Raw genomic sequence first — 57,671 nt, 5'->3', positions numbered from 1 at the left:
CATGCTTCCGGAATTGCCTCTGCTGCCTGGAGGGTAAGAGCGGCGGCTCATGACCGGACAGTATTGAGCTTTGGGACCCGTCGTCAACATCCGGCATTGGGCGCGATGATCGAGCGTTCTGCGCTCATAGGTGGTGTAGATGGAATTGGGAACGTCGCCGGTGGTGAGGTGATTGGTGTCGAAGCCGGTGGCACTATGCCCCATGCCCTCGTCGTCGCGTTAGGATCGCCTGAGGCGGCTTGGACTGCGTACGACGAAGCACTTGAAGAGTCGGTGCCAAGGGTATTACTATGCGACACATTCGGTGATGAGGCTGATGAGGGTGCTCGCGCTATAGATTGTCTTGAGGATCGGTTAGAGGGAGTTCGTCTGGACACCACAAGCTCACGTCGAGGTGATATGCGGGCAATCATCGAAGACGTTCGCTGGGAGTTGCAACAACGAGAAACGGACGATATCGATATACTCGTCAGTGGAGGAATTGGCGTTGGGGATATCAACCGTCTTCGGGATGTTGCTGACGGATTTGGTGTTGGTGGGGCGATTGCTGATGCTGACCCCATTGACTTTTCATTGAATCTTGTGGCGGTTGAGGGAGAGCCACGAGCCAAGCGTGGTGTCCGTTCCGGTGCGAAGACCGTCTATCGAGACGGATATGATGACAAAGTTGTTGTAGCCGGTGAAACCGCTCCTGGAGAGAAACTCTTGAAACCACTAATTCGTGATGGTGAGAAAGTTCGAACATTTGATATTGCCGTGGCTGCTGACCGAGCACGTGAGGCAATTCCCACACTCCGGAATCGCGGGGTCTTTGATACCGGCGGTGACAAATAACATCATTACATGACTGATGATGACACCGCAGTCAATGATGTTCTCGAAGCATTAGCTAAAAACGAGATTGAACTTCAGGAGGCTAAACGTCGGGTAAAAGGAGTTCATCAAATAGATGAATTCGCACGGGTGGATGCTCGACAAGGCGAGCGAACTGGAATCCCCGAGGTTGTCGAAGCAGAACGCAAAAGTGATCAACAGACTATCGACATTGGACGCGAACTTCTCTCAACGGCTGGTCAGGCAATCGTGACTGGAGTCTCTGATACTGTTCGAGAAGAGCTAAGCGACACCGCTGCCACTACACAGTTTTATGAGCGCTCTCGGACATTCGTTGGTCATGCATCAGATTTTGAGCGACCCGATCATGATGGGACCGTCGGTGTCGTGACCGCCGGCACATCAGACATCACTGTCGCTGAGCAGGCAGTTGCACTGAGTGAGGAGATGGGCTGTGCTGTTGAGACACTATATGATGTCGGCGTTTCGGGTATCCACCGGCTGTTATCAGAACGAGAGACACTGGCTGACTGCGATTGTGTAATTGTCGCCGCCGGTCGTGAGGGGGCACTCGCAACAGTGGTAGCTGGAATGGTCTCAGCGCCCGTTATCGGACTTCCTGTCGGCACTGGTTCCGGTTACGCTGGCGATGGTGAAGCGGCTTTGTTAGGAATGCTACAGTCTTGTACCTACCTGACGGTCGTCAATATCGACGCCGGGTTTGTTGCTGGCGGACAAGCGGCATTGATTGCTCGCTGATATTGAAGAGTGAAGATATATTATCTTTGCCAAATTAACAGTCGCTCCTTAGCTTGCGTGATGCTAGCTTGAATACCGATCATCACAAATACAAACACAAACAACGCAGCTAACACTGCTTCGAGATCACCCTGACCATACCAGAATCGAAAAACCGCCCCCATCCCAACTGACATACCAAATGTTTCGGCGAGAACGACTACCTTCCAGACCATGCTTGCGAGGTATCGAGCACTACCTAAGACAGCGGGAGCGATTGCTGGGAGATATATCTCACGTAATATTGCCCATGAATTGACATCATATGTTGCAGCCACTGCTAGTATGTCACTGTCGACAGTCCGAGCACCCTCCCATACAGTGACCGTAGCATACGGTGTCGTCACAAGAACAGTCGCAGTGATGACCGCAGCTTCGCTGAATTGAAACAACACCATTGTCACCAGCACAACAACGAGGGTTGGGATTGTCATCGCTAGTGGTAACCACGGTGAGATCGCCCACTCAGCTGAGCGGTGTTGAGCCATCACAATTCCAATTACTGTCGCGAGCATCAGGGCAGTTATTCCTGCGCCCAATACCCGTAGAAGGCTCTGAACAAGATGAGTCATAAGATTACCGCCTGGTCCGGGGACCAGTAACAGAGGTATCCGTCCGATGACGGCGGCTGGACCTGGAAGAGTCGCTGGCATGATGCGCCCGCTGATAGCCCATATAATAAAAAGCGTAACTATGGTCGCTACCCAGCGATAGACGCGTTGAGTAATCACTGTAAGGATTCAAAGAACCGATGAGTCAGTTGTGCCTCTGTCTCTCGAAGTGCCGGGTCGTCGAAATCTCGCGGACGCTCATGATCGATAGTAACTTCATCAAACAAGTTTCCATCCTTATTGATAAACAAGATGCGGTCTGAGAGTGCGACCGCCTCACTCATATCATGGGTAACAAACAGCACCGCTTTTTGTGTATTATACCAGACATCAAGCAAGTCTTGACGAGCATGACGAGCGGTTACTTCATCAAGTGATGAAAATGGTTCATCCATCAAAAGGAGCTCCGGCTCGATTGCCAGCGCTCGCGCAAGATTCACCCGTTGTCGCTGACCGCCAGATAGTCGTTGGGGATAGCTGTCTCGCTCGTCATCAAGACCGACCCGCCTCAACACGCTATCAATGCGAGAGTCATACTCGCTAGCATTGATATCAGCGGATCGAAGCACGAACTCGATGTTTTTTCCGACTGTCCGCCAGTCAAGCAAGCGAGGTTCCTGAAACACATATCCAAAAGAGAACTCACCAGCGGCAACCGGCTTATCATCGAACTCAACAGTCCCTTCGGTCAGTGGCGTTAGCCCAGAAATAATGTTTAATATCGTAGTCTTACCGCACCCTGAGGGACCCATTAATGTAACAAACTCGTCAGCGTCTACAGATAGGTTTAATCCAGTAAATACATTTATCATCTCAGCAGTATCACCATAGCGTTTTGTCGCTTCACAGACGCGCAGTCGAGTCATGTGATTATATTTGTTGTTTCAGTATCATATCCTCGCTTTTGCGCTGCTCGATGTTCGCTCCATCGTAGTAAGCGATCAGCGATAATCATCACTCCTATAACTGGGATTGCCCATGCAATCACCATTCCGGTATCAAAAGCCTCAAAATGATAGTTGACAGCGACGCCAACTCCAGTCGCAGTACCAAAAACCTCTGCGACTAGCGCCAATTTCCAAGAAACAGCGAGTCCAACACGCATAGCACCAAATAATACTGGCTTAATATGTGGTAGATAAATATCACGCCAAATGTGGCTGCTGCGAGCGTCATAGGCGGTTGCCATCTTGAGTAAGTTCTCATTCAGATCACGAGTACCCTCCCAAATAATTGCTGTCAAGTACGGAAAGACGATCAACACAATGACCAGCACCGGAACAGCAAATTCAGTCAACCCGAGCCACAACACACCGACGAACGCCCACACGACTGAAGGCACTGTCAGCAACACAAAAAGTGGACCCGCGAGATAGTCTGTAATACTCTGTTGAACACCCATGATGACACCCCAAAACGTCGCAAGTACCATCGATATAATAAAGCCCATTACGACACGTGTGATTGTCGTACCATAGGTTACTCCAGGTGCAAATCGGTCGCCGCCTGAGATGACCACCCATACATTCTCAGCCAGCTCAATAATGCCGGGGAACTGACGCGGGGTAAACGCTGCAGCGATTGTCTGCCAAGCGAGGGCAAATAGGGCAACCGATACAGCCGTTACGGTAATCTGACGAATGAATGCAGAGCCGATATCTGGCAATACTGACTGTCGGATTGACATTTTCGATTAGTCCTGATCAAACGCGTCGACGGTCGTGATTGCTGCTCCGCGGTCTGGGAGATCAAGCACTTCCCGGTCGGCGAGCAATTCAAAGAATGACCAGTGACTATCAGCGAGTGATTCCTCATAAAATGGCGGTCCAAATATAGTATCAGTATCCATCAACTCAGTAACGACCGCAGCCTCATTGGGATCTGAAATCCCAGCCGCCTTTCCAAACTCGCTGAGAGCTGTTTCTGCATTTGAGCGGAATAATGACAATGCCTTAGCCCAGCCCTGTAAGAACTGCTCGGTTGTCTCACGGTTTTCCTCAAGCCAGTCCCGGCGGACAGTAAATGTCGTCGTCGGAAGTCCAACGCCCGTTCGCTCTGTCCATAACGCATGTGGATCAAAAATTGTCCGCATGGAGTCATCGGCAATTCCGCGGATCGTGTATCCTGAAAACTCAGAAATTGCATCGAATTCCCCTTCTTTGAATAGTTCCCAGAGCACTGGTGGGTCCTCTGCTCGCGTCTCGGCAGTATCCTCAACGATATCAACTCCGTATTTTTCATCAATGAGTGCCCGATGGACGGTTGTCGTTGTTGAGCTGACTGCGGCCGGTACACCCACCCGCTTATCAACGAGATCTGTTGGGTCCTCAATTGAACTATCATCAGCTTGGACGAACATACGATTAAACATATTCTGTTGAGGTCCGATGAAGGTCAACGGCTCACCATCGGTCATGAACTCCATCTGTGCGACCGTCGCTGGCGCGCCGATATCGGATTCATTCGTCACAAGTTGGCGGTTATACCGACCGTAAGGGACAGTCTCAAAATCTAACTCAATATTTCGAGACGACCATACCCCTTTGTCAATTCCCCACTGAAACACAGCTGCGCTGACGCTGCTCTCAACTTCTCGAATCGAAATAGTCTCTGAATTATCAGTAACCGACGTACTCTCCCCAATACAACCGGTGAGTGCAACTGCTGCTGTGACGCTCGCGCTTTCGAGTGCCCTGCGCCGTGATATCTCCATACTTATATAATCCAATTGAATAAATAAGTGCGTTCCGAACTAATATTATAGTCAATCGATTTGTGTTTCCTCATATTGAATAAAAATATTCTTCAAAGTCACGGAAAAAATTGGTAGTCATAGTGGAAATGTAATTAGTATGATTTCCCCTGCTGGGAGTGCCACATCCCAGCCCCGGTATTCCTGTCTTCAATCATCTCCAGACTCCCGGAGTTGTTTGTGCCTCGAGGAGTCTGGCAGACTTCGGCGGAGTTGGAGTTACTTTATCATGTTTACAGCAGTCGGGCACAGCATTGACTCAGTATCGGAATCGACCGTTCACCTGACTGAGTCCGATTATTGTCTCATTACTCGGGGCGGACAGATCTTCATCGTCGGACTGACCGGAATCACTCTGTTGCTGGTTTGGTTCCTACCTATCTGGAAGATTGCCTGTGAGTTTAACCGACGGAGTATAGAATTTCAGAGTGGCTCTGACAGTGTCGATTGATGCAGAGCTATCGGATTCATCCTGCGACTGCAACCGCAGGTATTCTCCTTGCCATATATAACCAAGACGAGTGGCTTGGGGATTTGATGTGGTCCCGAGGCAGTTCACAGAATCGTGGAGATGATTATCAGCAACAATCTTGATCGCCGGGAGACCATACACATGCATCGCCTGTCGTCAGATTATTTTCCTCGATATAAACTGAGAGGCAAGCATAATTACAACGCCTGGAAACAGTCTTTATCACGCAATATGACACGACTGCTCACAGTTGATGCAGAATTAATGACAGGCACTATTATTGATCGTCCGAATCGCTTTGTCGTTCGTGTTCGTTTCGGTGACACACCCGAACGCGTCTTTCTTGGGGATCCTGGGGCTCTCGAAGGGATCGTGGAGCCGGGATATAAAATCCTATGCTCGCCCGTCAATGATTCAGATCGATCGACTGATTATGATGCTATTGCGGTCTTTGTCGGTGATGTATGTGTAAGCGTTCGCACGACACTGGCGAACGACCTTTTCGAGAGCGGGATCAGGAGCGATGCTATTTCTGTATTCGATGGATACAAACTGGAAGAACGTGAGCCATCATTACCAGACCACGGTCGAACCGATTTTCGGCTCATAACACCAAACAACACCACTGCATACGTTGAGGTCAAATCCTGCACGTGCATCGACAACATGATTGCTAAATTCCCTGATCGACAGACCGAACGAGGTCGTCGCCATCTTCGGAGTCTGCAAAAACTCCATAATGACGGATATGAATCCCACATTGTATTTGTTGTCCAACGACCTGATGTTAAACGATTTCAACCATACCGGGATATGGATCCTGAATTTGCAGATTTACTCGCCAATGTTCAAGAGAGCGGCGTTGAAGTGCATGCTATCGTGACCGCTTTTGAACCACCTCATTATCGCCTACAGAATAACGATCTATCAATTGAACTTAATTAGCGATGAGTTAGATAACTGATACCATGCGTTGATGCTTGATTTCTCAACCTCATAACATGGGACTAATACGTCTCACCTCACTGATTATATCTTGAAGCGTTAGACAAACTACCAAATCAAAAGGGGTTCACAGGCATGTTTGGTGAAGTTCCAAAGGACGACTTACAATTGAGCAGGGTGAACTCACCCGGGGGCAGTCGCCTTGATCGCCTGTACATGTTGAGTAAATTATACAGAGAATGTAGGTAGAGTGCCTCAAGGCTTGATCCAGGAGCAGTTCGGTTATGATGAGTATCTATCGCGATATTCTTGATTCGATGTCATATTTTTCGTGAAGTAAAGGGAGATATAGTGCTACTGGGGTGATGCTGAACAGGTGTCAACTCCAAGTAATGTGTACAGTGGGCAGAATCCTGTCACACTGGTACCCATCATAATAAAAGAAACAACTCCAAGCAGCGGTGATACGACTGTCGGCAGGGAGATGACGCTTGCAAGTATTGCTAAAGATAGCAGTCCTGTCACTGCGCCAAATAGTATGCGAGTGGTACGGTCCATGGACCCAATATTATGTTCCATATTCATCTTATGATATGATTGCCAGCCATAATAATGTACTGTTTGTGCAATATATAATTTATTGAGGTTGCACATATGACTCGACTCTGCACGTTTATAAACTACCCTCAGAATGGAGAAAGAGGTGGTCAATGTCTTCCATCAGTCCATCGAGATCGCGGTCTGGTTGATCGCGCACCCAGGAAAACATGTTGTAGATCGTCTCCTTGAGACCGTGTTCGAGTTGTGATCGGAGCGACGAGGCTTTCGAGACAAGTCGCTCCGAGGCGCTCGATTCCGGACCAAGCCGAAGAAGGCTGTAGGCCAGCATCTGAAGGTGCCAGTGACGACTGGCACCGTCAGAATCACGAACCTCGCAGTCTCCTAAGCCAAGATCCTCTTTCGAGTCCTCGAAGAATGTCTCTACTCGCCATCTGTACGAATAGCTCCGAATAATGTGTGCCGAAGGCGCGTCAATCTTGCTCGTCGCAAGATACTTTACTGGATTCTCTTTGTCCTCATCGGTAACCTTCTCTGTGATTACCAGCCGAACTTCACCTAATTTCGAGACAGGGACTGTCTTAGTCCAAATTTTGTACGTTTCACCGTCAACTTCTCGCTCTTCCTTGTCGATGCACTCTTCGAGCGCATCGACGCGTCTCTCTTTGTTCGCGTAGGTCACCTGTCGGTTGCCCCGTAGTGGTCCAATCCAGTCCTTGCCGTGTGATTCGACGTGTTCGATCAGACCGGAGTCATGAGCAAACCATGCATCGAAGAGGTAGGTGCCCGCAGGCACACCTACCTCTTCTTCTAATTCCGTGATTATCTCTCGTGCGAGGTCGTATTTTGTCTCCTGTTCGTCTTCCTCGTCCTCGTCGTCGACCTTCTCGTACTGGCGAAAAGCAAGTGGATAGGACGTTTTATCATCGGTATAGAACGCGTAGACGAGGTTCTGTCCCCAAACAGGCTCACCCTCAGAGTGATCGTAGAACTCTCCAGCACCGGGAAGGGACTTCCCGGTTCGCTGGATGACTGAATCGTCAATAACGATATAGCCGTTTTGTGACCAGCGTGTCTCTCCGTGTTTTTGCAGTTCCTCTAACCGCTCGTGATTGAGCTGATCCTCATCCCAATCGTATTCGGTGATGAACTTGTTGAGTGCTCGGTCACTTCCGGCAGGAAGGACCTCTCGTGCAATTCCGGTTACAGTCTTGCTGCGGCCCGCAGCAAGACCTGTCACGTACGTTTTGGCGTGAGTCGTTTGATGATATGATAGCGAGTCGAATTCATCCAGCACGTCGGTGCACGAGAGGAAATCCGTAATCGGCAGCATCAAGTTTCAATGCTGCCTACATCACGCCCCTATTTAAACGTGCAGAGCCGAGACATATGAGTCAATCTGACTGAATAGATCAGTGAGTCAGTGAAAAGTACCCTGTGCAATTGGCACAAATGAGTAATAAAAAATTCTTAACCGAATATATTCTATCAATTAAGTTTGCTATTCTGCACCTCTCTATTGAGAATCGAGCAGCTGATATCATAATGTGAGTACAGTTTTTATATAGTTGAGGAAATAGTTATAAATTCGAATTTTATATCGATACAAATTAAATGATTTCAAGTTTTATATTTATACCGAACGAAGTAGATGCTAAGGATAGAAACTATGATGAAATATCTACAGACACACCCCCGAGGTGCAGAGATCGAATCATATTATCAGACATAGAGCTACATGGCGTGCGTGTCTGACTATGTACAAATACACAGCAAGCAACCCTCGACCTCTATTAGGAGTCGCTCGTCGAGGAGGGTCACGTGCTCACGTTGTGATCATTGCGTTATGTTAACTGTATTTTTACTCCAGCGCAATATTGATTGTTTTCGTCTGTGTATAGTGATCAACGGTTTCTTGACCGATTTCTCGACCGATACCCGACTGTTTGTAACCACCAAATGGCTGTCCCGATGGGAAGTCATTATATGTGTTGACCCAGATTGTTCCAGCCTCGATATCTTTAGCACACTTATGTGCCTTGGTGAGATCCTCAGTGAGAACACCACCTGCAAGTCCATAGTCGACATCGTTCGCTAATTCAATCATCTCGTCGTAATCGTTCCAAGTAAAGACCTCCTGCACAGGTCCAAATATTTCCTCTTGAACTGCGCGGTTATCATGATCAATCTCTGAAATAAGCGTTGGAGTGACGAAACACCCATCTGCAAGAGCCTCATCATCTGGTGCATCTCCACCTGAGACAACATTCGCACCGGCATCACGTGCTTCTTGAATATACCCCATTGTCCGCTCAACCTGATCGGCTGTCACTTTCGGTCCAAGATCTGTTGCCTCTAATAGCGGGTCACCAACCTCAAGATCATCTGCAGCCTCAGCAAGTTTATCCATGAATTCGCTCTTGATGTCTTCGTGAACGAACAACCGTGAACCAGCACAGCAACACTCGCCAGTATTGAAGAAAATTGCCGTAATTGTCGTTTCGACAGCGCGATCAAGATCTGCATCTGGGAAAACAACAAGTGGCGACTTACCACCAAGTTCTAATGTCACATCTGTGATTGTATCTGCAGCTGCTTTCATGACAGACCGACCGACCTTCGTTGATCCGGTAAATGCAAGCTTCCGAATCCCATCATGCTTCGACAGTGGCTCTCCTGCGTCTGTGCCAAATCCAGTCACGACATTAACCGCCCCGTCGGGAATCGCGTCGCCCGCTTCTTCCATCAGCTTCAAAATCGAGAGTGGCGTCTGTTCTGCAGGCTTGAGAACGGTTGCATTTCCTGCTGCGAGTGCTGGTCCAAGTTTCCACGCGGCCATTAACAGAGGGAAGTTCCATGGGATGATCTGTCCAACCACGCCGTAAGGTTCCTGAAGTGTCTGGACATGTCGGGAGTCATCAGTGTCAATTGTTCGACCCTCATGTGACCGAGCCATTCCAGCAAAGTATCGGAAGTGATCGATGACAAGGTCAACGTCAATCCGTGCCTCAGTGATTGGCTTACCATTATCTAGCGATTCAAGTTGAGCAAACTCCTCTTTTTTATCCTCAACACGATCAGCCATTGTCTCTAACATTGACTGTCGGTCAGCTGATGACATTTCAGAGACACGCTCATCGTAGCCTTCCTGCGCTGCGTCGACTGCGCGGTCAATATCGGCGGCGACACCGGCTTGTACCTCAGCTAATGTTTGACCTGTCGTGGGGTCGTTCGTTTCGAATGTCTCCCCGGATGCACTCTGAGTCCACTCTCCGCCAATGTACAGTGACCGCCGAGTTGGCATCACTTCGCTTGCTGTCTGTTCGTGTCGCTTACTGATTGCTGATTTACGCTCCGCTGGTGATTGCACTTCGTTGTCAGTAGACATGTGCATATACATATATTAATTATTAATGTTAAAGGGTTACGCTGGAAACATTAATCGGATAACATAATCAGAAAAATAACACATTTGCAGAGACAGCCTCTTCACTTAAGATGTGTACTACGATGATGATTGAAGTATCACCAATGAGTGTCCGCAATAGACCAGTGACGTTGGCACTAATCATGTCAGCAATGACTACCAAATGTGAACGAGTATGAACGTGAGGATTCATCTCCGCGCGAAAGCACGGGAAAGCACTGGGCTTTCTCCTTGCACTTCCATAATTGATATACCAAAACATTAAGCGATGAGCCAGGAGTTATGCAAACAGGACGAGTTAATATATAATGATTGATGTTAATGCAAAAATTGAATCCATTACTTATAATCCAATATTATCTAAGGAGCTAAACATATACTCTATCAAGGACTTTTATTCTGGAAAGGCATTCAGTGATAGTTCATTTCGTGTTAACACAGAGCAAAACGATTATGCAATAAGCTGGTGGGTTTCGCCGAAGAGAACACGGAGTTATCCAAGAGCAAGGGTGTATGATACATATGATCATAAGAATCGAGTTACCATACTGCCATTAGTAAAAGACGAGGGGAAGGACGGTGACCGAGATTATCTACAATGGGATACGCTCTCGCTGATGAGTCTCCTCCAAATCAATGTAATAATCGCTCCATATAAACACGCTGACAAAAACGAGAAGTATGAAAATAAAATAACGAATCAAACATTCGATCAGGAATATATCAAAGAGAAATTCCAGGAACTACAGAAGTATCACTCAGATGCGTTACAGTGGAACTTGAATCAGGCATCCAATCTTGATGAAGTGGCTGAATTGAGTGAGAAATACTACTATGATAATATATCCGCTGAAACAGGTGTAGAAATGCACTCACGAAGCTATTTCCAGCGAAGAATGAATAGCATGACTGAGAAGGCTGAGGATTTCAAACAAAAATCAAGGGGGCTCGCTGCGGAGGCGCAAAATAGGGAATCGTTGACTCTCCAGCCCAAAGAAAGTGTTAAAGCCAATAAGGGTAGGATAACAATACAAGACCACCTCGGCGGAGAGTACTACTTTACGACTGATGAGATAATGGTCGAGGATAATGAGGTATTCTTGATAGAGAAAAAACACACAACAAGGACATTTCCGAGCACTGCTGACATCAAAAATGGATTAGTCCGAATGATGCTCTTCAAAAATCTTGATACGGTCGAAATAGATGGAGAACGGTATGAACCTGTTCCTATTCTTGGTGTGACGGGGAATGAACTCGAGGGATACATATCTAATTCTGACAGTATTGAGGACAACTTACAATCAGTTTCAGATCGGAAAAGAAAGCAGATTGATTCACTTCTTCAGGAGGCAAATAAAAACGACTTTACTATTATTATCTCTGAGGATACTGAATCTGTTGAGAAGGACCTCTATGATAGATTCAAAGCACCGAAACAGTAATTCCGATTCGTATTATCATTACTGTCACTGGTAAGAGATTGATTTATATCCGAAGAATGAATTGAGTCTACGGCTCATTTCGTAGTTGGCGTTCTCAGTTTTGTGAATAGAGCCCTCGTGGGAGTCTCTTGAGTAAGTTGGTTGGTTCACTCATATTCATTCACTAGATATCCTCTAATGTCATCTGTGAACTTTCATCTATCACTCTGTCCTTAGCGTACTCAACGTATTCGTGCTGCGTCTCAAACCCAATAAACTCTCGATCCAGATCCTGTGCAGCAAGGAGCGTCTGACCACTCCCTGCAAAGATGTCCATGACCGTATCGTCTTGATATGAGTAAAACTGTATAACTCGTTCTGCAAGCTCTCGCGGAAATGGCGCTGGATGCTCGTTCTCCCCGGGAGCTACCTGACGGATTTTCCAGACATTTTTTGATTTCTCGCCTTGATAGTCATCAAGGCTTATTTCATTCTTCGTTTTTTCTTCTTCTGTTCTGTTCCAGTAGATATTATTTTTATTCTCATCATCAGCCTCTTTTTGAAACACAAGGACATACTCAGCTACTACAGATGGATAATAATATCCTGGATATGGATTTTGCAGAAGGACGCCAGATCGTCGGTCCTTCGCAACAGGTTTCTCCCAAATAATATCTTCTTTGAATGTCCATCCAATATCCTCCATCCACCCAACAAGGTGAAATGGTAGTGCTACCCTCTCATCCTCCCAATGAACAGGCGAGATATTTACGATTGTGTGTCCGCCAGGTCTTGTGACACGAAATACTTCCTCAAAACGTTTGATAAGGAAATCCTGATAATCATCATATGACATCTCCTCACGTTCCCAGTGATCTGTGTTTCCATGCACCTTCTCGACATGTTCCTCATAGTTGACAGCATTAAAATATGGAGGCGATGTAAATCCAAGCGTAATAGCGTCTTCAGCAAGTTCTCTCAATCCATCAAGACAGTCTCCTCTGTGAATGACGCCATTAGAGAGTTCATACTCTTCCATCTATCATTCTATTTGATTCTCCCGCAGATATAGTTATTATGATAATATCGATGCTTGCAGGGTTACCGTTGCTGTTGGCTATGAAATTAATCCAATATGCAATCCGGGCACAGACAGTGGTGTGAATTTCGCTAAGACAAATGCAGTTGATAAAGGAATATTTGATATGAATATTCTTGCCGATGGAACTAGCACTATTCGCATTGACACCGAAGTTGATGATATAGCAGATCCTGAAGCGTACAATATCAATGTCATAATCAGTCCACTGAGCAGTGAGAACTAACGCACTTTCCCGACATGCTTTGACCAGAGCTCATTGTATAATCCATTTTCAATCCTGAGCAGATTCTCATGTGTTCCCTGTTCGACAATATTCCCATCATCAAGCACAAATATCCTATCAGCGTTCCGTATTGTTGACAGCCGATGGGCAATGATGATCGTTGTTCTGTCTTGTGTTGCCTCCTCGATTGCGGTTTGTATCTTACTTTCTGTGATATTATCAACGTGACTCGTCGCCTCATCGAACACGAGCACTTCCGGATCAGAGAGAATTGCCCGTGCAATAGCAACACGTTGTTTTTCCCCACCTGACATTCGACTGCCGGATTCGCCAAGGCTTGTTTTGAGACCATCCTCCATTGCCGCAATTGGTCCTTGCAATGCGGCTGTTTCAATTGCCCTTTCGAGTTCCTCTTCAGTTGCTGAGACGTTTCCATATCGAATGTTATCTTCGAGTGTTGAATCAAAGATGTATGGCTGTTGTTCAACATATCCAATATGATCTCGGAGACTCTTTGGATCATATTCAGAGATATCGTTATTATCTACCCGTATCGTTCCAGTATCGACGTCAATAAACCGCAGAAGTAACCGGATGAATGTGGTTTTTCCTGATCCCGATCGACCGACGACGCCAATTGTCTCCCCAGGCTTGATCCGACAATCAACCGGACCAAATGCGAACGGCTCATCCTGATGAGTATCAGTGTCAGCGTCATCACTCGCATTATTTAATTGGCTAAGTGGGTCTGTCGTATCAAATGAATATGAGAAACTCACCTCCTCAAATCGAATATCCCCATCTATTTCGTTAAATCTATCATCAAACTGTTTTGTATCATCGGTCTGTACCTGCATGATATTGTACACCCTATCAGCAGAGGCCTTTGCGTCCTTATACTCGTCCACATACGAGCGTAGACTCGTTGCGGGCTGAATCAGCAACGTTGCATTCGTAAAGAAAACAGCCAACTCACCGGTCGTTAACGACTGGGTGAAAAACAGCGGTGGACCGTTGATTACCCAAAATGCACCGACAGACAACACGAGAAAGCTACTAAATCGCGATGTTACCCCAAATACCTGCGCGTATGAGAGCCACGTCTTCGACACAGCTAAGCGCGTGTCTTGCACACTCTCCGATGCCTCCTGGACCCGGTTTATTTCTCTTTCTTCTGCGACGTATGACCGCACCGTGAGTATGCCTCGAATGCTTGAGGAAAGTTGCTCGGTGAGAGACGCTGAGCTTTTTCTTGTCTCTTGATAAAGTGGTTCAATAACACGATTGAATCTCAGTGCATACCACCCGATGAGCGGAACTGGGGTGAGCAAAAGGAGTGAGAATTGCCAATTGAGTGAGAATAACACAATACCGGTGGTAAAGACATTCACAATATCGTTTGAGACACCAGAAAGAACCGTCCGTGGAAGGTCACCGACCTGTTTCACATCCGATTCAATAACACTGAGATATTCGCCTGAAGAGTGCTGGATAAATCGTCTTGGGTGAAGTTCCTGAATGGACTCATAGCAGTCGACGCGGACGCTCTTTTGAAATGATTCCTTAAATACGTCCCACAGATACCCTGAGATAAATCGGAACATAGCAATCAGAAATATCGAAATAAAAAATATCACACTCACCTGGGTCGTCCGTTTTTGCGCGCTTGAAGAGAGTAATGAGTCAGCAAATGGAAATTGCGATTGCGTCACACTTGTGTCAATGACCTCAATGACAAGTCCGAAGGCAATCTGTGGAATTTGTGTCAGCGCCGTTCCAACCGCACCAGAGACGACAGCAATAAGAATATACTTTCGATACTGTGTCCAATGTGTAAGATACATCCATAAAACAGAGTTTCGTTTGAACCGCTCTGAGAGATTTCTCATAGACATATAGATGTTAATATCGAGGAACTAATCACCGAAGCATCTTGCTGCTATCCTATGATGAGATAAACTGCCTCGGGGTCGAACTCCGTGGCATCCGGGTTATAATTGTGTAAATACGTTCGGTATTTGATATTATTATTATACACCCAATAATATGGATAATCACTGGATGGTATCAAACTCTCTGTAACGAACTGTGATTGAGATCACCATTTCATGATATGCATTTCTAGCTGCCGGAGCATATCGTATGAGATTGATAGTTAATGTGCGTAGCAACACCCTCATATTGACTGGAGAAACTAATATTCTTGATGTCGACGGAAATTAATTCTGAGCTTGATGGACAAACCGTAATCGTAACCGGTGCATCATCAGGTATCGGAGAAGCAACGGCTGAGATGCTGAGCTCTCGGGGTGCCAACGTTGTCCTTGCTGCTCGGCGCGAAGATGAGCTTGTGACATTAGCAGAACAAATCGAAGCAGCAGGAGGTGAATCACTTGTCGTTCCAACTGATGTGACAGAAGAAAATGACATTGACTCACTGGTCGACCTAACTGTTGATGAGTTTGGCTCGATTGATATTTTGATTAATAATGCAGGTGTGATGTTACTTGAACCAGTTGAGCGAGCCGACCGTGGAAATTTCAGACAGATGATTGAGGTAAATCTTCTTGGATTGATGAATCTCACTCATGCTGCACTTCCGATCATGCAAGAGCAAGATGCGGGGCACATCGTGAACATCTCATCGACGGCTGGTCGACGGGCAAGTGCGACGAGTTCGGGATATAATGCAACGAAGTTCGGGGTAAACGCCTTTACTGAAGCCGTTAGACAGGAAGTCACGACCGAGGGTATTCGAACGACGATTATTGAACCAGGCGCGGTTGATACTGAGCTTCAAGATCATATTCCTGATGAGGAAATCAAACAGCGAATCGAAGAAGGACTGCTTGAATCAATGAAACCACTCGAAAGCGAGGATATTGCCCGCGCAATCGCTTACGCTGTGACTCAGCCACAGCATGTTAATGTGAATGAAATGTTAATCCGACCGACTGATCAAGAACGCTGATGGATTCGCTGACATCCTCTCTGACCTGAAGAGCGAGGTTTTAGCCTTGCATCTTATACTGGGACAGAATAAATTCTCATATCGTATGAGGATATGCAGTCAGATAAGATGAGCATTTGTATACTGAATTTTTGACAGAGAAAGCAGAGTAGAATCTGAATCTCAGATCCTGACACGATCTACTCTCGCAATTCGTTAATCAGTGTCGGAATGATGATTCCAACTGTGAAGAGCACGATTAATTGAATTTGTCGACTGTCGGTTATCAACTGTGCACCAAGCCATGATGCAAGACCAAGTATGACAAAAAGAAATGTGACCTTAGCATCTGTGCTCACGAAATCATTTAATCGCTTGGAGACTCGCTCTATCATCTCTTGACGATTCAGCGACATCAAATAAATAACTTTCTCACAGACTCAAAATTCACAGATAGATCATATTATAAGCGATCTATGAGATTGCCTTGAGCTTGAATATGACCCCGAAGCGGTTCACCCCTATGTTTGAACTCAATAATGCAATGATGGGGGAACTATTTTACATTCATATTTATTTTTATTATATGACATATGTCAGCCGGGAATACACCAGAAAGCACGACCGAGGTTCCAACGGAGACGAGCGAAGTAAACTCAGGCATTTCAGTTAGCATGCTTGCTCAAGTGATTGGGATCTTCATACTCGCCGGGATTGGAATTGGTGCTACTGCTGGGATAACAATCACTCAGTTAGGATCAGGAAGTGCAATCCTGGGTGGGATCCTCACTCTTGTTGTACTTACTATTGTTTTTTTACTTGGACCTGTAATCGGACTAATCGCTGGACTTCGGGTTGGGTCTGAAAATGGAGCGACAACTACATCATATCTTGTGAGCTTCCTCGGTTCGACTGCTGGATATTTTGCTATGATTATCGTTGTCATCCTCGCAATGAGTGTGGCAATGATTGAGGGTGGTGGAGGAAGTGCAGTCGCTGATACTGCCACACAAACAACGATGGAAGGCGACTCATCTCGGGGTTTGCCGATTGGGGAGTATCTTATTCCAATCATCACGGTGGCACTCCCGACCGGACTGACTGGTCTTGGGGGAACATATATTGGAGGGAAACAGACGCCGAGTGCGGGCGGTATGACGCTGCCGATAAGATATGTGGCTGCTGGAATTGTTGTAATTGCGTTGGTCGCCACAGGAGGCTTAGTCATACCGGATCTTATCAACAATGACCCACAACTCGAGGTCGATGGCTCTGCTTCAGCCATGCAGGGCACACTCTATGCAGATGCGAAAATCACAAACCCAACAGATAACGATGTTGACAACACGGTGACCGCCGAGTTAGTAATCGATGGCGAGGTAGTTGCGACCGAAGATCGTGATGTGATGGTATCAGCCGACGATGAGTCTGAAATCTCGTGGGAGATTATTGCAGTGAGTGATCTATCGAGTGCTCAACTGCAGGCAATCAGAAACGGCGATTTAGAGATTCGATATAGCATCAACGACCAAACCGTAGATACGTACACATTGCCAGCTTGATATCCTCTCGGCGCTGAAACGCGAGGCTTTCACCTCGACTTTCCGCACCCAAATATTAGTATTATAATAAATCCTCATAGATATATGCTGATATCCAGTATCACAGACTCACCAGAGTGAATTGGGTAACATCAAGTATGAGACTGTTGTCTGGGAGCGTCTGAATGAGTCATTGTCGATATCGTGATACAGTGGCAGTGGTCAGAGATTACCACGACCCACGCTCACAAATAAATGTAGGTCACTAGAACCCAACGGAGATAATACGAAAACCCACCCATTTACACATGGGTGAGTAATTATAGATATCAGTTTAAGATTGTGTATCCACTATGACGATTGAATTAACAGGCGAGTATACGACTGCCACTATCCTCATTGATGATGAGGGACTCATTGAATCTAATTGTATCGAACAAATTCAACAGTTGATTGATCATCCTGCATTCACCGAACCAGTTCGGATTATGCCCGATACACACGTTGGGTCAGGTGCACCAATTGGATTTACCATGCCACTTCCCGACCGCGTTGTCCCCAATATTGTTGGTGTGGACGTCGGGTGTGGAATGGTGGCAACGAAGCTTGGGTCGACATTACCGCTTTCGGGGTCAGAGCGTGAGCAGCGCGTTCGTGATGTGATACCGATGGGGTATGATGTGCATAATGATGCCGACGCTATACATCTTATCGATGAGTTTCCATTCGAGCAAGCGAATAGCGTGTTCAGACGGTTTGAGCAAGCATACAAAGATGAGTTCGGACAACATATCAATCCCCTTGGATTTGATTTTGACGGCTATGATAGTGAGTATTTTAAATCGCTTTGTCAGCGCGTTCTTGCCAATCAGCGCCAGGGAATGGGTCATGTGATTCGAAGTGCTGGAACACTTGGCGGTGGGAATCATTTTATCGAGTTCGCGAAAGCGCGTGACTCTGGTGACTATTGGCTAGTTGTTCACAGTGGGTCACGATATCTTGGTAAATCTATTGCTGAGTACTGGCAACAGCACGCCACACAATACCGGCAAGCCGATGATATCAGAGATATCCTGCCATCAAAGTATCATGAATATCTGAAATTTGACCCCGAAACAGTCAGCAACGGTGAATTATATACCTGGGTCACCGGCGGGATGGGAGAATCACATCTTCGTAAGGAATCAATCAGACGCGACTTTGATGGCAAAGAGATTACCGAGGTGTTTAATATCCTTAGTCGACCGCACTCGGAGATCGATGACCAATCGAACGATCTTGATTGGCTCGATGGTCGTGAAGCACATGGATATTATATCGACATGTTATTTGCTCAGCAATATGCTCGCTGGAATCGACAGTTGATGAGCAAAGCTATTTGTGAGACGCTTCAGATTGACCCAGACCGTCAGTTTCAATCAATTCATAATTACATTGACTTCCGTGATCTGATGATTCGAAAAGGTGCTACCCCTGCTCGTGAGGACCAAGAACTCATCATTCCATTCAATATGGCTGAGGGATCAATCCTGGCACGTGGTCAGGGCGTCGAGAGATTTCATCAAACAGCACCACATGGTGCTGGTCGAATAATGAGTCGGCGACAAGCACACAACGAGGGATCACTCGAAGCATTTGCGGATGCAATGGATGGGATCTACTCTGAATCGGTTGTCGAATCGGTGCTTGATGAAGCCCCAATGGCATACAAACCAACTGAGGCAATCGTTGATGCGATTGAGCCAACTGCCGAAATTGTCGATTGGCTCGAAGTTATTCATAATCTCAAAGCAAATTGACATCCTCCCATCCCCGAGAGAGTGGGATTTCTTCTCGCTATTGGGGTCAATACCCAAGATTACAGCGGTAGCGGGGCGAAAGCCCACAGCTTGAGCCGTTGGACGAAGCTGATATCTGAGAATTAAACCACACGACCATAACAGTCGGTGGCATTCTGATCGATGTTTATATTCGAAGCGACACTCAGTTGAACTGGAACGTTCGTGTGCGCGTTCCGTTTCGAATACCGATACCCACAGTCCCAACGACTGATAACAGGTCGATTCCCAATGCTCATATCTTAACACCCTCATATGTCAGAAAATGTGCTCTTCGAGTGACGGACGAGGAAATCTCGAGAATGTTGGATCTTGATTCGACCCCGGCTTCAATTTCATCGTGAGAAACGAACCAGAATATACTATTAATATTCCTTATTATTCAGTGTCGAAAGATCAACTCATGCCCCCAAACGAACATGCATGTCGACGTCGTCAATTCCTGAAGACATCTGTCATCATGGCTGTAGGAGTGTCAGGATGTCTTTCAGATAATAGTGGGTCACCAGCGGATTCAGCAACTCGTTCTCCCGAAACACAGCCAATTACATCTCAAACGAGCGATGGTAATGAGCCTGTAAACATTGTTTCACTCTCCGTTACAGATTACATTGTCTATGCACTCGCAGGTGTTCATCCACATGTTCATCGGCGAAAGGACAAACAGTATCTCACCCTTTCTGTGAACTCAGCGCTCTCACGAGACACGATTCAGAATCAGCTGAGAGTAAACATAGATGGCGAGTCAGTTCCGCTGGCTGAATCTCAACCTGTTCGCTGGCGGAATGAGACCATAGATATCGCGTTTGCTGTGAGTAAAACCGAGACGTTCGATTCCGGATACATTCTCTATGATCAAAAAAAGCGACAGTCATTATCAAAGACTATGCTCACCCGATTGAATACTCCTCCGGTATTCGAGGTATCCGAACTTTCGGTGTCACCGAGGGAACTGCGTGCGGGAACACAACGTGAGGTAACCGTCAGCTTCACACTGACGAACACCGGCGATGGACGTGGCACATTTGGAGCGAGTCTCAGCGGAAACTTTACCTCTGGTTCACAGACGGTGACTGCGACACTTGATTCTGATTCCGAACGTAATGTCACTCAAAATATAAGAGTCATTGGAAGGAACGATACAGTCACAATCAGACTTGATTGGGGCGTAGACGAGTGGATGGCAGACATTTCTATTATCGGTACCCCGATTGGATCACAGACTTCTACGCCTGCCCCGAAGTGAGTTTTCTCTCGTAGTTAGTTGTTGATTTTCGCCCTGTCTGAAAGTATACATGCGCTTATTCCCGTATCATCTGAATTGATGTCACACTGTCGAGTGAGTGTCCTCATCAGATTCCAGACGACGCCATTATCAATGTAATGTAATGTAATGTAACGTAATTGGGTGATTGAGCAGGTGTCAGAAGAAGGTGAATAGGTGGCATTACCGACAATCGCAATCGGTATATGAACTGAGACTGACGAACGCGTATGCTTACATCTGGAGACCCAGCACCGACAATCACAGCAACAAACCAACACAGCGAATCGGTAACTGTCGAATTCAATACACCCGCCGTCATGTATTTTTATCCAAAGGATTTTACTGGTGGATGTACGATCGAAGCAAACGACTTTCAGAGTGTGTTACCGGAATTTCGGGAAGTCGGAATTGATGTGTATGGAGTTTCGATGGATACCGTCAATAGCCATGCTGAGTTCGCCGAGGAGGAGGACATTATATTCGATCTCCTGGCGGATCCCGATGGTGACATTGCTGCGGCGTTTGGGCTTGATACGACGAGCGGATATATCGACCGCCGGACGTTCACACTCGCAGAGAGTGAAGTTATCTCGGTCTACGATCCGGCGATGGCGGACCCATCAGGACATGCACGTGAGGTGCTGACCGACATGCGAAACAACTACGGACGCGGCGGGTGAGGGATATTTACTACAATTAAAGTCAGGAGAGTCCATTCATCAGGGTCTGAGTCCCCGAATCCTAAAATCGACAGTCCTGCCCAGGGCGATACTGTGGTCTGTGTCTACATTGTCGTCATTGGCTGCCGTCTGTCTCTCAGTTGTGAGTACTATGAGCTTCGTTATGAATATTCGAAACGGAATGGGATGATATAACACGCAACTCGCACACGGGCGTTTCAACTCAACGCGACTCAGCTGAGTGTGATCTCAGGGAGAAACAGAGATCAGATTTCCAAGGGTTATTGTGGAAGATCTCAGTTCTGAAAATCAAAGTCAAAGTCAAAGCTACAGACATAGACACGGACACAGGCAGATTTTAGACCTACTAACGCGAGAGACGCGCCGATGGTGGATTCTTCACAATTGTGTCGAGTGATTAGGAGTGCAGTCCGAATGTGCTATATTTCACTATGACATATTTTGGGGTATGACAGATCAAGACAACACTGAGCCAGCAACGATTCGAATTGATTATGATGCCGTTGTTTCATCTGATGATATGCCACATATTGAGCGCACTCGAGCCGACGGAACTCCATGGCGGACTCCCGATGGATGGGGATATCAAGAAATCGTGGCTGTGATTATTGAGGCAAAAAATGACAAAATTATCAATATCGAGACTCCATTTGAGTTTCCTCGTGGACCCGATGATAGACCAAAGTGCGATTGTACGGTTGTCAAAGACACACAAGAAGTCACTGATGACCGAGTCGAACTGATCACGCAGTTTGAACCTGATGGATCTCCAAATCGTACTGAAGGTGAGACGAGCACTGAGCAGTTCTCACTTGATGATGCACTTGATAAAATCTGAGTAATACTGTTGAAGTCTTCAAGCGATTTTTATATGCTAATGATATATCAAATATCAATAAATGTACTCTCTATTTCAAAGTCCTGTCAACAGATGTGACAACTGTTGTATCAGAGTCATCGCCGAGTAAGTACTTCAAAATCGTCTATTTCACCACCTGATTTTTCGCTGATATTCCGTGTGACACTTCTGACATCGCCATTTACTGATCTCAGCCTCTGGGTTGTATCTTGAGTCCGCATACGCGCGCTTTGTCTCATGCCCACAGGTTGGTTTTGGACAAATCCAGTTTTTCGATAATGCCTGAGAATCCTCCTCACGTGTGACTAACGCCTGTGCAGTGCGATATTTTTCTTTTGCACGACGCGTGTATTCATTGACTGTGTTTGTTGAAATGCCAATCATATATCCAATCGATCTGTTTGTGAATCCAAGCTCTCTGTAAGCAGCAACCTCCGCTTCCCGGTCTGACAATCCAAGATGAGACCAGAGTACGGACAGTGAGTCGATGGTATGTTCAATTTCATCTGTCACATTCTCAATATGTTGTCTCTTTTTATCGCCGAGTTCGCCTGATTCAGCATTAATCGCATTTGCCTCTTGATTAATTGTTTCTATATTTACCATACACTATGACAACATATGTAGTGATAAAATATACCGTGTCAAATAATACGTCGAGATATCTGAAAGGACATATCGTAGATATTGGTATGATTAGGGTGAGTAATCGATATCATGATATTATCTGTACGTGATTCCCGATATATATCAGAGAATGACAAAGTCCATGAATAATTACACTGTGTTTGCCGATCTCGACAGATCACTTAGTCGGATTGTGGGAGGCATGTGTACTGATATTGATACCAACAGCGAAGTCGACAGTGACACTGAAAACTGAAAGCTGAAAACTGAAAGCTGAGTACACAAGCATTAGTTCTGTGCACTGGTAATGATTGATATCGATGATAATTTTCGTACTCACAGCAATCTTTGAGACCGGTATAACACTGGATGCTGTTCCAATCGTCGGGTTTGAACTGGGACAGGCAGAATTTACCGCACTTGGTGTGAGCATGATCCTCCTACTTATTATGGGGTCAGGATTTTTTTCATCATCGGAGATTGCCATGTTTTCACTCTCACCTTATCAGATTGACGCGATGATTGAGGAGGGAAAGCGCGGGGCACAGGCGATTAAGTCACTCAAGAGTGATCCACATCGTCTGCTTGTGACAATTCTTGTTGGGAATAATCTCGTCAATATCACAATGTCTTCTATTTCGACAACTATTGTCGGTTTTTATCTCGATGCCGGGATAGCCGTCATTGTCTCATCATTAGGTATCACATCGATAGTTCTACTATTCGGTGAGAGCGCACCAAAATCGTATGCGGTTGATAACACCGACTCATGGGCACGGACTGTTGCTCCGCTCTTGAAAATTGTCGGGAAAATACTGTGGCCACTTATCACGTTATTCTATTACTTGACGAGACTCATTAACAAAATCACACCTGGCGGTTCAGCAATCGAATCATCGTACGTCAGCCGCGATGATATTCGGAACATGATCAAGATGGGCGAGCGCGAGGGTATCCTCGAGGAGGAAGAACGTCAGATACTCGACCGCACCTTACGATTCACCGATGCTACTGCGAAAGAGATAATGACTCCTCGTCTCGACATGTCGGCGATCTCCGGGCAGCTGACCGTTGAAAAAGCTATCGAGGAGTGCATTCAGTCGGGTCATGCTCGCCTACCAGTTTATGAGGAATCACTCGATAATATAGTTGGTATCTTCGATATTCGCGAACTTGACGACACCGATAGCGCCTTCGACGATATCACAGTAGCAGAAGTACTCAACACAACACTGCACGTCCCAGAGTCAAAAAATGTCGATGAATTGCTCTCAGAGATGCGAGAAGATCGGATGCGTATGGTTATTGTCATCGATGAATTCGGTACCACAGAGGGACTCATTACGATGGAAGACGTCACTGAGGAAATCGTTGGTGAAATTTTGATGGATGATGAGGAGCATCCAATTGAGTTCGTCAACGATAATGAAGTGTTACTCCGGGGTGAAGTTAATATCCATGAAGTAAATGAAATCCTCGATATTGATCTCCCTGAAGGTGAAGAATTTGAGACGATTGCGGGCTTTATTTTTAATCTCGCGGGTCGTCTCGTTGAACAGGGCGAAGAGTTTGACTATGAGAATGTGACGCTACGGACCGAACAATTAGAGAACACACGTATTCAGAAAGTCCGGATAACTGTCAATCCGAATACCACCGGAATGACCGAATAAAAATTACTGCGCAATAATGACACCCTATCTTCGAGTCATTTGCTATTGCTGAGCTACCGTGATAGTAGAGTGCCTGCTTCGGTGATACTAGTTTGAGATAGGGAAAAGTTGGAGTTGGTGCATACCATACATACTGAGTGTACACGAATATCTTTCTGTGAGACCAGTGGATGATTTTTGCGTGAATATCATGTATGGGAATTGGTAGAAAATGATTAGAGGTCGGTAACCGAAGCTGACATCACTAGACATGTACGAGCGTATTCTGCTTCCATACGACGGTAGTGAGGGTGCGGGTGAAATGCTTCATCATGCCAGCGAGGTCGCTCACTGGTTTGATGCAACTATTCAACTGCTTTATGTCGCCGATACAACTCGCGACAGTGTCACAGTTGTCGAGGGTGACACCATCGATATGCTCGAACAAAAAGGTGAAACCGTTGTTAGCGACGCTGCACAGACACTGAACACACTTGGCGTCACATATGATACTGATGTCGTCCAAGGTAATCCAGCGGCGACAATCGTTGAGTACGCCAAACGATATGATCAGGATCTCATCATGATGCCGACTCATGCTCGGGAAGGACTCTCACGATATCTCATTGGAAGTGTTTCCGAGAAGGTCGTCCGACTATCTTCGATTCCCGTTCTCACAATCCGAGTGCAGTCTGATGAACCCATTATTTTTCCATATGAGAATATTCTTGTTCCAACGGACGGGAGCACTGCTGCGATGCATGCAGCCAAACATGTTTTTTCAGCCGCGGCGTCACTCGATGCGACCGTGCATGTCATTTCTGTCGCTGATACTGCTGGACTCAGTCCGCATGTTCGATCTACAACTTCCGGGAGAGACACGAAACAAGCTGCAAGCGACGCTGTCGAGACTGCCATCTCGGAGGCAGAGACGCGTGGTGTCATAGATACAGTTCGTCATGTGACACAGGGAACACCGGTACGTGAAATCCTCGATTATATTGAATCGAACAATATACACGCTGTTGGAATGGGGACAACCGGAAGACGTGGCACAGATCGTATCCTGCTCGGCAGTGTCGCCGAAAAGGTTGTTCGCTCGGCACCGGTTCCTGTTATGACCGTTGCAGACTCGACAGAACACGGAGACTGACCTTCCCCTTCGATTCGTTTGTGAAGTTGTAGTTGCTGCTCGGCACTCAACACTTGACACTATTCGTTTTCGCAGCAATCAGAATATATCTTATATCTTATCAGCAGTCTCGTGACCTCCGAAGCAGTGATTGCCCGCTTGCGATTGCTGTTTTCGACAGTGATTATCAGAAGCAATTCATGCAAGCTGCCAGTGGACTGATTATTCGATTTCCAACTGAGTGCTCTCGCTGGCATTCTCACTGCTGCTTTCATCCCATTCGATTTCGAGCTCGATGCTCAATTCACCGGAACCATCCGTTGGTCCTTCACGCTCGGCTTTGACCTCAAACGTCGGGCGCGCAGGTGGCTCCATTGTTACAGACTCACTCTTGAATGTGAGTGTGATCGGCTCTGCATTCTCAAGATTTGTTGCAACACTACGGAGGTACGCTGCGATTTCGTCTCGGCTCTGATTGGTCTCTGATTTGAAGAGAACTTCTTCGGGCATACAATCTTACTAGGTCGCCTATAATAATAACTGTCACTATACTGATTCGAACGAGCGATTACCAACCTGATGGTGATGATAGTTATTTATCGATCATAGAGAAAACCCCCATTGATGATTGTTCGATGAGTCACACAACGTCAGCATGTCGAATGGTCTCTGTATTGATTTGATATTGTTATCCATTCGGTGTCGCATAACTGAGTCTTCGTCCAGTTTGGTTGAGAATAGGAGCACTGGCTGGTTGGAACAGCCCGGAATCTATCTTCATGACTTGTCCAGCGGATTCCAACCGCAGGCACAACTGATAGTGATAAGTGCAAGTTTTTACCGCCGTGATTATGCGTGTCGGTGATGTGAGCCGCTGAACCCGCGTCATTCGACACCGTCGGTAAAACTATTCGAACTAATCACTATGAGAGAGTACAAATCTTCATATCCCAATCCAGCGGTGCGGTACCGTTGGGTTCTCCCGTTTGCAGGCGGGGGATGTCAAGATAGTGTGGTGATTCCGGTAGAGCGTATAATCAATTGATACAGTCGAAGTGATGAATAATGCTCACTGAGTGGTATCTGAGCAGTGAAAAAGCACTCAGGCAAATATCAGTGTCTGAGGGATGGAGCAGTGAATTGACCATCATCGAACATAATTGGTGATGCTTCCTCAACTACCCGAAGGTCAGTACGATCGCGTGCCTCAGCGATCAGTGCTGGTGAAGCGTAGAGTCGATGAAGATGCATCGTATCGGTAGCTCGAAGCATGCGAACGGTATCAGGGTCGACAACACCAATCGTTGAGAGTGCAGCAATAATTCCCGCACGGTCTGTTTCAACGACCGGCGGGAGCTTCACGCCACGGATTGTGCTCGCGGTGAGGGCGTTGATCAGTGTCGTTGTTGCCTCGAGATCTGCTGGGACATTCTCATGAACAATGTCGGCGGACCCCATCCCCATTGCATTTCCATGGGTCTTTTGCGTGAGTCCACGTACGTATATGCGTTTGATATCCGGCTGGTCAGGCTCGGGTTCATTGATTGCAAAGGGTCGTCGTCCAATAACATTCGTATCGAGTCCCTGACCACTGATCTCCTTGCCTTGCTTGTCGAGAACGACGACATCAAGATCATTGAATGGAAGCTTTGGCATCACATCATACGCAATTTCAAGTAATTCAGCTTCCCGATCGAGAAAGTCGGATGGAGGGACCCCCTCGACAAGCATTGTATCGTCGTGTTGATCTTCGACGATAGCAATACCACCGACAACAGGAAGTTTCGCGAGCAATTGCTCAGTGATTTCAGGAATCATATTCCTGAGTGACCAATCAACAGCCCATTGATGTGCGATTTGAGCTCCACGCTGCTTGCCCATCCCAATCACAAGCATTTTTGACAGCCCACTCTCGACTGTGCCATCAAAGTCAGTATGAGGTTTGACTCGATTAATTGGGATGATGGCGTCCGCACTGGCAGCGTTTGCATCGGCAACGACCGGAATTTCACGATCAGCCGTCTGACCGACTTCGACAACGTTCATACTGGAACGGATCTCACAGCCAATGGTCGCCTCAGTAATGTCGAGTTCGGCGAGTTTTTTCCGTTGACCATCATCGGTTGCACCGCCGTGGCTCCCCATCGCTGGAAAAATGAATGGCTCATACCCTCTGTCCTGTAGATGTGTCACAACACCGCTAACCAATGATGCAAGATTCGCGATTCCCCGGCTCCCAACACCAAGCGCAATTTCACCACCGGCAGGAACAGTTTCAAGCGGAAGTGAATCCACAGCCTTTGCGGCGGCTTCTGCTGTCTCCGACGATGGAATTGAGTCGGTATTCCAGACTTGTTCAATAATACCGAGTTCAGGTAACGCTGGATCATCACATGCTTTCTTAATCATTGCCTCCGGGACTGATAGTTGATCAGCCACTTCACTTGCTTGGTCTTGACTCATGTGGACATGCCATGGATGGAGATATATTAAATACTGCTACTGATTGAGGGCTTCTTTATGAGAGGGATGTCACGAGCGCTACTCTGGTCATGATATCACCACCCGACAGCATAATTTTCTCCCTCCGTGAATAAAAGGTTGATATGTACGACAAGATACTGATTCCAACGGACGGAACTGAGGGAACGCGAGGCGCCGTTGAGCACGCGATTGATCTTGCGACGGTCTATGACGCCGCGCTTCACACAATATATGTCATTGAGGCAAGTGGTCCAACTGGCTCCTCGGTTCCCGGAACCCTTGATGCTCTCGAAGAGACTGGAAAGAATGCAATCGATGAGGTAATCCAACAAGCAGAGGCAGCCAGTGTGCGCACAATCGAGGGTTTAGTGGCGCAAGGAACACCCCATCAGGTCATTCTTGACTATGTCGATGAAAATGACATTGACTCTATTGTCATGGGGACACATGGTCGCACAGGTTTGGATCGGTATTTCCTTGGTAGTGTCACCGAGAATGTCGTCCGGGTTTCAGATGCGCCGGTCTTGACAGTTCCAATGCCAACTGAGTCCGCTGATGGATCTTCCTGAGTGGGATGATTCGGATATCAGATAGATAATATCCCTGCAGGTGACCTCATTAGGGATATAACAGCGTTCTCACTCAGCCACGGAACAACTTCAGTACCTCATCGAGTACATCCGGTTCAACGCCGACAATATAGTACTCACCAGGTTCTAATGTTGTATCGGCGCGTGCGATTCGTGTTCGATTTTGACCCGAGATAATGAGACTCCCTTTTGGAAGGCTAATTTCTTCGAGCGCACTACTGGCAACTGGGGCATCTTCAGCCACTTTAATTTCTAATATTTCGAGGTCATGATGGGTCCCAATAATTGTTCGCACCTCATCACCTGAGAGGATATCAGCGGCAGTGCCCGCACTGAGCTTTTGCGGGAGAATCGTTGCGTCAGCAATCTCGTCGTACTCATCCTCAGTCCCTGTCCCGGTTCGAGCGAGTGTCCGAATATTCGGGGCGATCTGCTTTGCTGTCATACAGATTGCAAGATTGCTTCCAGGTTCGTCGGTCAACGCAGCAATGGCATCAGCCCGCTCAAGATCTGCCTGTTCGAGAATTGACGGCGCTGTTGCATCCCCCTGTAAGACCATCGCAACATATTCATCTGCTACCTCTTCTGAGCGAGCCTCCTCTTTTTCGATCAATACAATTTCATATCCACGGTCGGCGAGTTCCTGTGCAGTTCGTAGTCCGATACGCCCGCCGCCGGCGATGATGATACGTTTTGTTTTTGACATTGGTTTATGTTTAATTCTAAGATTTGAAGTCACTCGTCACGATTGATCACGAGTTGACACTGTGGTAATTGAGATGTGATACGCTCTTTTTTTACCGATTAGCAACGGAAGTATTCTCTCCGAGTGTATACGATTTATCTATATTCTGTCGGTAATTAAATCCATATGCAATATGCGCGACCCTGACAGACCATGTCCTGAAAGAAGCAAGTTCTGGGTCTGTCCCCACCGAATGATAGGAAGTCCTGAGGATGCGAGGAGAGTAGTTCATAGCCCCCAAAACATCGCGATTCCAAGGGTCGTCACGATAGCTAAGATTACTTGCAGCGGTCCACCAACGCGAGCGTAGTCACTGAACTCATAGCCGCCAGGACCATAGACAAAGAGGTTGGTCTGATATCCGACCGGTGACATGAAAGCTGTGCTCGCAGCGAATGTGACTGCAAGAATGAACGCGAATGCGTTTGCGTTTAATCGGGCGGCGGTGTCGGCGGCGATAGGAATGAATAATACGACGCTAGCTTGATTACTAATGAGATTTGTCATCGCAGCAGTTAGTAAATAGAATAGCCCAAGAACCGCGATTATGGGTAAAAAATCAGCTGTTGAGACGATAAGTGTTCCAAGCAGATCTGCACCACCTGTCTCAGATAGCGCTCTACCGAGCGGAATGACGCCTGATAAAAGAAAGATGACATCCCATTGCACGGCATCGTATGCTTCTGCTGGCTTGATAATATCAGTAACAAACATTATAATAACACCGCCGAGCGCAGCAACCATGATCGGGAGAATGCCAACTGCTGCCAGTGCAACGACCGAGAGTACAACGCCAACCGCAAGCGGGAGCTTCGATGAGCGAAACTGTTGGAGGTCAATTTCACCAGCCACGACCACATTTGGATCGTCTGCAAGGCGGTCAATAGTATTCGAATCAGACTCGACAAGAAGCATATCTCCAGGTTGGATCCGGTGTTCTGTAAGGCGTTCATGAGTGGTTTTCCCACCACGGCGAATTGCGAGGACACCCGCCTGGTATTGATCCTGAAATCCTGATGTCTCAATTGTTTCGCTGACCAGATCAGAGCCAGCAGTGATAACAATCTCAACGAGCGTTTGTCCGGGGGCAAGTGCGTCAAGATCACCCTGAGGTGTTACTTCCGGAACAAACTCAATTCCTTCGACATCATATAGCGTGCGCAGCGCATTCTCGGTGAGGCGGATCATAAAAGCATCGTCACTTTGTATTATCATTGACAATCGAGGTTCACGATAATAATCGTCTCGACGAATAAGTTGGGTAACATTTCCCTCAAACTCAATCTGCTGAAGTGCCTCTTGAATTGTCATTCCAACAAGCGGGGATGTATTACCGATGGTGATCTCAGTCAAGAACTCCTCTCTGTGAGTTGTTTCGAATTCACTTCGTGGTGTTACGTGCGATGGTGTAAGCCAATATCCGATAGTCAGCAGGTATGCCGCCCCGACGAGAAACACAAGCAACCCAAGTTGCGTAAATTCAAACATCGAGAACGCGTGCAGAGATGGGTAGTCTGTCGCCAGTCGACTCGCAATAGTGCTGGCGAGCAGGTTCGTTGATGTTCCAATGAGTGTCAACATTCCGCCAGCCATTGAGGCATACGAAAGCGGGAGTAACAACTTCGATGGAGAAGTCCCGTTCTCATGGGCGAGATCACTCACCATCGGGAGTAAGATTGCAACGGCTGCTGTGTTATTAATGATCCCCGAAAGCGGACCAACAATACCGATTGTTGCGCCGAGTTGTTTGTGGCTACTCTCGCCGGTGTAGGATGTAACTATCTCTTCTAGTCGCTGAATCACGCCTGTGCGCCGGACACCCTCGCTTAGAATCATCATTGCGAGAATTGTCATTGTCGCCGGATTCGCGAATCCAGAAACACCATCACGTGGGGAGATACCCGTCCATGGTCCCAACATCATGAGCGTTACCATAATGCCAAGTGCTGTGACATCAATTGGGACGGGCTCAGTGACAAATAAGACGAGCGCAACAATGATAATCAGAAAAACGAGTACCGTCCCAACAGTTACCTCAGGCATCGATATATCAATATAATATCAATATCATTACTACTTCTAATTGTCGTTATATGTTGTTTTTTACTTGATGTGGAGGCTCGAATGCTCAATTTTTCACATGCGTCTATACAAATCAGATGTGCTGAGTAAGATTGCACTGATACAGAATCACCGGATAAAAGAGATTTCTACTGTGGTAACACTGATTAATAATGTTTTAACCACCACATAATAACGGTAACATACATGAGTCAATCAACAGGCAAACAGCATTCACTGAGCGAGAAGATTTCACAGTTAGGTCCGACGTGGCTAGCAGGAGCGATTGCGGCAGGACCGGCTTCTATGGCAAGTTTACTGAGTGGTGGTGCAAACTTTGGGTACGCACTCCTCTGGGTTGTGGTCATCTCGGCTATTTTTGGTGCGTTGGCGCAGTATCTCGCAACAAAACTCGCATTGGAGACAAATGAGGGTCTTATCAAAACCGTTGAACGACGACTGGGGACAAAATGGGCATGGTTGTTGGTCGCGGATGTTGTCCTTGTTGCCGGTTTTGCACAATTAGTCATTATGAAAACTGTTGCCAGTGTTTCAGGATTATTAATGCCATTTGGTGCTGAGTCTTGGGGTGTTATATGGGCTGTCTTTCTCACGGTTGGACTCGCTGGTGGTGGATATCGAATTGCTGAAATTGGGGCGAAGGTAGTCGTCACAGGAGTTGTGCTTGCATTCATTGCGTCACTGTTTGTCGTTCCCATCGATTCAGGAGCCGCGGTCAGTGGACTCTTTCCGACAGTCCCGATTGGTGGCGCAATTGCCGCTGCCGGCATCGTTGGAGGCGCGGTTCACGTGACAATCATTACAATGCAGACTTACACGGTGAAAGCTCGTGGATGGACACAATCTGATGCTGATATCGCTCGATTTGATATTAGTGTCTCTATGCTCGTTGCGTTTGGAGTTTTTAGTATCGCCACATTTCTTGTCGCCGCTGGGGCATTGTTTGGGAATATCGATACACAAGGATTACAAGCGATTGGTGCAGCACAGGCGCTCGAACCAATTGCTGGCTCGTTCGCTCAACGAGTCTTTTTAATCGGGCTTCTTGGAGCGGCTGTATCGACACTTGGAGGCAATACTCTTGTACCGGTGTACGTCATCGCTGATAAGCTCACTTGGGAGACAAACGTAGAAGATACACGGTATCGAGTCCTGCTGGCTGGGACAGCACTTGTCAGTGGCGCTGGCGTGTTCATTCCCGGTGCGTTCTTAGGACAATTAGTGCTTGTGCTGGCAGTCGGGACAGTTGGGACACCATTTGCACTTGCGCTCGTATTAGTATTATTAAATGACTCACAAACAACTGGTGACCCTCCAAGTGTCGCTATTAATATCGGCGGCATTGCCGTATTCAGTGTTGCAAGTATACTTGCTGGGAACTTCGTGATTAGTCAGATTACCAGTGGTCTCACTCTCCTTTCAGGCAGTGTCTTGCTTTTCGCAGCAGTGATATTATTTGCGACGATCTTATTGATCGGGTCACATCTTCGGGCGCAACTTGGTGACGCTAGCACAACAGCCATTTCAGAATAGCGAGCCACCAATATCGTCGACGAGAAGAGATATGCACTACTTACACAGCTGACGTGTATTTGCCGTTTAAGTACTGCACACTCTTCGAGGGAATTCACATACCTGTTTCACTCCCTGTTACTGTGAGATAAAATATAAATCGGATGCGTCTCATTGTTCTTCTATGGTTGAAACGAACGTCGGCGGTCGCGACCGTCTCATGCGTGGAGTGTTTACCATTCTTCTGACTCTCACTGCAGTGAATACGCTTCAACAGAGGAAGTATAAATTTGCAATACTGGCTGCTGCTGGGGCGATCGGACTTGGATTTAATACAGTAACCTGTTTTTGTGGACTGAATGAAGCACTCGGTATTGATACGACTGATGAGTGATATATCAGAATACGGTTGATTTCTCTCACTGAGTCATGAAATAGTTGGAGCTATACCCCCAGAATAACTCAGTTGTGCACAGATTATTTTCATATCAAATATATAACTGATAATCACCTGAGCATCTGTGTCTCCCGCCGAGGCTTACAAGATTAAGGGTCAATCAACGTGACTCATGTCGATGCAAGAAGAAGAATAAAAACCGATTCACGCTCACTGAGACTGATCAAAGTGAAGTCATCTTGAGTATCTAAATGTCTCAGTAAAGTTATTTATCACATTACTACTCCCCGTGACGATGAATTGATCATTCTCTTTCATTCGCAAATCAGGCTCAGGGTTCGTCAGTAACTCACCGTCTCGTTCAATTGCGACAACTGTGGCCCCGGTTCTGTCGCGGATAGCTGCCCCACGAAGCGTCTGACCAGCAAGTTCAGGTGCAGTTGTCCGGACAATCTCGAACTGTGTTTCAAGCGTCAATACCTCTTCATCTTCTAAGAGAACCGAAGAAAGCATTCGTCCGGTGACTGTCGATAGCGAAAGAACATACCGAGCACCGGCTCGATACAGTTTTGCTGTGTTTTCGATACTATTCGCTCGTGCAATCATCTCAGTGTCAGGCGCAGACTCTTTGATAGCGACCGTCGCATACATCGTAGTCGAATCATCGTCAACTGCTAAGATAACAAATCGAGTGTTCTCAATGCCAGCTTTGGCAAATGTCTCCCTATTCGTGATATCGCCAGTCACGTCTACTCTATCATCATCATTCATATCTATCACGGTAGGCGATACGCCATTTTCCTCTAATGTCTCAACAGTTGATTGACCAACAACGCCGTATCCCGCGACGATAACCTGATCATTCGCAGAGAGCTTTGGAGAAACCGTTTGAGTGGTTACCTCTGTAAGCGCCTCATAACTTCCAGCGACCAATAAAAACATATTCTCATCTATTCGGATATCAGGTCCTGGTGCAGAGATAAACTTTCCATTGGACCATACCCCGATGATCGTGACACCCATTCGCTCTTGAAGCTTTAATTCTGCAAGCGTTTGGCCTGCAAGTTCGCTGTCGTCTTCGATGCGAAGTTCTGAAATATTAAACTCGTCACTCAATTCGACCGTTTGGAGAAGCTTTTGTGTAATTGGAAGCGTCGCCCTACTAGCAAGCGCATTTCCAAGAGCCTGTCGAGGTCGAATAACCCGGTCAGCACCTGCATACCGGTGATACTCCGCATCTTGCTCATTTTCAGCAACACTGATGATCCTCAGATCTTCTTCTAGTTCCTTTGCAGTCAGAATCACTGGGATATTTTCTGTATCAGAAACGTCAGTTACGAGCGCTTGAGCCGCAGATATATTCGCTGCTTTGAGTGCCTGCTCTTGTTCGGGATCACCACAAATTGCTTCGACTCCATTATTATTCAGCTCTAAGACTTTTTCAGCGTCGGTATCGATAATGACATATGGGACATCTGCAGCCTCAAGTTCTGATCGAAGGACATTCTCACGCGAATTGTATGAGCAAATAATAATATGATCGCTAATCGTGGTCGACTGCTGCGGGTTATTTTCAAGTGCCTGCTGAAAGAGTGGAATAGCAAACACTGGGAGTGCTAAGAAGACGAGGAGAACACCGGTAAGATTCATTCCAATCACGAGAAGGTTCATTGGAGCTGTGTTCCAATACTGAGTATCTCCTCCGAATCCGGCTGTTGTGAATATCTCAATAACGGTCTGTAACGACTGAAATATTGTTATGTTGACCCCTTCAAATCTGAATATTGCCCATTGATATAGAAGTGAATAAATCAATACGAGCAGTGCAACGCCAAATAACGATAATATAAAACGCTGCCTCCATCCGAATCGTGTCATATACGCCTAATAATCACTAAAATCGGGTGAAAACTTCTTTATCATTCTCCGATGGTAACCTCTTTCATGGAATTAAAACGTTGTCGAGTGGTTCGTCTGTGGTCAGCGATAATACGTCATGTGAGTGTGAGATAGAGATAAATTCAGACAAATATTACCTTTTCTATCCTAATAACCTGTCGAAAGTAATGAGTCAAAGTGCAATTCATGTTTATAATTATATGGTATTATCGAAGTGTGTATAAAAGTTAGATCTTTTATATATCATAAACGTAAATGTCCGTGATTACTATCACATCAGTATTATATTCTGTCTCAACATTCTGAAGCCAGTCGTGAAAGCGCATGAAGACCTGGTGTGTTGCGCTTTGGGAAGCAACCATTTTTGCGGAGCCCGCAAATACCCAATTATATTTTAAATCGACAAAAGGTAACTTTTTCTAGTGAATTCAGCGCTTGGATGCGTGAATGGTCCCAACTCAGACACGCAAAGGAATCGGACACCAGAACAACATATTATTATTGCCGGTGCAGGACGGATTGGACGTCGAACAGCTCAGCTGTTGACTGATTATGGTCATGAGGTCTATCTTATCGAGCGTCATTCTGAGAGCATTAAAGAGGTAATTGATGACTGGACAGGTGTCGTGATTGAGGGTGATGCAGAAGATCCACAGATTCTGCAACAAGCAGAACCATCACAGGCAGATGTCCTTGCCGCTCTGACCGGTGATGCAACAACTAACTTTGCGATTTGTGCGGAGATGCAACACCTGACGAGTAATCTTCGAACCATTGCGCGAGTTAATAGTCTTGAGCGATCGGATATAGAAAATGAATTCATTGACGAGATTGTATATCCTGAGCGGACCGGATCAAAAGCAACAGTCAATCGGATTCAAGAGGATGATGTCAGAACATTAGAACAGGTTACAGGAGACTTGAACATCCTCAATATTCGGGTGCACCCACAGTCCCCCGCAGCTGGTAAGCAATTAAATGAGATATTACTTCCTGATGGATGTCATGTAATTTCAGATGCTGAGGGGACCGAGGTTGCTCGTCCTGAAACGACTCTTGAACGGAGCCGCCGATATCTTGTTGCTGCGGAGGCGAGTATTCTTGATGATGTACAAAAGCTCTTGATTGGATGATCTGTATACGAGGACAGAATTTCAGGATGACTGTTATATCGGATGTATGAACTATACGACTGGTACTGAATGAAGTCTACCACAGACTGAGCAAAATAAATTAGATATGAAGCTCATCCAATCAATACTAACAAACATATGTACACAGCGACATTAATGACTTCAACGGATTCGATACGATTGAACAAATACCTCGTATTAAGTATCTTGAATCAATAATGACACACATTGCGATATTCAGTCGTTTTCTGTCAGCACAGATTGGTTCAATACTGTCATCCCTATCGCAAATTTTTGATCTTGATCTGACGGGTATTATAAATTCATTTTTAAAATTTTGATAGTACATACAGCAATTATGAACGCATTATTAACGCATTATTTTCATGTGGCGACACTCAAAAATAAACAGGGGCATAAGAATAAAAACATATTGCACAACTGGCATAACTCACACCTCACTCTTTTGGAGATGATTATCAGATGAAAAACGATCTCGAACGAGATCTTGGTCTGTATGCGACAGTCACGATTAGCATGGGCGCAATGATTGGCAGTGGTATTTTTGTGCTTCCTGCATTGGGATTAAAAAAAGCCGGACCAGCAGTCATTCTCGCCTATATTCTAGCGGGGTTGGTCGTCTTACCGGCCGCACTCTCAAAGGCAGAAATGGCGACTGCTATGCCTGAGTCTGGTGGGACATATCTTTATATCGACCGCGCGATGGGACCATTGGCTGGAACAATCGCTGGAATTGGCGCGTGGTTCTCGCTGGTGTTTAAGAGTTCCTTCGCATTAGTTGGACTCGGCGCATACCTGTTATTGCTTATCCCAATATCGGATGGATTAATCAAGATTGTCGCGCTCGGACTCGCAGCACTCATTGTTGTACTCAATATTGTCGGCACAGAACAAAGTGGCAAAGCTCAATCGATTATTGTCACTGCTGTTGTGTTTGCGCTCGCCGCATATGTTCTCAACTCAGGATTTATCATTGAGCCAACGCGGTTCCAGGGATTCACTGCAAAGGGGGCAGACGGAATCGTGACTGCAGCGGCGTTTGTGTTTGTCTCTTATGCTGGGGTAACAAAGATTGCAAGTGTCGCTGAGGAGATTGAAAACCCTGATCGGAATTTACCACTTGGAATTCTAATTTCAATGGGAGTGATGATGCTGCTCTATACGCTTGTGGTTGCAGTTGTGGTCGGATTGAATGACCCGAATGTCTTGACAACAAGTGGTCCAAATGGTGGACCATCACTAACCCCAATGGCAGACGGTGCAGATCAACTGCTCGGCGGGTTTGGTGTCGTCGCAATCGCGTTAATCGCAATACTTGCATTAACCAGTATGGCGAATGCCGGGGTACTAGCGTCTTCGCGGTTCCCATTAGCGATGAGTCGAGACTCACTGGCACCTACTCAACTTGCTACTGTGAGTAAACGATTCAGCACTCCCAGAAACTCAATTTTACTCACTGGCGGTCTGCTCTTAGCACTTATTGCATTTGTGCCAGTCGTTGAGTTAGCGAAGTTAGCGAGTGCATTCCAAATTCTTGTATTTTCATTTGTGAATGTCGCTCTTATTGTATTCCGTACAAGTGAGGTCGATTCTTATCAACCGTCATTTAAATCACCAGGGTATCCATACGTCCAGTTTGCTGGATTTTTCGGGGGATTGGCATTGCTCACGCAGATGGGAATGTTTCCAATCCTCGGTGCGGCTGGTATTATTGTCGGTGGTATCGGGTGGTATCTGATATACGGTCGAAGTCGAACCGACCGCGAAGGGGCACTTGGCGTCATTCTGGAGGGACAGCAGGACGGTGAAGTCGCCAGCAGCGATTAGATCAGTTGTGCTTATCAGTAGCGTATATAACGAGTTACGCTCATCTGTAGCAGTCAGTACCTGCGGAAGATTGGGTGTAGAGTCGGCAGAGTAACGAACTGACACCTGTGATCAGAGAGGGTCGAAACTACGGGTATTCGCTTTTACAGATGAGCGATGAGTTATAAGATCTGATATCGGTGCGCTCACTGCTCATTTGATGACAGGATTCGTCATATCGTGAGTATGATTAACTCAGCTATCGAGCGTCATGAAAGAAAGAAAACACAGTAATGATGATATTGGGAGGCGGCGTATCCGGTCTTCAGAAGAAGAGGTATCAGAACACTGAATTGAATGCTGCAGTAAGTATAGACCAGAACAAGACGGTGAAACCCGAGTTGAAACTGTTTGGTTCCTCTCAGTCGCTGGTATTCTGAGTACCGTTCCTTTCTGAGCCTACACTCGTACTCACTCTCCTAGTCCCGGAATAAAATTCATTGAGCTACACGTATCAATAAGAGTGACTGCAGGTCTGTGATTAATCACACGTGAGTAAAGCATGGAACCCAGATGATATATTTGACGTGTTGGCGAGTGAAGATGTTCGCCAGATTTTGGTCGCGACGAATGTTCGATCAATGTCTGTTAAGGAACTCGCTGATATCTGTGATCGATCATTGGCAACTATTTATCGACGTATCCAAGCCATGGAAAATTACAATCTTGTCTCGGAGGAAATCACACGGGATGCTGATGGAACCCAGTACAGTGAATACAAAAGCGAATTAAATGAAATTACGATAAGCGTCGAAGAGGGACAGCTTGATATCAACATCAATATTGAGAAAGATACGGTAGATCAGTTCGCTGAACTTATTGAGGATCTTGAACAATCACAAAAGCAGGATGATCAGTCGGATACAGACTCATGAGTAGCGACCCAACCCTCTGGATGTTACTGTTTAGTAATATCTTCGTCTTTGTTATCGGGGGGAGTCTCACTTATTATGGGTTTCGAGCCCAACGTCGCGTTGGCAAGCCGAATTTAAAGTACGCAACACTCGGCTTTGGGCTTGTTACACTCAGCACCATTGCTGAGGTTATTTATTCACCTGCTGTCATCGGTGTGTACGACATATCCGGATCCTCGCTGTTAATTCTCTACACAATTGAGTCGCTTCTGATTGGACTTGGATTAGCAAGCATTTATTATTCTGTTCGTGGCTCGTAGTCTCTGTGATTATAACGTCTTCGAGTGAAATAATACTACGGTAACTCATATCCACTGTATTATTCATCTGGGTTAGAGACGGACGGAAAATACCCAGATTGTTGATAGTCAGATAATCTATGGGATACATGGACTCAATCTGGTTTCTCCTGAAGATTCAGATGTCCCAACTATAAATAGAAAGGAGAGTGCCCGCGTCTTCAGGCGCGAGAGGATGTCAATACTATGATAGACAAGTGATATACAAAGTTATTTATGATACTTCTTCGGCGTTTCGGACGACAAAAGCAGGGTCCTCTGTGTCAGCAGTCACCTGTGCAGGAACATTGCCAAAGATTTGGTCGCGCAGTGAGGGTTCAGTTTCACCTAATACCAGGACATCAAACTCTTCACCAAGATCAACGATACTTTGAGTTGTATCATCATCTTCTGACAGTCGCTGGCTAATTCGATCAGCATCAACACCTGCCTGAATTAAGCGGTCTGTCGCATCTGAAAGAATTTCTTCACCTGGTATCCGGTCTGATTCCTCACCTCTGTGAAATAGCGTGACGGCTGCTCCCGTTGCCGTCAATAACTCCTCGGTAAATGAAAGGATTCGATCAAAGTTCTTCTTACCACGAAGGGGCACAAGAACCTGTGTAATCTCATCTGCGTCGCCTGAGGTCAAAATCACATCACATTCTTCTTCAACAGCGACACGGTCAATCGTCTTATCACGAGCCTTCCCGAACACGACCCGAGTAGTTACAGATGCTTCTACATCCTCAAGCGATTGCGCGAGCTCGGCAAGTTCTTCTCGAGCTTCATCCCCGAACTGATCACGGGCTGCTGAAGGTGGCGTTTGGTCTGGCAATCCATAGTGACCGAGTAGAACTACTTCCATCGATGTGATCGTTTTCGCTAACGCCGCTGGAACCGAGTCGGCATCTGGTAGTTCAAGCGGAACAAGGACTCGGTGTGACATAATCTAATTTACACTCACCAGTCACTAAAACCGCACGAAGTATGTACTGGGATGCTTCTGTTGAATACCCATGTTCGTCTGATGACGGGTATAGCTGAATAGAACCAAATTGAGCAATGATAATCGCAGAAATGATTCAAATATTTCAGCTGAATCGTCACCTGACCTCAGTGGGGATACGGAGAAATCTGAAATTATCAGTGTTTTCTCTGGAGTGCTGGTATGAGGAGTCAGTATTCATGATACATTGGTTCCATAATGACCTGAGACTGCGTCGCAGTTTCGTCATCAAAAAGTGCGATTTCGATCATCAGTAGCTGTTCAAAAATTAATCGGAATAAGTATATTCCCCTCTACCCAGCGGGGATCGCCTATCGCCTCTTTATTGTGACGTTTGTACTATCCCGATCGACTTTGATTTTGACCCTCTGATGAGTTGCATGAATCGGTATTTCTTGACAATCGACGTCGTCTTATGACTGTATTCAGGGATAACATGCTACTCATTTCGATTAAAGATCTGAGATTCGACGTCTGGATTAATACCTACTACTCGAAGGATTGCATAAGCGAATCTTTTCGTTTGTTACTAATTTCCACATCGTCCATCTCTTCTGATAACGCTGTGTATACAGACATTGAATATGCCTTTTGACCATATGCATCTCGAAGTGCCCGCTGTTTTGATTGGACTGCGAGGTAGTGTCGCTCTTCTGGCGGTAATCCTAATCGAAATTCAAGATTATTGAGACGCATTCGTATGTCATCGCGCTGAACCGGCTTCTGTAAGTAATCATCAATTGGTAGTCCAACAATACTTTCACTCGGCTCAACGCCGCTGACGACTAAAATGAGACAGGTATCGATCTTTCTTTTCAGTGTCTCTGCAACTTCATCACCGGAAATGCTCGGAAGTCTTCGATCAAGGATGCTAATCGTTTCTTCATTTGTTATCGATGAAAGTGCTTCCTCAGCAGAGGTATAATAACGTGCATCATAATCCTCTGAAAGATAATTCATATATAATTCTGCGACCATCGATTCATCTTCAATTATTACTACGTTCTGCTCAGTATCATGTTGTGTTTTCCATTCAATTAGTGACTCAAGAATCTGAGCGAATTTTTTACCCTTAGTGGTGAGTTTATATACGCCTCCTTGTCTCTGCTCATCGTATTTAACAAGATTGCGTTCCCGAAGATCTGTAAGGCTCGTTGAAAGCATCTTGGCAGTGACTTCTGAAACTGTAGAGCTAATGTCGGTGTAAGATGCCTCAGAATGGATATTGATTGCATACAATACCGGAGCGTTCCATTTTCTTGAAAACACATCTATCGCCAATCTCAGATCATTGATCACTTCTGTCATATTCCTATCAGCCATTGAATTGATCAGAATGTTTTCATCGAGACATCAAATTCATACCAGTACATGTACCCGTTAGATAATACTATCTCGAATGTATTGAATGTGTAGTTTGAGTGATTTATTCCACTTTATTTACCCACCGGCGAGATATATTGTCCTTTGAGCTAAACGAAAATATAGTCAAAATTCTTTATTATCGCAAATATATTATAAACTCACTAGGTTTAATCACATCCAGTCGGCATTACATGTTCTAGGATGATTGCTAAATCCTGTCAGTACCGATCATTTATCTATCAAGAGTTGATACGTGGTTAACTGAACACAAATTTATATACAAAATCGATTGGATGTTAACCGAAATATATGCTCTATATTAAAATAATCACTTTTGAATTATAAATCATGTATTTATCATTAATCGAGTAAACAAAGAGTGAAAATAAATGCGTATTTCGGCTATTTATCTGTCTTTATGCATATTGAATACTATCATTACTAGGATCGAAGATAGTCTATAAACTATATCTCAGCCTAGAGAGCGTTATTATCAGGCATTCTAAAATATAAGATATCGATTATATAAATATAGATGTTTGTATCCACACCTATCAAACTCAAATAGCTTGATTTGATTGGCAACCTGCAAAAAATGAATATTGTGGGTAGATATATCGAGAGAGTAACACAGCGTGTGTAGTCATATATTTGACCATGTTGTCTCCAGGTATTGTTTATAAGCTTGCATCAAGAGAGATGATACAGATAGCATATCAATGATTTCTCGATGACTCGTACAAACTCATATTTCATGAGAATTAGTCGCCGACACGGCTTTTCGCTTAGCGTCTGTAGAAATCGTATCGGTTGGACTGTTCCATTCAGATCAAGGTATTATTTTCGTCGATAGGGTTATTAACACTCACTCGATATTTCTGTTTATTCAAGTCACATCAGTATTTATCAAGAAACAATATGAATAATGATCCATTCCCGGTCATTTCGCCACCGAATGAATCGGAGCAGAACTCAGACGTGCAGGCAGTGTTACTTGCTGCTGGCATGAGTTCACGTTTCGGTGAGAAGAACAAACTCGTTCAGTCAATAAACGGGGGCTTGGTTATCCGACAAGCCGCAAAGACACTGCTTGCGGCTGATTTATGCACAACCGTCGTCCTCGGACATGATGCTGACCGGATCCGAGAAGTGCTATCGGATCTATCCGTTTCGTTTCGAGTGAATAATGAATATGAGACTGGGCAGGGCACGTCAGTTAAGATAGGGACTCAGACAGCAGTTCAAAGCGAAGCTGATGCTGTGATTATTGCACTTGGGGATATGCCAAACGTCTCAGTATCAAGCGTCCAGGCATTAATCGCAACATACGAGTGTCACTCACGATCAGCACTGGCGTCTGCATACATGGGACAACGAGGGAATCCAGTGTTATTCGATCGAAAACACTTCGATTCGCTGACTGAGCAACAGGGAGACACCGGAGGACGATCGATACTATTTGAAACAGGGGATACAGCACTCGTTGAAACTGATGATCCAGGCGTGGTGTACGACATCAATACTCCATCTGATATAACTGGATAATCCCTTATTGTGTCTGCGGATGTACGGTCGGTCGAGGCGACTGCCCCGGGGCTTTGATGATGATGGTGATGGTGATGTGGATGTGACCCCGGGTGAGTTCACGAACTCGTATCGCTTTCGCGAACCCATTCGCGGATACGGTTAGATGTAGCCGGCACACGGTCAACCACGATGTCAAATGGCTCTAACGCGCGATTAATTGCCGTGGCAATCGCAGGTGGTCCATCAATCATCCCTCCTTCGCCGGTGCCTTTTGCTCCCGTTTCGGTGAATGGTGATGGAGTTTCAGTATGTTCCATTTCAATCTCTGGGACATTCTGTGTCGAAGGAAGCAGATAATCAGAAAGTGTTGTTGATTGCGGTTGCCCAGCATCATCATATACAAATTCTTCCAGTAGTGTTGCGCCAATCCCCTGGGCGATGCCGCCGTGAGCCTGTCCTTCAACGATTGTTGGATTAATCTGGGTTCCACAGTCCCGTAATGAGTAGAACTTCAGCACCTCCACATTGCCGGTCTGTGTATCAACCTCGACAATCGGGGCGTTCGCCGCGAACGCTGCTGTTGGATATACAGGATATTTATTAGTGAATGCCTCTTCATATTCTTCATTATCATAGACAGGATGTTGATAATCATAGGAGGCATTGGTGAGGGGTGCATCATCATCATCACGCTCTGATGCTATGTCAGCAAGATCTGCCATTGTGAGATGTTTTTCCTCGCTGATGATCTCGACACCACCGTCGTGATAGCTTACTTCCTCTTTTGATACGTTCCAATACTCAGCAGCCAGGTTTTCAAGATTAGACGAAAGCGTATCGGCGAGACCAGCAGCAGCACCCGAGAGCATTACTGCCATTCGTGAAGCGGCTGCACCATACTCTGTGGGTGCTTCGACACTATCAAGATAATCAACCTCAATATCGCTTGGTATCAATCCAAGTTTGTCCGATAATAACTGTTTGATGATTGTTTGATGCCCCTGTCCAGAGGAATCTGCAGCGAGATACACTAACAAGCGACCGTCATCCTCTATCTCACATCGAAGGTGCTCAGGGAGTTCTTCCACATCGTCCATTTCACGCTCAGAGAGTTGCTCACGATCTGAACGCTGACGGTTGGTCCAGTCGGCACCGCTCACACCGGGTTCAACGTGGACTGTATAACTAACACCTCGGTATTTCCCTTCAGCTTGACGCTGTTCAATAATATCAGGATCAAGAAGTCCGCCCTCTGTTTGCTCTTCATCTTCAACAAGTTCTTTAATTCGAGTGAGCGCTGCTGGGAAGTCCCCAGAGTCATACATATTCTTTGTTGGGAGTTTATGTGGCATCTGCTCTGGCTGAACCAGATTCCGCTGGCGAAATTCATATGGATCCATCTCAATCTCTCGAGCAGCCTCATCAACAGCCATTTCGAGAGCGTACAGATGCTGTGGAACACCGAATCCACGGTAAGCTGTTTGTGATGTCTTATTAGTTAATACCAACTCATATTCATACCGCACATGATCGATATCGTATGTATTCGTGACGTTCGTGAGTGGTTTTAATGTCTGATTAACCGGATATCGTGGGTATGCACCAAAGTCATCGGTGAAATTCACATCAATACCCTGAATTATGCCATCATCGTCAAAGGCAATTCGAAATGAGTACTCTCGGTCTGAAGAATGCATATCTCCGCCTTTCATGTTCTCAATTCGGTCTTCAACATATTTTACTGGAGTTCCATCGAGTTGTTGACTCGCAATCGCAGCAAGCGTGCAGTAGCGATGAAGGGCGATTTTTGTCCCATAGCTCCCACCAACATCTGGTGGAACATTTAAGACCACATCATCTGGGTCATACCCCAATGGCTCATAAATTGTGTCATCGACCAACGTGTGAAGCTGAATATTGCAGTCAATATGGAAGCTATCAGTCTCAGTATCGTATTCGGCGACGACCCCAGCCGTCTCAAGTGGGACTCCAGAAATGCGCCCCCATGAGTATTGATTTTCGATGACATTGTCAGCCGACTCGAAGGCATCTTTCACCTCGCCAAAGTGCAAACATTCACTATCAGGAACGTTCGTGCCAAGTTCATCATGGATGACTATGTTATCCTGACACGCGTCACGTGAGTCAATGACTGGTTCTTTAATTTCATATTCTACATCAATCAGATCGATCAAATCCTCAACGATATATCGATTATGTGCAATGACCAATGCAACTGGTTCACCAACAAAATTGACCGTTTCTTTCGGTAATGCCCATTCTGAAATACCATTAAGCCCACAAGGCATTGGATGATATTCTGCAGCAATATCTTCACCGGTTAATATAAGACGACAGTCAGGATGTGCTTCGGCAGCACTGACGTCGATATTCACAATATCAGCGCGTGCATGCGCACTCCGCAAGAAACCCATACTTACTGAGTTGTCTGGCGCTATATCATGGATATATTCTGCACGACCAGTAAGGATACGATGATCCTCGACGCGATTTAATCCCTTTCCGACAAATTTCTCAGTATCACTGGCAGTGTCGGTAACATCGCCTGTGGTGGTGTCTGGTTGTGACATTAATTATCCTCCAGTTTCATTGACTCATCATCGGATATGTTCTCGGCTGCTCGATCAACAGCCTCATAGATATTTTGATATCCTGTACATCGACAGATGTTCGAAGAAAGGTGTTTTTTTGTCTGCTCACGAGATGGACTGGGATTATCTGTAAGTAAGTCATATGTTGACATAACAAATCCGCTGGTGCAAAATCCACATTGAAGCGCATGTGATTCATGAAAGGCCTGCTGAACAGGATGTAACGAGCCATTTTCAGATAGTCCTTCAACAGTAAGGATTTCATCGCCGTCAGTCTGTACTGCATACATTAAGCAACTCTTGACAAGGTCGCCATTAACACTGACCGTGCAAGCACCACAAGCACCATGTTCACACCCAACTCGAACACCATTGAGGTTAGCGTGATACCGGAGAAAATCGGAGAGTTTGATCCGTGGCTCGATTTCTGAGGTTATTTCTTCACCATTCACTGTGATCGATACTTCCCGCGTCGGACGTTCGTCAACTGCTTTATTTTTATCAATGCTCATAATATATCATGTTATTTACTACGAATGAGATGATATAAATATGTCTTTGCTGAGGACATCGTTGATATGATACTCATAGCTGTTATCAGGCATTTATACAACAATTGGCTCAGCAGTCGCACGGTCGTATGACCGTCGAAAGACTCGTTTAGTCAGTTCGCAAGCCAACTCTCGTTTATACGTCTTATCGGCATGGAGTTCACTCTGAGGTTGCACCTCATCGTAGGCACGTTCACCGGCGGTGCGAAGTGTTTGCTCTGAAATCGGTTCACCCTCAATTGCAGCCTCAACGCTTTGCAGTCTAAGTGGGACATCAGCAGCATTCGCATAGCCAACGCGAGCCTCTTCGATAACTGGATTTTGATGAGTCGGATCAGCGACTCTGACAGCGCTTGCAACACTCACGATTGGCCACGATTGTGCAGCTTCTTTCTTTCGCAAGAATGCCATTCCTGTTCGGTGACTTGGGAACGGTTTCTTTGAAAATCGAGCACACTTGATGAGTTCATTCTCGTTGATGCTATCTGTCGTATCCGCAGTAAAGTAGTCCGTAGCATCAACAGTTCGGGTGTGATCAGTAGATAGTAACTCAATTTCACCACCCATTGCTACAAGTACCGAAGGGTAATTACCGCCAGGGTCAGCTTCACCAATGCTTCCACCAAGCGTGCCGCGATTACGGACCACAGGTCCGGCTATCTTCCCTGCAGAGATAGATAAAATTGGGAACGCCTCTGTCAGTGCTGATGACTTCTCCATGTCGCGATGTCTGACCATCGCACCGATCTCAATCTTCTTATCACCAATATCAAGATAATCAAGTTCTGTAAGCCCATTTATATCGATGATGTGATCTGGGGTAGCGACTCGATTTGACATTGCAATCCCAAGTGATTGATTACCTGCCATAAGTTCTGCTTCTGGGAGCTCAGCAAGCAATCTCGTCGCTTCTGAAACACTATCTGGGAGATGATACTCGAATGCAGCGGGTTTCATTGATTTTCACCCAACTGTTTTTGTTGATACTGAATGAGGGACGTTAGTCGTACACATACCATTTGTATGCAGACTAATAGTGAAATTGTCTGTATAAACCTTACTCCGAATTACCTTTTTGACCTATTCGTGAATGGATATATCCTGCTTGCTCACACAGTTGTCCGCCTGTGCGGTCATTACTCACCGCGAGAGCCTCACTTACAATGCTGAGTGCAATCTCGACTGGCTCACCGCCACCAAGGTCGAGTCCAACCGGAGCTGAGATCCGATCAAGATCCGCTGCTGTGAGTTGCAGACCGTCTTTCATGAGTGACTCTCGTAGCTCTTCAAAACGCTCATTTGGACCCATGATCCCGATATGTGGCACCTCAGTCTCACGAAGCAGCGTCTCGACAGCTAATTTATCATCAAGTAGATTATGTGACATTACAATGGCGTACGTAGTTTCATCAGTGTTAACATGAGTAGCAATCTCAGTTGGGTGTCCAGTAGTAACACTGTCTGCTATTGGGATTGATGATTCATCAATCGCTCCACGTCCAGAGTGCACATGAGTTCGAAATCCGACTTGATTGGCGAGTTGAGTCACCGGTGTAATATCTCTTTGCCCACCGAATATGAGCAGATCATCAGTGGGTATCAATCCATCAATTAATACGCGCGTTTCATCCAATTGAGCCACGTACGTTTGATTCGTAGAGTGAACACTGGCGATTTTATCATCGACTGATTCAATCAATGCACTAGGTATCTTGCGACGAGTCTTAGCGTTTCGCCGGGCATTATCCGTAATTACGGTACGACTTCCCCTCGGCAGAGAGCCCTCAGAATCAATGACAGTGAGGACGGTTACTGGGTCATTATCGGCTACTGTGGCGAGTGGATAATCCCAGCTTGCGTCTAATGGCTCAACAAATAACTCAATAACACCATTACATCCCAGACCAAGTCCCCATGCCTCGTCATTATTCTCCATAAGATCAAACACCTCGATGCGTGGTTCATCTGTCTCAATGACATCATGCCCAATATCAAGGACCATGTCCTCAAGACATCCAGCCGTGACTGCACCATAATTACGCTGGTCTGCTGAGATTAACATCTTCGCTCCTGGGCGACGATATGCTGAACCCTCAACAGTCATAACAGTTGCAACAGCTGCTGATTCACCTGCTTCGCGCAGGCTCCGTATTTCTTTACGGAGATCTTTCTCTGTGACACTCCAAGGGTCATCAGTATCGATATGTGATATATTCATTGTATCACTATTCCGTGTTGATGACTCCATTGGAACAGGCACATGTCGATACCACAGCAGACTGAACAACCGGTGTGATGAATGTTAGTACCAGTACCAGTACCAACACCAACACCAACACTAACTCCGATAGCGACTGTGGTCGCAGCTGCGGTTATACATTTTAATTGTTTATTCAGAATCATTGTTACCAAAGACACCCTTTTTCCGGAGGTGTTCGAGTTTCTGTTCAGTATATCCGAGTTCAGCGAATACCTCATTGGTGTGCTCGCCAAGTTTAGGCGGTGGAGCATCAAATCCAGACTGAGCGTTTTTGAAATTTAATGGGTGTTCGATGACTGGAATCTCACGATTACCGTCAGTAATTGTGTTAATCATTCCACGGGCATCAGTCTGCTCGTTAGAGAGCGCATCTGCAACAGTCTGGACAGGACCGGCAGGGACCCCTGCATCAGTGAAGACTGTCATCCACTCATCAGTGGTCCGCTCGGATAATGCTGTTTCAAGTTCTACTGCAAGAGCGTCCATATTCTCGACTCGGTCGGCATTTGTCTCAAATCGCTTATTTTCGCTGAGATCTGGTCGTTCAATCGCATCACAAAGAGCCTGCCACAGCTTTTCATTCAAACAGGCGATATTGATATACCCATCACCAGTTTTAAGCGTTTGATATGGAGCAAGCACAGGGTCTTGTGTGCCCATCCGTTCTGGGGTTTCATCCGCGAATACTTTTCCAGCCTGCTTCGTGAGCCATGGTAGCGTTGCGTCCAGCATTCCAAGCTCAATATACTCACCTTCATCTGTCCGTTCACGTCGATATAATGCCCCCATAATACCGAAGGCTGCCCACATACCAGTGATGAGATCTGTCTGCGGGAGCCCAACTTTAGCTGGATTACTATCAGCCTCACCGGTGACTGACATAATACCACTCAGTCCCTGAACGAGCAAGTCGTATCCAGGTCGTTCACTCCAAGGTCCTGTGTTACCGAACGCAGAGATATCGCAATATATGAGACTATCATTATATTTTGTGAGATCATCATATGCAATATCAAGTCGGTCTGCTGTACCAGGTCGAAAATTCTGGATAACGACATCTGCTGCCTCAACAAGATCATATAACGCCATCTTCCCGGGTTCGGTTTTTAAATTGAGCTCAATACTCCGCTTATCATAATTAACAGTCCAATAATATGGGGATTCCCCGTTAATGAATGGCGGACCGGAATGACGAATATCATCACCCACGTCAGGTCGTTCAATTTTTATTACGTCTGCGCCTTGTGCTGCGAGCATCAGCGAAGAGAACCCACCTGTTACAAATGTCGATAAATCAATAACTGAGACATCATCTAACACTGGTTTCATCTCCCCTCATACTGTGTGTTATTGTATAACTCAGGTAAGTATGTACCGGCTATATGCTCCACCCGCGCTGACTCAGCGAGGAGTTAGCATCGTTGTTCCGAACGTCTCGCCTGCACGAAGTTGTGCATGTATCGCCGGGACTTCATCAAGCCCAACTGTGTCACGGACAACATGATTGATCCGATTATCCGCAAACATCTGTGCGGCTCGGATGACCTGATCAGAGGTTGCATATCGGGATCCAATAAGACTTGTCTCAGTATAAACAAACTGTTTCAAAGGGGGTGCAAAAGATCGATCATGATGTGTTGTTAGCGTTACTAGACACCCCCCCATCCCTAACAGGTCCCATGCATCTTTGATTGTATTTATATCGCCGACTGTGTCAACAATAACAGTCGGTCCACCGGCATAGGAGGTAGCATGCTGAACTTGGTCTGCAAAATCATCACGACTGGCATCGACAGTTTCTACCGCTGAACCAGTCATCTCATCGATATGTGTGAGTTGTGTCTGATTCACATCAGCTGATATCACGTTTGCACCGCGACTTGCAGCCAGTTGCGAAAGATGAATTCCGATACGTCCTGCACCACCGAGGATCAAAACTGTATCGCTGTCAGTGATATCGGCACGCTCACATACATGCAGCGGAGTCGCCAATCCATCAGCAGCTAGCGCTGCCGCGGTGAATGAGCACTCATCGGGTATCGGAATCGCATTTGCAGCCGGGATAGTCGCATACTCCGCGTATGCACCATCACAATTGACACCGACCCAGCCATCAAAATCTGTACATTGGTTACGATTGCCCTGTCGACAGGCTTGACACATCCCACAGGTCAAATAAAAGTACGACAGTACGCGATCACCGGGGGCAACCGAGGAGACCATTGGACCGACAGCATCAATAACACCAGCGAACTCATGACCTGGAATTCGAGGGAGTAATGATGGATCATCAGAAAGCCCACCTTGGATTGCATTCTCAACAGTTCGGGTGATTGCACAGGCTCGAACCGCGATGCGGACTTCATTTGGACCCGGTTCCGGCTGAGTAACCGTGTCAACAGACAATTCACCACCCCACTCGGAGAGCATAACAGCGGACATTTCACTCATAAATAACAATCAATGACCAATGTTACATATATGTTGACTATTCACATACTGACAGATGCTGCCTATGCAAAATAACAATACATACCATCGAGTGATAATCATACTAGCTTCTCAGGTGGCACTATAGTTATTTTATCTGACCAGTAGTGGTCATTTTCGCTAATGAAAAATCAAATGATACGTACACTTACATTCATAGACTCGATACACGATTGAGGCGGACAACTCGGCTGCGAGTTGTAGGGAATAATGAATGTTCTCAGTTCAACCAGCTAGATAGGCAGATAAATGATAGTGACTAATTCCCAAATATTTAATTTAACTGGCGAATGAGAAGTAACACGAATGCTTGATGGTTATGAAATGTATGACTTGACACAGCCATGGTCACAGGAGACTCCTGCATGGCCGACATATGACAATCCAAAGATATGGTATGAAAAGAGTCTTGATACCGAGAAGGTGAATGGACAAAAAATTGAGTTCATGAATCATACCGGAACGCATCTTGATGGCGAAAAGCATTTTATTGCACATGGGCGAGACATTGCTGATATGTCTTTGAATGAGTTAGTTGGTGATGGAGTCATTGCAGACATATCCGATCAAGTCGGTGATTATGACATCTACACAAGCGAAATGATTGAGCAGGCTGCTGATGTTCGAAAAGGTGACATCCTGTTCATACATACAGGATATCAAGATCACGCATGGCACCGTGAGGAGGCTGATCCACACAAATTCTTCTGTAAACATCCCGGTCCAAACGCGGAGTTCGCTGAGTGGTGCAAAGAGATGGAGATTAATTATCTTATTCTTGACTGTGGAAGCGCCGATCATCCAATGAACACCGTGATCCGAGATATCCGCCCGGAGCTCGCCAGAGAGGCTGCTGAGCACTTTGAGGTTGATGATCTTGATGAGATATTTCCACCTGAAGGCTACCAGTTGATGCATACTGAGCTCTTTCCTGAGGGAATCGTTCATGTTGAGAACGCCCAGGTTCCAACAGAGTTGCTCGGTGAGCGTGTCCAGATTGGGACATTCCCATGGCGATTCCGCGGTGGCGAGTCCAGTGTCTCTCGGTGTGTCGCATTCAAATAAATATCCACACCATACTCTTGGGGCAATCGCATCGACTGCCTTACAGACGTGAAAAACTACTCTACTCGAAATTTTATCATTTATATTGTTTCATATGGGCAATTTTATGACATAATAATATGATTTTGATTTCACTGCAATACGTACTGGTATTACACTCATAGTGAACTGCTCCGGGGTCAAGCCCCGAGGCACTCTGGCTGCTTTCTCTGTAGAATACCCACCGTCACCACAGGCGGGAATATCGCCAAAGCCCATGATATAATTGACGCATCCGTTGATAAGAAATAATTAAAGAGTATTTCCTGCGATATAAATTGATTTGTGATGGTGTCTCATATTGTAACAATGGTACTTTTGTTATTGTTTTTCCATTATCGAAATAAACTCTTGGGCATTGAAAATACTTCTTAGAGGGGACTGAGTTAGGAGTATCTTAAATCGAGTTCGACGGCTTTCGCTACTTCACGCAGTTCAGTAGGAAATCGCTCATAAAACCGCTGATCATTCACTCGACTCGTTGGACCGGCAATACTCACTGACCCTAAGACAGTTTCCTCAGTATCAGTTAATGGAATAGCGACGCTTCGAAGACCAGGTAATCGCTCTTGATCATCATATGCAACACCTTCATTATCGATGTCGTCAAGCTCTTCATATAACGCTTTACGATCAGTAATAGTATTATCTGTGAGTTCTGGAAGCCCTCTTGCTTCGATAATGTCATTAACCTCACTTCGTGGAAGTGAAGCAAGAATCGCTTTACCGAGTGCAGCCCCATGAAGGAAGATTTGCTGACCAATGTAACTGTCAATGTGTACAGCCTGTCTTCCCTCAGCGCGATGAAGGAATATCCCACGACCGTTTTCCTCAATTAATAATGCTGACATTTCACCAGTTTCAGTTGCTAATCGATCCACCTTCTGTCGAGCAATATCGTGAATTTGGTGATGTGAGCGCGCCTCCGCCCCAAGATTTAGAAATCGGCAGCTTAGATGATATGTCCCATTATTATTGATAAGATATCCTGTTTTCTCTAACGTGTTAAGATGATTAAATACCGTAGACTGAGGAAGGTCTACCTGCTCGGCAAGTTCTGAAACACCGGCGCTACCGCATTCTTGGAGCATTTCGACTATCGTGAACATCGTTTGAATTGCGTTCACCGGCACATCTGACATACCCCTTCGTTAAATCGACAGGATAAAAATATTTCTACGACCTGAGCAAAAAGCCCAGGAATAAAACGGGGCTTTAATCTACAATAATGAGAAATACAAATTCGCCCGCATATTCACCATACCCTGCTATACTCTGTATTACTCGATTGGGACACCATCAGGCTGTCGTGGAAGGTAGTTTCGACCACCCTTTGTGACCTGAAGTTCGCCTTCTTTGACAGCAACCTCACCGTCAATGATCGTATGAGTTGGCAACCCGGTCAGTTCTTGTCCATGAAAACTCGAATATCGAGGCTCCATTGTATGATAGAAGTCATCAGTAACAGTAGCTGATTTCTCTAAATCAACGATGACCATGTCGGCATCTGCTCCCTCAACTAAAGCACCTTTTCGAGGGTATAGTCCCCATCGGCGGGCGTTGTTCTCTGCACAAACCTCCACCAGTCGCTCCATACTAATATTGTTTTTATTAACTCCCTCACTCATCATCACTGGCAGGAAATATTCTATCCCATTATTATCGCCTGGAATCGCTTCCCAGATATCTCCAAATTTCCCTTGGTCCTTTTCTTTGAATGATTTTTTATGTGGACAATGATCGGTGCCAGCATAATCAATCACTCCGTCACGTAATCCATGCCAGAGCTTCTGTCTACTCTGCTCACCGCGAAGTGGTGGTGAAATCTTCCCCCAGACTCCAAGTCCTTCTTCATCCTTTGTGTGTGCGAGAAATGCCGGGAGAGTTTCGGTACTAATATCCACGCCCTGTTGTTGATATCGTCGGCAAATATCAACACCTTCGCCTGTGCTCATGTGGACAATATATGCGGTAGAATCAGTATACTCTGTTAGTTTGGCAATATTCTCTATTTGCATCGCCTCGCAGATGTTCGGGGCAGACTCAGACCAGACTTCAAGATCATTACGACCCGTCTCTTTGAGTTCCTGTCGGCGTTCATGTGCAAGATCTTCATTCTCAGCATGGAACATAACCACCCCACCCTCAATATCTGAAACTGTATCAAGAAGACGGTATACTCGCCCTGAATCAGAATGCTCAATTCCAAGCTCTGGTGATGCATGTTTATACCAATTATAAAAGATCTTGAATGACCGAATTCCGTTTTCTGCGAGTGCCTCCACTTCCGCGAAGTGTGGCTCTTTATGAATAATTGCATGATATGCAAAGTCTATATATGAGTTCTCTTCACCAGCTTTGATGAAAAAGTCCATATCGGGCACATACGGTTCTGGCTGCAGTAAGAAATTAACAACAGTTGTCACACCACCGTGAACTGCACCTCTTGTTTCGGTCTCAAAGTCGTGTTTAAGCCCCTCATGATAGTCGTACTCATATCGTGAAAGTCCCCAATGAACATGTGGGTCAATAAACCCGGGGATAAGATAATTCCCATTTGCGTCGATTGTTTGTTCGGCTTCAGGGAGGTTTGGAAGGGAATCAACCGAGATAATTGATCCATCTTTGGCAGCAATTCCACCAACAAATGTTTTTGTCGGTGTTACTACTTTCGCGTTAACAACATTCAAATCTGCAATCGTCATTGTCCATATCTCGATTCGGTCCGAATAACTTAATACTACCGTGCGACCGAGACTATCGGACTTGATTTAATTCGGCTGTTTCAGCCAATTTGTCATGACATGTCTCTGGGTTTGTCGGATGAATTATCACTGGCTTCTGGTGGTTTCTAATTTGAATAACCAATGCTTGTCGATGCGTATAGGTTCGATAAAGACTTCCAAGACCAACCAAAGCGAAACAAAGCCCAATGAATGGATTGCGTGTCAACACGATGTACCCTCCAACACCTACAAGCAGAATGCTCATTACTGCTATATCCCACTGAAGTGTTCGGAGCCCAATCTCAGCGACATCCTCTGTATGTATTTTCTTACATTCATCGTCGTTAATAACAATAGCATCATCGGAGTATCCAACCCACCCAGAAGAACGTAAGGGCATCTCCGCAATTATGCTGTCATCAAATGGTATGTTATCTTGATCGTGTTCCGTCTCTTCTGAGTGAGTGATGTTGTTCACAATCGTTACTCACAACATATACACTTATTATTGATTCTGAATAAGTAATGTGAGTATTACTCAGTCATCAGCAATTTCTTGATCTGATGTCTCGCCCCTTGAGAGCACACGCTCATATGATGGCTGGAATGCATCCTCATCCTCAGTGATTTCCCCCCAAGCGGTGAGACCACGTTCTTCGTCAGTACCAGGAATGGTATTGTCGAGAATAAACGCCGCGATACCACCGACTGCAATTTGGGTTCCAAGAATGATACTCAATGTCTGTGCAACTTCCGGGATTCCAAGCACTGCCCCAAATACCGGAACACTTGACAGACCGGCTTCTAGCGCGCCAGACTCTAATCCACTCATATACCGTGGAATCGAAAGACCAGCAAATAGTCCGAAACCAACGACGAATACATTTCGATTCTGGTTCATATCGACGTGTTGGAGTTGCGAAAGTCCAACACCAACAATTTGTGCAAACATCGCCAAAAAGAGCCCACCAACAATAGCACTTGGAATAGTGGTGACGAAAGCACCAAAGTATCCGACATATCCAACTAAAATCATCACAACAGCACCTATCTGAACGACATATCGGGAGGCAACACCAGTGATACCAATCGCACCGACATTCTCGGTATATGATGTAGAACCATTCCCTGTTCCCATGATTCCCGCGAAAACATTTCCTAACCCTTCCATGCCGAGACCATGATTAACTCGTCGAGAGTTGGGTGCACCCTCACCAGCCATCCGAGCAACAGAATGATAATCTCCAAAGCTCTCAATTGCCGATGCAAGCATCCCTGCAATCATTCCTGCCGCAAATGAGGTGGTAAACAGTGGCGTTCCCCACTGGAACGGTGTAATTGCACGTACTGGTGGTGCACTAGCAATTGAGCCGAAACTTACGATATTCATAACTCCTGCAACAGAGAGCGCAACCGCAATCAAATATGCAAGCCCAAGTCCGAGTAACACTGGGAAGAGATTGAATACCCAAGAGTAATTGTCAATATACTGTGAGAACAGCACAATAAGTGTGAGTGTTAATCCAGCTAGATACCAATTTTGTGAAGCGCTCGTAATTTGGGGAACGCCGATGAGCGCTAATCCGATCAGTGCAATGACCACTGCAATGACAGATGGTCCAATATATCGTTTAAGTCGACCAAAAATACCAAGATAGCCGATAAGAACTTCCAGTGCGCCAGCGACAATAATAGCACCTTGGAGTTCTCGCATCATTACTGTTGGTGCTGCATTGCTGGAAGCAAGGACCCCAATAATTGCCAAAGCAGGACCAAGCATTGAGAATGTTCCACCCTGAACGATTGGATATTTATTACCGATGGTGGTCTGTGCGAGCGTTGCAATACCAGAAACAACGAAAAATGTCCCGACAAGTTGTGCAGTCTGTGACGCATTAAATCCAAGCGCACCAGCTAAAACGAGCGGGATAGCAATTGTTGAACCAACCATTGTCAGCCAGTGTTGCGTCCCAAGCAAGATCGACTGTATAAGGGGTGGTTTATCTTCGATACCATATGTTACCATTCCGCCGTCCGTTTCGACATTGTTACTTGTATTTTCTTCAGACATGATCTTATCGGAACAAATTTATGTGATAGTTACACACACTCGTGGACTCCCGATATCAAGAGATTAGTAAAGAAGGATAAAAGTCTGGTGGCAAAATGTGTTCTCAAATAAAAGCGAATACTGATATACACTTATTAATTCATATACTTATTACATCCGATGATCATCCAGATATAGAAGTATCAAAGTATTAATTGAGTGAACTGCCCCGCTTACACAGCCGTCAGAGACGGCTTCCCTGAAAACGGAGTTTACTCTGAAGCTTGAATAAATATTGACTATGCCGGCTAATCCGCGTGCGATCATATTAGTATAATAGATC

General features: G+C 45.9%; 49 protein-coding genes (1 of these 49 cut by a window edge). 21 read left to right on the top strand and 28 right to left on the bottom strand.

The features are described from left to right. Positions 1–834: the 3' portion of a nicotinate phosphoribosyltransferase gene (locus HQRW_RS05325; RefSeq protein WP_014555773.1), read on the top strand. Its footprint begins 339 nt before the window's first position; only the last 834 of its 1,173 coding nucleotides appear in the window; the start codon falls outside the window, past its left edge; it ends in the stop codon at positions 832–834. Positions 835–843: 9 nt separating this feature from the next. Next, entirely contained in the window at positions 844–1,593 is a 750-nt protein-coding gene (gene larB / locus HQRW_RS05320; protein ID WP_014555772.1) for a nickel pincer cofactor biosynthesis protein LarB, read from the top strand. A 20-nt stretch (positions 1,594–1,613) separates the two neighbouring features. Here larB and HQRW_RS05315 read toward each other — a convergent pair whose 3' ends face one another. The 4 genes from HQRW_RS05315 to HQRW_RS05300 all read right to left on the bottom strand — a co-directional run bounded on the left by HQRW_RS05315 (position 1,614) and on the right by HQRW_RS05300 (position 4,956). After that, positions 1,614–2,285 (bottom strand): ABC transporter permease, encoded by a 672-nt coding sequence (locus tag HQRW_RS05315; RefSeq protein WP_149031520.1) that lies wholly within the window; start codon positions 2,283–2,285, stop codon positions 1,614–1,616. 74 nt (positions 2,286–2,359) lie between these two features. Continuing rightward, positions 2,360–3,109, bottom strand: a complete 750-nt coding sequence (locus HQRW_RS05310; protein ID WP_014555770.1) for an ABC transporter ATP-binding protein — start codon at positions 3,107–3,109, stop codon at positions 2,360–2,362. Further along, positions 3,106–3,930, bottom strand: a complete 825-nt coding sequence (locus HQRW_RS05305) for an ABC transporter permease (RefSeq protein ID WP_014555769.1) — start codon at positions 3,928–3,930, stop codon at positions 3,106–3,108. The genes HQRW_RS05310 and HQRW_RS05305 overlap by 4 nt, the downstream gene beginning before the upstream one ends. Before the next feature lie 6 nt (positions 3,931–3,936). Further along, complete coding sequence (locus HQRW_RS05300; RefSeq protein ID WP_014555768.1) at positions 3,937–4,956, bottom strand: ABC transporter substrate-binding protein; 1,020 nt, start codon at positions 4,954–4,956, stop codon at positions 3,937–3,939. A 742-nt stretch (positions 4,957–5,698) separates the two neighbouring features. On the opposite strand from HQRW_RS05300, the gene sfsA reads away from it, so the two are divergent. Next, entirely contained in the window at positions 5,699–6,412 is a 714-nt protein-coding gene (sfsA, locus tag HQRW_RS05290) for a DNA/RNA nuclease SfsA (RefSeq protein ID WP_014555767.1), read from the top strand. Between the two features lie 354 nt (positions 6,413–6,766). Here sfsA and HQRW_RS14870 read toward each other — a convergent pair whose 3' ends face one another. From HQRW_RS14870 to HQRW_RS05280, 3 genes are all read right to left on the bottom strand, one after another. Then, positions 6,767–6,991 (bottom strand): YgaP family membrane protein, encoded by a 225-nt coding sequence (locus HQRW_RS14870; protein ID WP_014555766.1) that lies wholly within the window; start codon positions 6,989–6,991, stop codon positions 6,767–6,769. Positions 6,992–7,085: 94 nt separating this feature from the next. Next, on the bottom strand, positions 7,086–8,303 hold the full coding sequence (locus tag HQRW_RS05285) for an IS701-like element ISHwa4 family transposase (RefSeq protein ID WP_014555765.1): 1,218 nt from the start codon (positions 8,301–8,303) through the stop codon (positions 7,086–7,088). Between the two features lie 528 nt (positions 8,304–8,831). Further along, the gene (locus HQRW_RS05280; RefSeq protein ID WP_014555764.1) at positions 8,832–10,358 is read right to left on the bottom strand and encodes an aldehyde dehydrogenase family protein; all 1,527 of its coding nucleotides are present in this window, start codon (positions 10,356–10,358) and stop codon (positions 8,832–8,834) included. A gap of 347 nt (positions 10,359–10,705) precedes the next feature. Between HQRW_RS05280 and HQRW_RS05275 the strand changes: the two genes are divergently transcribed. After that, on the top strand, positions 10,706–11,842 hold the full coding sequence (locus tag HQRW_RS05275; RefSeq protein ID WP_014555763.1) for a hypothetical protein: 1,137 nt from the start codon (positions 10,706–10,708) through the stop codon (positions 11,840–11,842). Positions 11,843–12,005: 163 nt separating this feature from the next. Here HQRW_RS05275 and HQRW_RS05270 read toward each other — a convergent pair whose 3' ends face one another. Next, positions 12,006–12,860 carry a DNA-methyltransferase gene (locus tag HQRW_RS05270; RefSeq protein WP_014555762.1) on the bottom strand — a complete coding sequence of 285 codons (855 nt, stop codon included), beginning with the start codon at positions 12,858–12,860 and terminating at the stop codon, positions 12,006–12,008. 282 nt (positions 12,861–13,142) lie between these two features. After that, on the bottom strand, positions 13,143–15,035 hold the full coding sequence (locus HQRW_RS05265; protein ID WP_231852436.1) for an ABC transporter ATP-binding protein: 1,893 nt from the start codon (positions 15,033–15,035) through the stop codon (positions 13,143–13,145). A 317-nt stretch (positions 15,036–15,352) separates the two neighbouring features. On the opposite strand from HQRW_RS05265, the gene HQRW_RS05260 reads away from it, so the two are divergent. After that, positions 15,353–16,117, top strand: coding sequence for an SDR family NAD(P)-dependent oxidoreductase (locus HQRW_RS05260; protein WP_014555760.1), 765 nt, complete (start codon positions 15,353–15,355; stop codon positions 16,115–16,117). 179 nt (positions 16,118–16,296) lie between these two features. Here the strand turns inward: HQRW_RS05260 and HQRW_RS05255 are convergent, their stop codons facing one another. After that, positions 16,297–16,491, bottom strand: coding sequence for a hypothetical protein (locus HQRW_RS05255; RefSeq protein ID WP_014555759.1), 195 nt, complete (start codon positions 16,489–16,491; stop codon positions 16,297–16,299). 198 nt (positions 16,492–16,689) lie between these two features. Here HQRW_RS05255 and HQRW_RS05250 point away from each other — a divergent pair, with 198 nt between their 5' ends. From HQRW_RS05250 to HQRW_RS05230, 5 genes are all read left to right on the top strand, one after another. Next, entirely contained in the window at positions 16,690–17,658 is a 969-nt protein-coding gene (locus tag HQRW_RS05250) for a hypothetical protein (protein WP_014555758.1), read from the top strand. Positions 17,659–17,990: 332 nt separating this feature from the next. Then, a complete protein-coding gene (locus tag HQRW_RS05245; RefSeq protein ID WP_014555757.1) occupies positions 17,991–19,436 on the top strand; it encodes an RNA-splicing ligase RtcB in 1,446 nt (481 codons plus the stop codon). A 424-nt stretch (positions 19,437–19,860) separates the two neighbouring features. Further along, a complete protein-coding gene (locus HQRW_RS05240; RefSeq protein ID WP_149031519.1) occupies positions 19,861–20,721 on the top strand; it encodes a hypothetical protein in 861 nt (286 codons plus the stop codon). Between the two features lie 248 nt (positions 20,722–20,969). Continuing rightward, positions 20,970–21,422, top strand: coding sequence for a peroxiredoxin (locus tag HQRW_RS05235; RefSeq protein ID WP_014555755.1), 453 nt, complete (start codon positions 20,970–20,972; stop codon positions 21,420–21,422). Between the two features lie 469 nt (positions 21,423–21,891). Beyond that, positions 21,892–22,281, top strand: coding sequence for a hypothetical protein (locus tag HQRW_RS05230; RefSeq protein ID WP_014555754.1), 390 nt, complete (start codon positions 21,892–21,894; stop codon positions 22,279–22,281). A 150-nt stretch (positions 22,282–22,431) separates the two neighbouring features. Here HQRW_RS05230 and HQRW_RS05225 read toward each other — a convergent pair whose 3' ends face one another. Further along, the gene (locus HQRW_RS05225; protein ID WP_014555753.1) at positions 22,432–22,908 is read right to left on the bottom strand and encodes a helix-turn-helix transcriptional regulator; all 477 of its coding nucleotides are present in this window, start codon (positions 22,906–22,908) and stop codon (positions 22,432–22,434) included. A gap of 341 nt (positions 22,909–23,249) precedes the next feature. On the opposite strand from HQRW_RS05225, the gene HQRW_RS05220 reads away from it, so the two are divergent. Both HQRW_RS05220 and HQRW_RS05215 read left to right on the top strand, forming a co-directional pair. Continuing rightward, positions 23,250–24,602 carry a hemolysin family protein gene (locus tag HQRW_RS05220; protein WP_014555752.1) on the top strand — a complete coding sequence of 451 codons (1,353 nt, stop codon included), beginning with the start codon at positions 23,250–23,252 and terminating at the stop codon, positions 24,600–24,602. A 250-nt stretch (positions 24,603–24,852) separates the two neighbouring features. Further along, the gene (locus HQRW_RS05215) at positions 24,853–25,734 is read left to right on the top strand and encodes a universal stress protein (protein ID WP_014555751.1); all 882 of its coding nucleotides are present in this window, start codon (positions 24,853–24,855) and stop codon (positions 25,732–25,734) included. Between the two features lie 201 nt (positions 25,735–25,935). On the opposite strand, the gene HQRW_RS05210 is transcribed toward HQRW_RS05215, so the two are convergent. Continuing rightward, a complete protein-coding gene (locus HQRW_RS05210; RefSeq protein ID WP_014555750.1) occupies positions 25,936–26,223 on the bottom strand; it encodes an amphi-Trp domain-containing protein in 288 nt (95 codons plus the stop codon). Between the two features lie 603 nt (positions 26,224–26,826). Further along, positions 26,827–28,176 (bottom strand): nickel pincer cofactor-dependent isomerase, group 22, encoded by a 1,350-nt coding sequence (locus tag HQRW_RS05205; RefSeq protein ID WP_014555749.1) that lies wholly within the window; start codon positions 28,174–28,176, stop codon positions 26,827–26,829. 143 nt (positions 28,177–28,319) lie between these two features. Here HQRW_RS05205 and HQRW_RS05200 point away from each other — a divergent pair, with 143 nt between their 5' ends. Continuing rightward, the gene (locus HQRW_RS05200) at positions 28,320–28,766 is read left to right on the top strand and encodes a universal stress protein (RefSeq protein WP_014555748.1); all 447 of its coding nucleotides are present in this window, start codon (positions 28,320–28,322) and stop codon (positions 28,764–28,766) included. A gap of 73 nt (positions 28,767–28,839) precedes the next feature. Here HQRW_RS05200 and HQRW_RS05195 read toward each other — a convergent pair whose 3' ends face one another. Both HQRW_RS05195 and HQRW_RS05190 read right to left on the bottom strand, forming a co-directional pair. Continuing rightward, entirely contained in the window at positions 28,840–29,493 is a 654-nt protein-coding gene (locus HQRW_RS05195) for a potassium channel family protein (RefSeq protein ID WP_014555747.1), read from the bottom strand. A 267-nt stretch (positions 29,494–29,760) separates the two neighbouring features. Further along, complete coding sequence (locus HQRW_RS05190; protein ID WP_014555746.1) at positions 29,761–31,575, bottom strand: SLC13 family permease; 1,815 nt, start codon at positions 31,573–31,575, stop codon at positions 29,761–29,763. A gap of 225 nt (positions 31,576–31,800) precedes the next feature. Between HQRW_RS05190 and HQRW_RS05185 the strand changes: the two genes are divergently transcribed. Continuing rightward, a complete protein-coding gene (locus HQRW_RS05185; RefSeq protein WP_014555745.1) occupies positions 31,801–33,147 on the top strand; it encodes an NRAMP family divalent metal transporter in 1,347 nt (448 codons plus the stop codon). A gap of 163 nt (positions 33,148–33,310) precedes the next feature. After that, complete coding sequence (locus tag HQRW_RS05180; protein ID WP_011571224.1) at positions 33,311–33,520, top strand: YgaP-like transmembrane domain; 210 nt, start codon at positions 33,311–33,313, stop codon at positions 33,518–33,520. Between the two features lie 237 nt (positions 33,521–33,757). Here the strand turns inward: HQRW_RS05180 and HQRW_RS05175 are convergent, their stop codons facing one another. Continuing rightward, the gene (locus tag HQRW_RS05175) at positions 33,758–35,401 is read right to left on the bottom strand and encodes a potassium channel family protein (RefSeq protein ID WP_014555744.1); all 1,644 of its coding nucleotides are present in this window, start codon (positions 35,399–35,401) and stop codon (positions 33,758–33,760) included. Positions 35,402–35,844: 443 nt separating this feature from the next. Between HQRW_RS05175 and HQRW_RS05170 the strand changes: the two genes are divergently transcribed. The 4 genes from HQRW_RS05170 to HQRW_RS05155 all read left to right on the top strand — a co-directional run bounded on the left by HQRW_RS05170 (position 35,845) and on the right by HQRW_RS05155 (position 39,616). Then, a complete protein-coding gene (locus HQRW_RS05170) occupies positions 35,845–36,555 on the top strand; it encodes a potassium channel family protein (RefSeq protein WP_014555743.1) in 711 nt (236 codons plus the stop codon). Between the two features lie 483 nt (positions 36,556–37,038). Then, on the top strand, positions 37,039–38,403 hold the full coding sequence (locus tag HQRW_RS05165; RefSeq protein ID WP_014555742.1) for an APC family permease: 1,365 nt from the start codon (positions 37,039–37,041) through the stop codon (positions 38,401–38,403). A gap of 530 nt (positions 38,404–38,933) precedes the next feature. Further along, the gene (locus HQRW_RS05160; RefSeq protein ID WP_014555741.1) at positions 38,934–39,317 is read left to right on the top strand and encodes an ArsR/SmtB family transcription factor; all 384 of its coding nucleotides are present in this window, start codon (positions 38,934–38,936) and stop codon (positions 39,315–39,317) included. After that, positions 39,314–39,616, top strand: coding sequence for a DUF7521 family protein (locus tag HQRW_RS05155; protein ID WP_011571219.1), 303 nt, complete (start codon positions 39,314–39,316; stop codon positions 39,614–39,616). The genes HQRW_RS05160 and HQRW_RS05155 overlap by 4 nt, the downstream gene beginning before the upstream one ends. Positions 39,617–39,869: 253 nt before the next feature. Here HQRW_RS05155 and HQRW_RS05150 read toward each other — a convergent pair whose 3' ends face one another. Both HQRW_RS05150 and HQRW_RS05145 read right to left on the bottom strand, forming a co-directional pair. After that, positions 39,870–40,583 (bottom strand): universal stress protein, encoded by a 714-nt coding sequence (locus HQRW_RS05150; RefSeq protein ID WP_011571218.1) that lies wholly within the window; start codon positions 40,581–40,583, stop codon positions 39,870–39,872. 549 nt (positions 40,584–41,132) lie between these two features. Continuing rightward, entirely contained in the window at positions 41,133–41,951 is an 819-nt protein-coding gene (locus HQRW_RS05145; RefSeq protein ID WP_231852432.1) for a winged helix-turn-helix transcriptional regulator, read from the bottom strand. A 975-nt stretch (positions 41,952–42,926) separates the two neighbouring features. Between HQRW_RS05145 and HQRW_RS05140 the strand changes: the two genes are divergently transcribed. Next, positions 42,927–43,553: a nucleotidyltransferase family protein gene (locus HQRW_RS05140; protein WP_014555739.1), complete on the top strand. Its 627-nt coding sequence runs from the start codon at positions 42,927–42,929 to the stop codon at positions 43,551–43,553. Between the two features lie 98 nt (positions 43,554–43,651). Here the strand turns inward: HQRW_RS05140 and HQRW_RS05135 are convergent, their stop codons facing one another. The 6 genes from HQRW_RS05135 to HQRW_RS05110 all read right to left on the bottom strand — a co-directional run bounded on the left by HQRW_RS05135 (position 43,652) and on the right by HQRW_RS05110 (position 51,409). Next, positions 43,652–46,126 (bottom strand): xanthine dehydrogenase family protein molybdopterin-binding subunit, encoded by a 2,475-nt coding sequence (locus HQRW_RS05135; protein WP_014555738.1) that lies wholly within the window; start codon positions 46,124–46,126, stop codon positions 43,652–43,654. Further along, positions 46,126–46,659, bottom strand: coding sequence for a (2Fe-2S)-binding protein (locus HQRW_RS05130; protein ID WP_014555737.1), 534 nt, complete (start codon positions 46,657–46,659; stop codon positions 46,126–46,128). Before HQRW_RS05130 ends, HQRW_RS05135 begins: the two co-directional genes overlap by 1 nt. Positions 46,660–46,752: 93 nt before the next feature. Then, positions 46,753–47,655: an FAD binding domain-containing protein gene (locus tag HQRW_RS05125; protein WP_014555736.1), complete on the bottom strand. Its 903-nt coding sequence runs from the start codon at positions 47,653–47,655 to the stop codon at positions 46,753–46,755. A gap of 100 nt (positions 47,656–47,755) precedes the next feature. Further along, complete coding sequence (locus HQRW_RS05120; protein WP_014555735.1) at positions 47,756–48,916, bottom strand: XdhC family protein; 1,161 nt, start codon at positions 48,914–48,916, stop codon at positions 47,756–47,758. 171 nt (positions 48,917–49,087) lie between these two features. Continuing rightward, positions 49,088–50,287 carry a CaiB/BaiF CoA transferase family protein gene (locus HQRW_RS05115; RefSeq protein WP_014555734.1) on the bottom strand — a complete coding sequence of 400 codons (1,200 nt, stop codon included), beginning with the start codon at positions 50,285–50,287 and terminating at the stop codon, positions 49,088–49,090. A gap of 72 nt (positions 50,288–50,359) precedes the next feature. Continuing rightward, positions 50,360–51,409 carry an alcohol dehydrogenase catalytic domain-containing protein gene (locus HQRW_RS05110; RefSeq protein ID WP_049891672.1) on the bottom strand — a complete coding sequence of 350 codons (1,050 nt, stop codon included), beginning with the start codon at positions 51,407–51,409 and terminating at the stop codon, positions 50,360–50,362. A gap of 345 nt (positions 51,410–51,754) precedes the next feature. Between HQRW_RS05110 and HQRW_RS05105 the strand changes: the two genes are divergently transcribed. After that, positions 51,755–52,513, top strand: a complete 759-nt coding sequence (locus tag HQRW_RS05105; RefSeq protein WP_014555732.1) for a cyclase family protein — start codon at positions 51,755–51,757, stop codon at positions 52,511–52,513. A 425-nt stretch (positions 52,514–52,938) separates the two neighbouring features. Here HQRW_RS05105 and HQRW_RS05100 read toward each other — a convergent pair whose 3' ends face one another. The 4 genes from HQRW_RS05100 to HQRW_RS05085 form a co-directional block, all read right to left on the bottom strand. Beyond that, complete coding sequence (locus HQRW_RS05100; protein ID WP_014555731.1) at positions 52,939–53,694, bottom strand: IclR family transcriptional regulator; 756 nt, start codon at positions 53,692–53,694, stop codon at positions 52,939–52,941. A 138-nt stretch (positions 53,695–53,832) separates the two neighbouring features. Further along, complete coding sequence (locus HQRW_RS05095; protein WP_014555730.1) at positions 53,833–55,257, bottom strand: dihydroorotase; 1,425 nt, start codon at positions 55,255–55,257, stop codon at positions 53,833–53,835. A 52-nt stretch (positions 55,258–55,309) separates the two neighbouring features. Further along, the gene (locus tag HQRW_RS05090; RefSeq protein ID WP_014555729.1) at positions 55,310–55,756 is read right to left on the bottom strand and encodes a hypothetical protein; all 447 of its coding nucleotides are present in this window, start codon (positions 55,754–55,756) and stop codon (positions 55,310–55,312) included. A 60-nt stretch (positions 55,757–55,816) separates the two neighbouring features. Continuing rightward, entirely contained in the window at positions 55,817–57,349 is a 1,533-nt protein-coding gene (locus HQRW_RS05085; RefSeq protein WP_014555728.1) for a uracil-xanthine permease family protein, read from the bottom strand. Between the last annotated feature and the right edge of the window lie 322 nt (positions 57,350–57,671).

It is taken from the genome of Haloquadratum walsbyi C23, from assembly GCF_000237865.1.
GTDB classification, from domain to species: domain Archaea; phylum Halobacteriota; class Halobacteria; order Halobacteriales; family Haloferacaceae; genus Haloquadratum; species Haloquadratum walsbyi.
The sequence above is the reverse complement of the archived record's forward strand: the minus strand, read 5'-3'. Positions and strand labels throughout refer to the sequence as shown.

Bases quoted from the DNA above. Each gene is read 5' to 3' on its own strand.
- larB (WP_014555772.1), top strand. From the start codon at position 844: ATGACTGATGATGACACCGCAGTCAATGATGTTCTCGAAGCATTAGCT.
- HQRW_RS05315 (WP_149031520.1), bottom strand. From the start codon at position 2,285: ATGCCAGCGACTCTTCCAGGTCCAGCCGCCGTCATCGGACGGATACCT.
- HQRW_RS05310 (WP_014555770.1), bottom strand. From the start codon at position 3,109: ATGACTCGACTGCGCGTCTGTGAAGCGACAAAACGCTATGGTGATACT.
- HQRW_RS05305 (WP_014555769.1), bottom strand. From the start codon at position 3,930: ATGTCAATCCGACAGTCAGTATTGCCAGATATCGGCTCTGCATTCATT.
- HQRW_RS05300 (WP_014555768.1), bottom strand. From the start codon at position 4,956: ATGGAGATATCACGGCGCAGGGCACTCGAAAGCGCGAGCGTCACAGCA.
- sfsA (WP_014555767.1), top strand. From the start codon at position 5,699: ATGACACGACTGCTCACAGTTGATGCAGAATTAATGACAGGCACTATT.
- HQRW_RS14870 (WP_014555766.1), bottom strand. From the start codon at position 6,991: ATGGAACATAATATTGGGTCCATGGACCGTACCACTCGCATACTATTT.
- HQRW_RS05285 (WP_014555765.1), bottom strand. From the start codon at position 8,303: ATGCTGCCGATTACGGATTTCCTCTCGTGCACCGACGTGCTGGATGAA.
- HQRW_RS05280 (WP_014555764.1), bottom strand. From the start codon at position 10,358: ATGTCTACTGACAACGAAGTGCAATCACCAGCGGAGCGTAAATCAGCA.
- HQRW_RS05275 (WP_014555763.1), top strand. From the start codon at position 10,706: ATGATTGATGTTAATGCAAAAATTGAATCCATTACTTATAATCCAATA.
- HQRW_RS05270 (WP_014555762.1), bottom strand. From the start codon at position 12,860: ATGGAAGAGTATGAACTCTCTAATGGCGTCATTCACAGAGGAGACTGT.
- HQRW_RS05265 (WP_231852436.1), bottom strand. From the start codon at position 15,035: ATGAGAAATCTCTCAGAGCGGTTCAAACGAAACTCTGTTTTATGGATG.
- HQRW_RS05260 (WP_014555760.1), top strand. From the start codon at position 15,353: ATGTCGACGGAAATTAATTCTGAGCTTGATGGACAAACCGTAATCGTA.
- HQRW_RS05255 (WP_014555759.1), bottom strand. From the start codon at position 16,491: ATGATAGAGCGAGTCTCCAAGCGATTAAATGATTTCGTGAGCACAGAT.
- HQRW_RS05250 (WP_014555758.1), top strand. From the start codon at position 16,690: ATGTCAGCCGGGAATACACCAGAAAGCACGACCGAGGTTCCAACGGAG.
- HQRW_RS05245 (WP_014555757.1), top strand. From the start codon at position 17,991: ATGACGATTGAATTAACAGGCGAGTATACGACTGCCACTATCCTCATT.
- HQRW_RS05235 (WP_014555755.1), top strand. From the start codon at position 20,970: ATGCTTACATCTGGAGACCCAGCACCGACAATCACAGCAACAAACCAA.
- HQRW_RS05230 (WP_014555754.1), top strand. From the start codon at position 21,892: ATGACAGATCAAGACAACACTGAGCCAGCAACGATTCGAATTGATTAT.
- HQRW_RS05225 (WP_014555753.1), bottom strand. From the start codon at position 22,908: ATGGTAAATATAGAAACAATTAATCAAGAGGCAAATGCGATTAATGCT.
- HQRW_RS05220 (WP_014555752.1), top strand. From the start codon at position 23,250: ATGATAATTTTCGTACTCACAGCAATCTTTGAGACCGGTATAACACTG.
- HQRW_RS05215 (WP_014555751.1), top strand. From the start codon at position 24,853: ATGTACGAGCGTATTCTGCTTCCATACGACGGTAGTGAGGGTGCGGGT.
- HQRW_RS05210 (WP_014555750.1), bottom strand. From the start codon at position 26,223: ATGCCCGAAGAAGTTCTCTTCAAATCAGAGACCAATCAGAGCCGAGAC.
- HQRW_RS05205 (WP_014555749.1), bottom strand. From the start codon at position 28,176: ATGAGTCAAGACCAAGCAAGTGAAGTGGCTGATCAACTATCAGTCCCG.
- HQRW_RS05200 (WP_014555748.1), top strand. From the start codon at position 28,320: ATGTACGACAAGATACTGATTCCAACGGACGGAACTGAGGGAACGCGA.
- HQRW_RS05195 (WP_014555747.1), bottom strand. From the start codon at position 29,493: ATGTCAAAAACAAAACGTATCATCATCGCCGGCGGCGGGCGTATCGGA.
- HQRW_RS05190 (WP_014555746.1), bottom strand. From the start codon at position 31,575: ATGCCTGAGGTAACTGTTGGGACGGTACTCGTTTTTCTGATTATCATT.
- HQRW_RS05185 (WP_014555745.1), top strand. From the start codon at position 31,801: ATGAGTCAATCAACAGGCAAACAGCATTCACTGAGCGAGAAGATTTCA.
- HQRW_RS05180 (WP_011571224.1), top strand. From the start codon at position 33,311: ATGGTTGAAACGAACGTCGGCGGTCGCGACCGTCTCATGCGTGGAGTG.
- HQRW_RS05175 (WP_014555744.1), bottom strand. From the start codon at position 35,401: ATGACACGATTCGGATGGAGGCAGCGTTTTATATTATCGTTATTTGGC.
- HQRW_RS05165 (WP_014555742.1), top strand. From the start codon at position 37,039: ATGAAAAACGATCTCGAACGAGATCTTGGTCTGTATGCGACAGTCACG.
- HQRW_RS05155 (WP_011571219.1), top strand. From the start codon at position 39,314: ATGAGTAGCGACCCAACCCTCTGGATGTTACTGTTTAGTAATATCTTC.
- HQRW_RS05150 (WP_011571218.1), bottom strand. From the start codon at position 40,583: ATGTCACACCGAGTCCTTGTTCCGCTTGAACTACCAGATGCCGACTCG.
- HQRW_RS05145 (WP_231852432.1), bottom strand. From the start codon at position 41,951: ATGACAGAAGTGATCAATGATCTGAGATTGGCGATAGATGTGTTTTCA.
- HQRW_RS05140 (WP_014555739.1), top strand. From the start codon at position 42,927: ATGAATAATGATCCATTCCCGGTCATTTCGCCACCGAATGAATCGGAG.
- HQRW_RS05135 (WP_014555738.1), bottom strand. From the start codon at position 46,126: ATGTCACAACCAGACACCACCACAGGCGATGTTACCGACACTGCCAGT.
- HQRW_RS05130 (WP_014555737.1), bottom strand. From the start codon at position 46,659: ATGAGCATTGATAAAAATAAAGCAGTTGACGAACGTCCGACGCGGGAA.
- HQRW_RS05125 (WP_014555736.1), bottom strand. From the start codon at position 47,655: ATGAAACCCGCTGCATTCGAGTATCATCTCCCAGATAGTGTTTCAGAA.
- HQRW_RS05120 (WP_014555735.1), bottom strand. From the start codon at position 48,916: ATGAATATATCACATATCGATACTGATGACCCTTGGAGTGTCACAGAG.
- HQRW_RS05115 (WP_014555734.1), bottom strand. From the start codon at position 50,287: ATGAAACCAGTGTTAGATGATGTCTCAGTTATTGATTTATCGACATTT.
- HQRW_RS05110 (WP_049891672.1), bottom strand. From the start codon at position 51,409: ATGAGTGAAATGTCCGCTGTTATGCTCTCCGAGTGGGGTGGTGAATTG.
- HQRW_RS05105 (WP_014555732.1), top strand. From the start codon at position 51,755: ATGCTTGATGGTTATGAAATGTATGACTTGACACAGCCATGGTCACAG.
- HQRW_RS05100 (WP_014555731.1), bottom strand. From the start codon at position 53,694: ATGTCAGATGTGCCGGTGAACGCAATTCAAACGATGTTCACGATAGTC.
- HQRW_RS05095 (WP_014555730.1), bottom strand. From the start codon at position 55,257: ATGACGATTGCAGATTTGAATGTTGTTAACGCGAAAGTAGTAACACCG.
- HQRW_RS05085 (WP_014555728.1), bottom strand. From the start codon at position 57,349: ATGTCTGAAGAAAATACAAGTAACAATGTCGAAACGGACGGCGGAATG.